General features: G+C 75.0%; 58 protein-coding genes (1 of these 58 running past the window's edge). 35 read left to right on the forward strand and 23 right to left on the reverse strand.

Annotated elements, in window-relative coordinates; genetic code table 11:
- Positions 1–314: 314 nt before the first annotated feature.
- Positions 315–626 carry a TfoX/Sxy family protein gene (locus ACQZ2A_RS07755; protein WP_430209162.1) on the forward strand — a complete coding sequence of 104 codons (312 nt, stop codon included), beginning with the start codon at positions 315–317 and terminating at the stop codon, positions 624–626.
- Here the strand turns inward: ACQZ2A_RS07755 and ACQZ2A_RS07760 are convergent.
- A complete protein-coding gene (locus ACQZ2A_RS07760) occupies positions 623–1,501 on the reverse strand; it encodes a DUF3097 domain-containing protein (protein ID WP_430209165.1) in 879 nt (292 codons plus the stop codon). The genes ACQZ2A_RS07755 and ACQZ2A_RS07760 overlap by 4 nt on opposite strands.
- Before the next feature lie 165 nt (positions 1,502–1,666).
- Between ACQZ2A_RS07760 and hrcA the strand changes: the two genes are divergently transcribed.
- From hrcA to ACQZ2A_RS07780, 4 genes are read left to right on the forward strand one after another with little or no spacing between them, the layout of a single operon-like run.
- Positions 1,667–2,698 carry a heat-inducible transcriptional repressor HrcA gene (hrcA, locus tag ACQZ2A_RS07765; protein WP_430209168.1) on the forward strand — a complete coding sequence of 344 codons (1,032 nt, stop codon included), beginning with the start codon at positions 1,667–1,669 and terminating at the stop codon, positions 2,696–2,698.
- A 37-nt stretch (positions 2,699–2,735) separates the two neighbouring features.
- On the forward strand, positions 2,736–3,863 hold the full coding sequence (dnaJ, locus tag ACQZ2A_RS07770) for a molecular chaperone DnaJ (protein WP_430209170.1): 1,128 nt from the start codon (positions 2,736–2,738) through the stop codon (positions 3,861–3,863).
- Between the two features lie 17 nt (positions 3,864–3,880).
- Positions 3,881–4,624, forward strand: coding sequence for a 16S rRNA (uracil(1498)-N(3))-methyltransferase (locus ACQZ2A_RS07775; RefSeq protein ID WP_430209172.1), 744 nt, complete (start codon positions 3,881–3,883; stop codon positions 4,622–4,624).
- 31 nt (positions 4,625–4,655) lie between these two features.
- On the forward strand, positions 4,656–4,943 hold the full coding sequence (locus tag ACQZ2A_RS07780) for a DUF1905 domain-containing protein (protein ID WP_430209175.1): 288 nt from the start codon (positions 4,656–4,658) through the stop codon (positions 4,941–4,943).
- Positions 4,944–4,949: 6 nt separating this feature from the next.
- Here ACQZ2A_RS07780 and ACQZ2A_RS07785 read toward each other — a convergent pair whose 3' ends face one another.
- A complete protein-coding gene (locus ACQZ2A_RS07785; protein ID WP_430209177.1) occupies positions 4,950–5,387 on the reverse strand; it encodes a VOC family protein in 438 nt (145 codons plus the stop codon).
- A gap of 88 nt (positions 5,388–5,475) precedes the next feature.
- Between ACQZ2A_RS07785 and ACQZ2A_RS07790 the strand changes: the two genes are divergently transcribed.
- The 5 genes from ACQZ2A_RS07790 to era are packed head-to-tail and all read left to right on the forward strand — an operon-like array spanning position 5,476 to position 9,678.
- Complete coding sequence (locus ACQZ2A_RS07790) at positions 5,476–5,823, forward strand: HIT domain-containing protein (RefSeq protein WP_430209179.1); 348 nt, start codon at positions 5,476–5,478, stop codon at positions 5,821–5,823.
- Positions 5,824–5,878: 55 nt separating this feature from the next.
- Complete coding sequence (locus ACQZ2A_RS07795; RefSeq protein ID WP_430209181.1) at positions 5,879–6,970, forward strand: PhoH family protein; 1,092 nt, start codon at positions 5,879–5,881, stop codon at positions 6,968–6,970.
- Positions 6,967–7,434 (forward strand): rRNA maturation RNase YbeY, encoded by a 468-nt coding sequence (gene ybeY / locus ACQZ2A_RS07800; RefSeq protein ID WP_430209184.1) that lies wholly within the window; start codon positions 6,967–6,969, stop codon positions 7,432–7,434. The genes ACQZ2A_RS07795 and ybeY overlap by 4 nt, the downstream gene beginning before the upstream one ends.
- A 13-nt stretch (positions 7,435–7,447) precedes the next feature.
- On the forward strand, positions 7,448–8,740 hold the full coding sequence (locus ACQZ2A_RS07805) for a hemolysin family protein (protein ID WP_430209186.1): 1,293 nt from the start codon (positions 7,448–7,450) through the stop codon (positions 8,738–8,740).
- Positions 8,737–9,678 (forward strand): GTPase Era, encoded by a 942-nt coding sequence (era, locus tag ACQZ2A_RS07810; RefSeq protein WP_430209189.1) that lies wholly within the window; start codon positions 8,737–8,739, stop codon positions 9,676–9,678. The genes ACQZ2A_RS07805 and era overlap by 4 nt, the downstream gene beginning before the upstream one ends.
- A 20-nt stretch (positions 9,679–9,698) precedes the next feature.
- Here the strand turns inward: era and ACQZ2A_RS07815 are convergent, their stop codons facing one another.
- From ACQZ2A_RS07815 to ACQZ2A_RS07845, 7 genes are all read right to left on the reverse strand, one after another.
- Positions 9,699–10,265 carry a helix-turn-helix transcriptional regulator gene (locus ACQZ2A_RS07815; RefSeq protein WP_430209192.1) on the reverse strand — a complete coding sequence of 189 codons (567 nt, stop codon included), beginning with the start codon at positions 10,263–10,265 and terminating at the stop codon, positions 9,699–9,701.
- 101 nt (positions 10,266–10,366) lie between these two features.
- On the reverse strand, positions 10,367–11,041 hold the full coding sequence (locus tag ACQZ2A_RS07820) for a helix-turn-helix transcriptional regulator (protein WP_430209194.1): 675 nt from the start codon (positions 11,039–11,041) through the stop codon (positions 10,367–10,369).
- On the reverse strand, positions 11,041–11,712 hold the full coding sequence (locus ACQZ2A_RS07825) for a helix-turn-helix transcriptional regulator (protein WP_430209197.1): 672 nt from the start codon (positions 11,710–11,712) through the stop codon (positions 11,041–11,043). Before ACQZ2A_RS07825 ends, ACQZ2A_RS07820 begins: the two co-directional genes overlap by 1 nt.
- Before the next feature lie 69 nt (positions 11,713–11,781).
- Positions 11,782–12,483 carry a helix-turn-helix transcriptional regulator gene (locus ACQZ2A_RS07830; protein ID WP_430209200.1) on the reverse strand — a complete coding sequence of 234 codons (702 nt, stop codon included), beginning with the start codon at positions 12,481–12,483 and terminating at the stop codon, positions 11,782–11,784.
- Positions 12,484–12,684: 201 nt separating this feature from the next.
- A complete protein-coding gene (locus ACQZ2A_RS07835) occupies positions 12,685–13,323 on the reverse strand; it encodes an ATP-binding cassette domain-containing protein (protein WP_430209202.1) in 639 nt (212 codons plus the stop codon).
- Positions 13,320–14,186: an ATP-binding cassette domain-containing protein gene (locus ACQZ2A_RS07840; protein ID WP_430209204.1), complete on the reverse strand. Its 867-nt coding sequence runs from the start codon at positions 14,184–14,186 to the stop codon at positions 13,320–13,322. The genes ACQZ2A_RS07835 and ACQZ2A_RS07840 overlap by 4 nt, the downstream gene beginning before the upstream one ends.
- Positions 14,183–17,242: an FtsX-like permease family protein gene (locus ACQZ2A_RS07845; protein ID WP_430209206.1), complete on the reverse strand. Its 3,060-nt coding sequence runs from the start codon at positions 17,240–17,242 to the stop codon at positions 14,183–14,185. The genes ACQZ2A_RS07840 and ACQZ2A_RS07845 overlap by 4 nt, the downstream gene beginning before the upstream one ends.
- A gap of 172 nt (positions 17,243–17,414) precedes the next feature.
- On the opposite strand from ACQZ2A_RS07845, the gene ACQZ2A_RS07850 reads away from it, so the two are divergent.
- The 4 genes from ACQZ2A_RS07850 to ACQZ2A_RS07865 all read left to right on the forward strand — a co-directional run bounded on the left by ACQZ2A_RS07850 (position 17,415) and on the right by ACQZ2A_RS07865 (position 20,617).
- On the forward strand, positions 17,415–18,449 hold the full coding sequence (locus ACQZ2A_RS07850; RefSeq protein WP_430209208.1) for an aspartate-semialdehyde dehydrogenase: 1,035 nt from the start codon (positions 17,415–17,417) through the stop codon (positions 18,447–18,449).
- 37 nt (positions 18,450–18,486) lie between these two features.
- Positions 18,487–18,888 (forward strand): ester cyclase, encoded by a 402-nt coding sequence (locus ACQZ2A_RS07855; protein ID WP_430209209.1) that lies wholly within the window; start codon positions 18,487–18,489, stop codon positions 18,886–18,888.
- A 68-nt stretch (positions 18,889–18,956) separates the two neighbouring features.
- The gene (locus ACQZ2A_RS07860) at positions 18,957–20,324 is read left to right on the forward strand and encodes a DUF222 domain-containing protein (RefSeq protein WP_430209210.1); all 1,368 of its coding nucleotides are present in this window, start codon (positions 18,957–18,959) and stop codon (positions 20,322–20,324) included.
- A gap of 38 nt (positions 20,325–20,362) precedes the next feature.
- Positions 20,363–20,617, forward strand: a complete 255-nt coding sequence (locus tag ACQZ2A_RS07865) for an acyl-CoA-binding protein (protein ID WP_430209211.1) — start codon at positions 20,363–20,365, stop codon at positions 20,615–20,617.
- Here ACQZ2A_RS07865 and ACQZ2A_RS07870 read toward each other — a convergent pair.
- Positions 20,607–21,554: a GNAT family N-acetyltransferase gene (locus tag ACQZ2A_RS07870; protein ID WP_430209213.1), complete on the reverse strand. Its 948-nt coding sequence runs from the start codon at positions 21,552–21,554 to the stop codon at positions 20,607–20,609. The two genes, ACQZ2A_RS07865 and ACQZ2A_RS07870, sit on opposite strands and share 11 nt — an antisense overlap.
- A gap of 213 nt (positions 21,555–21,767) precedes the next feature.
- Between ACQZ2A_RS07870 and ACQZ2A_RS07875 the strand changes: the two genes are divergently transcribed.
- From ACQZ2A_RS07875 to ACQZ2A_RS07905, 7 genes are all read left to right on the forward strand, one after another.
- Positions 21,768–22,361 carry an ankyrin repeat domain-containing protein gene (locus ACQZ2A_RS07875; RefSeq protein ID WP_430209216.1) on the forward strand — a complete coding sequence of 198 codons (594 nt, stop codon included), beginning with the start codon at positions 21,768–21,770 and terminating at the stop codon, positions 22,359–22,361.
- 34 nt (positions 22,362–22,395) lie between these two features.
- Positions 22,396–23,415: a 1-aminocyclopropane-1-carboxylate deaminase gene (locus ACQZ2A_RS07880; RefSeq protein ID WP_430209218.1), complete on the forward strand. Its 1,020-nt coding sequence runs from the start codon at positions 22,396–22,398 to the stop codon at positions 23,413–23,415.
- Positions 23,412–24,113 carry a GNAT family N-acetyltransferase gene (locus ACQZ2A_RS07885; RefSeq protein ID WP_430209221.1) on the forward strand — a complete coding sequence of 234 codons (702 nt, stop codon included), beginning with the start codon at positions 23,412–23,414 and terminating at the stop codon, positions 24,111–24,113. Before ACQZ2A_RS07880 ends, ACQZ2A_RS07885 begins: the two co-directional genes overlap by 4 nt.
- Positions 24,114–24,294: 181 nt before the next feature.
- Positions 24,295–26,040 (forward strand): 2-isopropylmalate synthase, encoded by a 1,746-nt coding sequence (gene leuA / locus ACQZ2A_RS07890; RefSeq protein WP_430209223.1) that lies wholly within the window; start codon positions 24,295–24,297, stop codon positions 26,038–26,040.
- A gap of 5 nt (positions 26,041–26,045) precedes the next feature.
- Complete coding sequence (locus ACQZ2A_RS07895) at positions 26,046–26,924, forward strand: PfkB family carbohydrate kinase (RefSeq protein ID WP_430209225.1); 879 nt, start codon at positions 26,046–26,048, stop codon at positions 26,922–26,924.
- A 30-nt stretch (positions 26,925–26,954) separates the two neighbouring features.
- Positions 26,955–27,287 carry a VOC family protein gene (locus ACQZ2A_RS07900; RefSeq protein ID WP_430209228.1) on the forward strand — a complete coding sequence of 111 codons (333 nt, stop codon included), beginning with the start codon at positions 26,955–26,957 and terminating at the stop codon, positions 27,285–27,287.
- Positions 27,288–27,303: 16 nt separating this feature from the next.
- Positions 27,304–27,651 carry an iron chaperone gene (locus ACQZ2A_RS07905; protein WP_430209231.1) on the forward strand — a complete coding sequence of 116 codons (348 nt, stop codon included), beginning with the start codon at positions 27,304–27,306 and terminating at the stop codon, positions 27,649–27,651.
- Between the two features lie 4 nt (positions 27,652–27,655).
- Here the strand turns inward: ACQZ2A_RS07905 and ACQZ2A_RS07910 are convergent, their stop codons facing one another.
- Entirely contained in the window at positions 27,656–28,810 is a 1,155-nt protein-coding gene (locus ACQZ2A_RS07910; protein WP_430209233.1) for a hypothetical protein, read from the reverse strand.
- A complete protein-coding gene (locus tag ACQZ2A_RS07915) occupies positions 28,807–29,943 on the reverse strand; it encodes an LPXTG cell wall anchor domain-containing protein (protein ID WP_430209235.1) in 1,137 nt (378 codons plus the stop codon). Before ACQZ2A_RS07915 ends, ACQZ2A_RS07910 begins: the two co-directional genes overlap by 4 nt.
- A gap of 149 nt (positions 29,944–30,092) precedes the next feature.
- Between ACQZ2A_RS07915 and ACQZ2A_RS07920 the strand changes: the two genes are divergently transcribed.
- Positions 30,093–30,755, forward strand: coding sequence for a TMEM175 family protein (locus tag ACQZ2A_RS07920; RefSeq protein ID WP_430209237.1), 663 nt, complete (start codon positions 30,093–30,095; stop codon positions 30,753–30,755).
- A 5-nt stretch (positions 30,756–30,760) separates the two neighbouring features.
- Here ACQZ2A_RS07920 and ACQZ2A_RS07925 read toward each other — a convergent pair whose 3' ends face one another.
- Positions 30,761–31,387, reverse strand: a complete 627-nt coding sequence (locus tag ACQZ2A_RS07925) for an alpha-ketoglutarate-dependent dioxygenase AlkB (RefSeq protein WP_430209239.1) — start codon at positions 31,385–31,387, stop codon at positions 30,761–30,763.
- 47 nt (positions 31,388–31,434) lie between these two features.
- Positions 31,435–32,115, reverse strand: coding sequence for a hypothetical protein (locus tag ACQZ2A_RS07930; protein ID WP_430209241.1), 681 nt, complete (start codon positions 32,113–32,115; stop codon positions 31,435–31,437).
- Between the two features lie 51 nt (positions 32,116–32,166).
- Between ACQZ2A_RS07930 and ACQZ2A_RS07935 the strand changes: the two genes are divergently transcribed.
- The 3 genes from ACQZ2A_RS07935 to ACQZ2A_RS07945 all read left to right on the forward strand — a co-directional run bounded on the left by ACQZ2A_RS07935 (position 32,167) and on the right by ACQZ2A_RS07945 (position 34,577).
- Positions 32,167–33,006 carry a DNA-3-methyladenine glycosylase family protein gene (locus ACQZ2A_RS07935; RefSeq protein ID WP_430209244.1) on the forward strand — a complete coding sequence of 280 codons (840 nt, stop codon included), beginning with the start codon at positions 32,167–32,169 and terminating at the stop codon, positions 33,004–33,006.
- Between the two features lie 51 nt (positions 33,007–33,057).
- On the forward strand, positions 33,058–33,783 hold the full coding sequence (gene recO / locus ACQZ2A_RS07940; RefSeq protein WP_430209247.1) for a DNA repair protein RecO: 726 nt from the start codon (positions 33,058–33,060) through the stop codon (positions 33,781–33,783).
- Positions 33,784–33,857: 74 nt separating this feature from the next.
- The gene (locus ACQZ2A_RS07945) at positions 33,858–34,577 is read left to right on the forward strand and encodes an isoprenyl transferase (RefSeq protein ID WP_430209568.1); all 720 of its coding nucleotides are present in this window, start codon (positions 33,858–33,860) and stop codon (positions 34,575–34,577) included.
- A gap of 7 nt (positions 34,578–34,584) precedes the next feature.
- On the opposite strand, the gene ACQZ2A_RS07950 is transcribed toward ACQZ2A_RS07945, so the two are convergent.
- The 5 genes from ACQZ2A_RS07950 to ACQZ2A_RS07970 are packed head-to-tail and all read right to left on the reverse strand — an operon-like array spanning position 34,585 to position 38,065.
- Positions 34,585–34,995: a Fur family transcriptional regulator gene (locus ACQZ2A_RS07950; protein WP_430209250.1), complete on the reverse strand. Its 411-nt coding sequence runs from the start codon at positions 34,993–34,995 to the stop codon at positions 34,585–34,587.
- On the reverse strand, positions 34,992–35,978 hold the full coding sequence (locus ACQZ2A_RS07955; RefSeq protein ID WP_430209253.1) for a metal ABC transporter permease: 987 nt from the start codon (positions 35,976–35,978) through the stop codon (positions 34,992–34,994). Before ACQZ2A_RS07955 ends, ACQZ2A_RS07950 begins: the two co-directional genes overlap by 4 nt.
- Positions 35,975–36,778, reverse strand: a complete 804-nt coding sequence (locus ACQZ2A_RS07960; protein ID WP_430209256.1) for a metal ABC transporter ATP-binding protein — start codon at positions 36,776–36,778, stop codon at positions 35,975–35,977. The genes ACQZ2A_RS07955 and ACQZ2A_RS07960 overlap by 4 nt, the downstream gene beginning before the upstream one ends.
- Positions 36,775–37,725 carry a metal ABC transporter substrate-binding protein gene (locus tag ACQZ2A_RS07965; protein ID WP_430209259.1) on the reverse strand — a complete coding sequence of 317 codons (951 nt, stop codon included), beginning with the start codon at positions 37,723–37,725 and terminating at the stop codon, positions 36,775–36,777. The genes ACQZ2A_RS07960 and ACQZ2A_RS07965 overlap by 4 nt, the downstream gene beginning before the upstream one ends.
- Positions 37,726–37,780: 55 nt before the next feature.
- The gene (locus ACQZ2A_RS07970; protein ID WP_430209262.1) at positions 37,781–38,065 is read right to left on the reverse strand and encodes a DUF6703 family protein; all 285 of its coding nucleotides are present in this window, start codon (positions 38,063–38,065) and stop codon (positions 37,781–37,783) included.
- Positions 38,066–38,137: 72 nt separating this feature from the next.
- On the opposite strand from ACQZ2A_RS07970, the gene ACQZ2A_RS07975 reads away from it, so the two are divergent.
- Positions 38,138–39,544 (forward strand): glycine--tRNA ligase, encoded by a 1,407-nt coding sequence (locus tag ACQZ2A_RS07975; RefSeq protein WP_430209264.1) that lies wholly within the window; start codon positions 38,138–38,140, stop codon positions 39,542–39,544.
- Positions 39,545–39,560: 16 nt separating this feature from the next.
- On the opposite strand, the gene ACQZ2A_RS07980 is transcribed toward ACQZ2A_RS07975, so the two are convergent.
- On the reverse strand, positions 39,561–41,828 hold the full coding sequence (locus ACQZ2A_RS07980; protein WP_430209267.1) for a hypothetical protein: 2,268 nt from the start codon (positions 41,826–41,828) through the stop codon (positions 39,561–39,563).
- Positions 41,829–41,877: 49 nt separating this feature from the next.
- On the opposite strand from ACQZ2A_RS07980, the gene ACQZ2A_RS07985 reads away from it, so the two are divergent.
- A complete protein-coding gene (locus ACQZ2A_RS07985; protein WP_430209269.1) occupies positions 41,878–43,677 on the forward strand; it encodes a hypothetical protein in 1,800 nt (599 codons plus the stop codon).
- Positions 43,678–43,689: 12 nt separating this feature from the next.
- On the opposite strand, the gene ACQZ2A_RS07990 is transcribed toward ACQZ2A_RS07985, so the two are convergent.
- Positions 43,690–44,523 carry a sulfurtransferase gene (locus tag ACQZ2A_RS07990; protein ID WP_430209272.1) on the reverse strand — a complete coding sequence of 278 codons (834 nt, stop codon included), beginning with the start codon at positions 44,521–44,523 and terminating at the stop codon, positions 43,690–43,692.
- Positions 44,524–44,579: 56 nt separating this feature from the next.
- Between ACQZ2A_RS07990 and ACQZ2A_RS07995 the strand changes: the two genes are divergently transcribed.
- On the forward strand, positions 44,580–45,308 hold the full coding sequence (locus tag ACQZ2A_RS07995) for an alpha/beta fold hydrolase (RefSeq protein ID WP_430209274.1): 729 nt from the start codon (positions 44,580–44,582) through the stop codon (positions 45,306–45,308).
- Positions 45,309–45,362: 54 nt separating this feature from the next.
- Entirely contained in the window at positions 45,363–46,574 is a 1,212-nt protein-coding gene (gene dusB / locus ACQZ2A_RS08000; RefSeq protein ID WP_430209277.1) for a tRNA dihydrouridine synthase DusB, read from the forward strand.
- 18 nt (positions 46,575–46,592) lie between these two features.
- Here the strand turns inward: dusB and ACQZ2A_RS08005 are convergent, their stop codons facing one another.
- Together ACQZ2A_RS08005 and ACQZ2A_RS08010 are read right to left on the reverse strand one after the other, a co-directional pair.
- Positions 46,593–46,778, reverse strand: a complete 186-nt coding sequence (locus ACQZ2A_RS08005; protein ID WP_430209280.1) for a hypothetical protein — start codon at positions 46,776–46,778, stop codon at positions 46,593–46,595.
- Positions 46,779–46,854: 76 nt separating this feature from the next.
- A complete protein-coding gene (locus ACQZ2A_RS08010) occupies positions 46,855–47,661 on the reverse strand; it encodes a UbiA family prenyltransferase (protein ID WP_430209282.1) in 807 nt (268 codons plus the stop codon).
- Between the two features lie 97 nt (positions 47,662–47,758).
- On the opposite strand from ACQZ2A_RS08010, the gene ACQZ2A_RS08015 reads away from it, so the two are divergent.
- The 6 genes from ACQZ2A_RS08015 to dnaG form a co-directional block, all read left to right on the forward strand.
- On the forward strand, positions 47,759–48,826 hold the full coding sequence (locus ACQZ2A_RS08015) for a type III polyketide synthase (RefSeq protein WP_430209285.1): 1,068 nt from the start codon (positions 47,759–47,761) through the stop codon (positions 48,824–48,826).
- Positions 48,823–49,359, forward strand: coding sequence for an isoprenylcysteine carboxyl methyltransferase family protein (locus ACQZ2A_RS08020; RefSeq protein WP_430209287.1), 537 nt, complete (start codon positions 48,823–48,825; stop codon positions 49,357–49,359). The genes ACQZ2A_RS08015 and ACQZ2A_RS08020 overlap by 4 nt, the downstream gene beginning before the upstream one ends.
- Positions 49,356–50,438: an NAD(P)/FAD-dependent oxidoreductase gene (locus ACQZ2A_RS08025; protein ID WP_430209290.1), complete on the forward strand. Its 1,083-nt coding sequence runs from the start codon at positions 49,356–49,358 to the stop codon at positions 50,436–50,438. The genes ACQZ2A_RS08020 and ACQZ2A_RS08025 overlap by 4 nt, the downstream gene beginning before the upstream one ends.
- Positions 50,439–50,443: 5 nt before the next feature.
- Complete coding sequence (locus ACQZ2A_RS08030; protein ID WP_430209293.1) at positions 50,444–51,112, forward strand: YdeI/OmpD-associated family protein; 669 nt, start codon at positions 50,444–50,446, stop codon at positions 51,110–51,112.
- A gap of 10 nt (positions 51,113–51,122) precedes the next feature.
- A complete protein-coding gene (locus tag ACQZ2A_RS08035) occupies positions 51,123–52,355 on the forward strand; it encodes a deoxyguanosinetriphosphate triphosphohydrolase (RefSeq protein WP_430209296.1) in 1,233 nt (410 codons plus the stop codon).
- Between the two features lie 63 nt (positions 52,356–52,418).
- Positions 52,419–54,338, forward strand: the 5' portion of a protein-coding gene (gene dnaG / locus ACQZ2A_RS08040) for a DNA primase (RefSeq protein WP_430209298.1). It continues 18 nt past the right edge of the window; 1,920 of the gene's 1,938 nt are visible here — the first part of the coding sequence; it begins with the start codon at positions 52,419–52,421; its stop codon lies beyond the right edge, outside the window.

Below are 54,338 nucleotides of genomic sequence, written 5' to 3' on the forward strand. Positions count from 1 at the left end.
GGGGGGGGGGGGGGGGGGGGGGGGGGGGGGGGGGCGGGCGCGGCGGCGGGGGGGGGGGGCCGCGGCCTCGGCGGGGGCCGGGGGCGCGGTGGGGTCGGCGGGCGGCGGGGGCACGACCTCGGTGCGGTCGGCCGGGGGGCCGTCCTCGCGCGGGGTGTTCTCGCTCATGGTTCCTCCTCGGTGGGGTTCTGTACCCATCGAACACCCGACGCGGGCGGCGCCCAAGGGGTTCCGGGGGCATGTCGGGGTCCGGATCGGGGTCGGGTCAGGGCCGACCCCTACCGCGTGATCCGGTGCGCGGCCAGACTGGGGCGATGGACCTCGTCGACCGCGTGCGCGCCGGCCTCCCGCCCGCCGAGGAGAAGCGGATGTTCGGGGGCGTCGGCTTCATGGTCGACGGCGCCCTGGCCTGCTCGGTCGGACCCCGGGGCCTGCTCGTGCGCACCGGTGCGGCCGACTTCGACGCCCTGGTCGCCCGCGACGGCGTCGAGCCGATGGTCATGGGCGGGCGCTCCAGTCGCGGCTGGGTCGACGTGCACGCCGACGTCCTGGCCGAGGACGCCGCGCTGCAGGAGTGGCTCGACGTCGGGGTCGCCGCCGCCCGGGAGGCCGGTCCCGCCCGCTAGGACGAGGGGGCCGTCACGAAGTCGATGAGCTCCTCGACCCGGCCGAGCAGCTCGGGCTCGAGGTCGGTCCACGAGCCGACGGAGGCGAGGATGCGGCGCCAGGCCTGCGCCATGTCGGCCTGCGTGGCGTGCGGCCAACCGAGGTGCGCCGCGATGCCGTGCTTCCACGACGTACCGCGCGGGATGACCGGCCAGGCGTCCATCCCCAGCCGTGCGGGCTTCACCGACTGCCAGACGTCGACGTAGGGGTGCCCGACGACGAGGACGTGCGGCGCCCACGGCCGCAGCCCCCGGGCCGCCTCGACGACGCGCGTCTCCTTGCTGCCGGGCACGAGGTGGTCGACGAGCACGCCCATCCGGCGGCCGGGGCCGGGGTCGAAGTCGCGGATGGCGCCGGCGAGGTCGTCGACGCCGTCGAGCATCTCGACGACCACACCCTCGACGCGCAGGTCGTCGCCCCAGACCTTCTCGACGAGCTCGGCGTCGTGCTTGCCCTCGACGAAGATGCGCGAGCCGCTGGCCACCTTCGCGCGCTGCCCGGCGACGGCCCGCGAGCCGCTGGCCGTGCGGGCGGTGGCGGCGCGGGCGGCGTCGAGGCGGGCCTGTGCGGCGACCTTCGGGGCCACGAGGGTGACGGGGGAGCCGTCGACGAGGAAGCCCGGCCCGAGCCGGAAGGCCTTGAGCCGGCCGCGGCGGTCCTCGAGGTGCACGACGTGCATCCCGCCGGCCTTCTCGACCCGCACGACGGCGCCGACCCATCCGGTCTCGACGTCCTCGACCACCGTGCCCGGTTCGGCCGCGAGCTCCACCGAGCGCCCGCGCGCCGGCTTCCTCCAGTCGCCCGAGAGCACGTCCGCGCCGTACCTGTCCACCACGGCGGCGAGGCTAGCCCGGCGACGCGACCCCGGCGGGGACCGCCGCGCGGCACGGGTGTCCCGTCTTTCGCGCCCGTCGGTCCGGCGTCGTAGGATTGGCACTCGGGCGGCGAGAGTGCCAGCCGCCCACGGACGAGGACCCGACGAGCGCCCGGAGGTGGACCGATGAGCGAGGACCGCCGCCTGCGCGTGCTGCGGGCCATCGTGCAGGACTACGTCGAGACCTCCGAGCCGGTGGGCTCCAAGGCCCTCCTCGACCGCCACCACCTCGGGGTCTCGGCCGCGACGGTGCGCAACGACATGGCGGCGCTCGAGGAGGAGGGCCTCATCGCGGCGCCGCACACCAGCGCCGGCCGCATCCCCACCGACGCCGGGTACCGCGTCTTCGTCGACCGGCTCTCCCAGGTCAAGCCGATGAGCACCGCCGAGCAGCGCGCCATCGGCAGCCTGCTCGAGGGCGCCGTCGACCTCGACGACGTCGTCGACCGCACGGTGCGGCTGCTGGCCTCGCTGACCCGGCAGGTCGCCGTCGTCCAGTACCCGTCGCTGTCCCGCTCGTCGGTGCGCCACGTCGAGCTCGTGCCGATCGGCGGCCCGCGGCTGCTCGTCGTCCTCATCACCACCACCGGGCGGGTCGAGCAGCGCGTCGTCGACGCCGGCACCGACCTGCTCACCGAGGACGGCGAGACGACGCTCGCCACGCTGCGCGCCGAGCTCAACGCCGCGACCGCCGGCCGCACCCTGGCCGACGCCTCCTCCGAGCTGGCCGGCGTCCCCGGGCGCCTCGACCCGGGCGTCCGCGAGGTCTGCCGAGCCGTGCTCACCGCCCTCGACGACTCGCTCGTCGAGGAGCGCGAGGAGCGGGTCGTCCTCGCCGGCACCGCCAACCTCGCCCGGGCGGGCGCCGACTTCACCCAGAGCATCGGCCCCGTGCTCGAGGCGCTCGAGGAGCACGTCGTGCTCCTGCGGCTGCTCGGCACCGTCGCCGAGCAGGGCGGCAGCCTCGCGGTCCGCATCGGGCACGAGAACCCGTACGCCGGGCTGCAGTCGACGTCGATGGTCACCACCGGCTACGGCGCCGGCTCGGACCTCGTCGCCGGGCTCGGCGTCGTCGGACCGACCCGCATGGACTACCCCTCGACGATGGCCGCCGTGCGCGCCGTCGCCACGTACGTCTCCCGCATCCTCGCCGACTGAGGCGAGCCACCCACCGACCACGGAGGACCCCCCACCCGTGAACGACTACTACGCCGACCTCGGCGTCGCCCGCGACGCGAGCCCCGAGGACATCAAGCGCGCCTACCGGCGGGCCGCCCGGCGCCTGCACCCGGACGTCAACCCCGGTGCGGAGGCCGAGGAGCAGTTCAAGAAGGTCTCGCAGGCCTACGACGTGCTCTCCGACGCCGAGAAGCGCCGCTCCTACGACATGGGCGCCGACCCGTACTCCAACGGTGCCGCCAGCTTCGGCCAGGGCTTCTCGTTCAGCGACATCATGGACGCCTTCTTCGGCGGCCAGGCACCCGGCGGCACCGCGGGCCCGCGCTCGCGGACCACCCGCGGCCAGGACGCCCTCGTGCGCCTCGACATCGACCTCGGCGACGCGGTGTTCGGTGGCGAGAAGGAGCTGACCATCGACACCGCCGTGGCGTGCGGCACCTGCCACGGCGGCGGGATGCAGCCCGGCACGTCCACCCGCACCTGCGACGTCTGCGAGGGGCGCGGCGAGATCCGCCAGGTCCAGCGCAGCTTCCTCGGCCAGGTCATGACCACCCGCCCGTGCATGACCTGCCAGGGCTTCGGCGAGATCATCACCGACCCCTGCTACGAGTGCAGCGGCGACGGCCGGGTCCGGACCCGCCGCACCCTCACCCTCAAGGTGCCGGCCGGAGTCGACACCGGCACCCGCATCCAGCTGGCCGGCGAGGGCGAGGTCGGACACGGTGCCGGCCCCGCGGGCGACCTGTACGTCGAGGTCGCGGTGCGCAAGCACCCGGTGTTCCAGCGGCGCGGCGACGACCTGCACGCCACCATCGAGGTGCCGATGACCGCCGCCGCGCTCGGCGCGACGCTGTCGATGGACACCTTCGACGGGCCGCGCGAGCTCGACATCCGGCGCGGCACGCAGTCCGGCGACACCATCACGCTGCGCCAGCTCGGGGTGACCCACCTGCGCGGCGGCGGGCGCGGCGACGTCATCGTGCACACGATGGTGCAGACGCCGACGAAGCTCGACCACGAGCAGGAGGAGCTGCTGCGCCGGCTCGCCACCCTGCGCGGCGAGGAGCGCCCCGAGGGTCGGGTCACCAACCCCGCCGAGGGATCGCTCTTCGGCAAGCTCCGCGACGCGTTCAAGACCCGCTGACGGTCGGCGCGGCCTCGATGACCCTGCCCGTCCACCTCGTTGCCGCCGGGGCGCTCGACGCCCACACGGTGGGTTCGCTGGCGCGGCTCGACGGCCCCGAGGGGCGGCACGCCGTGGTGGTCCGCCGGACCCGGGTGGGCGAGCGGCTGGTGCTCGCCGACGGCGCCGGCCGGGCGGTCGAGGGGGAGGTGGTGCACGTGGAGCGGGACCTCCTCGACGTCCGCGTCGACGTCGTGCGTGAGGATCCCGAGCCGAGCCCGCGCTTCGTGCTCGTCCAGGCCCTGGCCAAGGGCGACCGTGACGACCAGGCGGTCGAGGCCGCCACCGAGTGCGGTGTCGACGAGGTCGTCCCCTGGCAGGCGGCGCGCAGCATCGTGCAGTGGCGGGGCGAGCGTGGGGAGAAGGCGCGGCGCAAGTGGGACGCGGTGCTCGTCGCCGCCACGAAGCAGTCACGGCGCACGCGGCGTCCGGTGCTCGGGCCGACGTCGACGACGACCGACCTCGTCGAGCGGGCCCGCGACGCGGCGCTCGTGCTCGTCCTCCACGAGGACGCCACCGAGCCGCTCGCCGCGGTGGCCCTGCCGGAGGCCGGCGACGTGCTGGTGGTCGTCGGGCCGGAGGGCGGCATCGCGCCCGAGGAGGTCGCCGCGCTCGAGGCGGCCGGGGCCCGGACCGTGCGGCTGGGCAGCACGGTGCTGCGGGCCTCGAGCGCCGGCCCGGCCGCGCTCGCCGTGCTGAGCGCGGCGTCCCGCTGGCGCTGACGGGACCGGCTGGTCGCCCTAGGGTGGCGGCATGGAGCTGGAGTTCTCCGGGGAGGTCGTCGAGTGGCGGGGCCCGGCACCGCACCACTTCGTCGTCGTGCCGGAGGCCGAGGCCGCGCGCATCCACGAGGTCGCCCGGCTCGCGACCTACGGCTGGGGGTGCATCCCCGTGACGGGGCGGCTCGGCGAGAGCGACTTCACGACCTCGCTCTTCCCGAAGGACGGCGGCTACCTCGTGCCGCTCAAGGTGGCCGTGCGCCGGCGCGAGGACGTGCACCTCGGCGACACCGTGACGCTGCGCATCGCCCTGGACGTCTGAGCGGGATCAGACGACGCACAGCTCGTTGCCCTCGGGGTCGGCGACGACGACGTGGTCGAGCGCGCCCCCGATCTCGTGCTCGGCGAGGACCGTGCCGCCGGCCGCGACGAGCCGCTCGACGGTGGCGGCGACGGCCGCCCGGCGCTCGTCGGCGGGGCGGTGCCGCCCGCCGCTCACCTGGAGGTCGAGGTGCACCCGGTTCTTGGCCACCTTGGGCTCGGGGACGGCCAGGAAGGTGACCGGCGGCAGGGCGCCGTCGGGGTCGACGAGCGAGGCGCCGTCGTCGCGCTCGTCCTCGGGGACCTCGAACGCGTCGAACCACTCCTCCCACGTCGCGAACCCCGTGGGCGGCGGCGCGTCGACGTAGCCGAGCGCCTCCCTCCAGAAGCGGGCGACCCATGGGGCGTCCACGCAGTCGATTGTCAGCGTCCAGCGCACCGTCATCGTCGTCTCCCTCGTCGTCGAGGCCCACAGTGCAGCAGAGGGCACCGACAGCGGCCCGCCGGGAGCGCCCCGGGCCTAGGGTCGGGGGATGAGCGAGACCCAGGACTGCCTCTTCTGCCGGATCGTCGCGGGGGAGATCCCGGCCGACGTCGTCGCCGAGACCGAGCACTCGCTGGCCTTCCGCGACATCAGCCCGCAGGCGCCGACCCACGCCCTCGTCATCCCGCGGCGGCATGTCCCCGATGCCGCGTCGCTGGCGGCCGCATCCCCCGAGGAGCTCGCCGACGTCGTGGCGCTCGCCGCCGCCGTGGCGGAGCGCGACGGGCTCCCCGGGTACCGGCTCGTCGCCAACACGGGCGCGGCGGCCCAGCAGACCGTCTTCCACGCCCACCTGCACGTCATCGGGGGTCGTGAGCTCACCTGGCCCCCCGGCTGACCGGCCCGGATCTCGCGTGACCGGTGTCGGTCCCGGCCCGTAGACTGGGCGCACGATGTCTGACGCCCATACCGACGAGCCCGTCGAGCCCACCGGCTCCGCCCCCTCGCACCCGCACGTGCCGCAGCACACCGTGACCATCCCCGCCGACGTGCAGATGGTCACGCTGCTCGGTCCCCGCGACGAGCTGCTCCGCACCATGGAGCGCCAGTTCCCGCAGCTGCAGATCCACGTCCGCGGGAACGAGTTCCACATCGCCGGCCCGAGCGCCGAGGTCGCCCTCGTCGAGCGGCTCCTCGACGAGCTCCTCGACGTCATCGACGGCGGCCAGCCGCTCAACCGGGACGCCGTCGAGCGCTCGATCCAGATGCTGCGCGCCCAGACCGTCGAGCGCCCCGCCGACGTGCTGACGATGAACATCGTCTCCAACCGCGGCCGCACCATCCGCCCCAAGACGCTCAACCAGAAGCGCTACGTCGAGGCCATCGACGAGAACACCATCGTCTTCGGCATCGGCCCGGCCGGTACCGGGAAGACCTACCTCGCGATGGCCAAGGCCGTCGCGGCCCTGCAGGCCAAGCAGGTCAACCGGATCATCCTCACCCGCCCGGCCGTCGAGGCGGGGGAGCGGCTCGGCTTCCTCCCGGGCACCCTCAACGACAAGATCGACCCCTACCTTCGCCCGCTCTACGACGCGCTGCACGACATGGTCGACCCCGAGTCCATCCCCAAGCTGATGGCGGCCGGCACCATCGAGGTCGCCCCGCTGGCATATATGAGGGGCCGCACCCTGAACGACGCGTTCATCATCCTCGACGAGGCGCAGAACACCTCGGCCGAGCAGATGAAGATGTTCCTCACCCGCCTCGGCTTCGGCTCGAAGATGGTGGTCACGGGCGACGTCACCCAGGTCGACCTGCCCGGCGGCACCACGAGCGGGCTGCGCGTCGTGCGGGACATCCTCGGGGACATCGACGACGTCCACTTCTCCGAGCTCACCGCCGTCGACGTCGTTCGGCACCGGCTGGTCGGCCACATCGTCGATGCCTACGGCAAGTGGGACGCCCTGCAGCAGAAGGGTCCCCGCCGCGCTCCCTCCCGGCCGGCGCCCCGCCGCGCCGAGCAGCAGGACCGGCCCGGCTCGTGAGCATCGACGTCCTCAACGAGACCGAGGTCGCCGTCGACGAGCTCGAGCTCGTCCACTGCGCGCGCTACGTCCTCGAGCAGATGCGCGTGCACCCCCAGGCCGACCTCTGCCTGCGCCTCGTCGACGAGGCCGCCATGGAGACCCTCCACGTGCAGTGGATGGACCTGCCCGGCCCCACCGACGTCATGAGCTTCCCGATGGACGAGCTGCGCCCCGGGCGTGACGGCGTGCCGCCCGAGGAGGGCGTCCTCGGCGACATCGTCCTGTGCCCCACCGTGGCCGCGAAGCAGGCCCGCGACGCCGGGCACGCGACCGAGGAGGAGCTGCTGCTCCTCACGACGCACGGCATCCTGCACCTCCTGGGCTTCGACCACGCCGAGCCCGACGAGGAGAAGGAGATGTTCGAGCTGCAGCGCCAGCTCCTCCTCACCTTCCTCGCCACCCGCGGCCGACCGACCGCCTGAGCCGGAGGACCCCATGACCCGGCTCGTCGTCGCGGCGGTGCTCGCCACCGTCGTCGCCTTCCTCATCTCGATGGCCGAGTCCGCCTTCCAGCGGATGTCGCGCGTGCGCGCCGAGGAGCTCGCCGAGGAGGGCCGTCCCGGCGCCAAGGCCCTCGTGCGCGTCGTCGGCGACACCGCGGCCTACCTCTCGGTCCTGTCCTTCCTGCGCGTCATCGCCGAGTCCACGGCGGCCGTGATGGTCACGCTCGCCGCCGTCGCGCTCGTCGAGGGCACGTGGCAGCCGTTCCTCGTGGCCATCGGGGTGATGGCGCTCATCAGCTTCGCCATCGTCGGGGTCTCGCCCGGCACCCTGGGCCGCCAGCACAGCACGCGGGTGGCGCTGCTCGCGGCGCCCGTCACGATCTGGCTGCGCCGTGTGCTCGGCCCGTTCTCGCGCCTGCTCATCGCGCTCACCAATGCGGTCACGCCCGGAAAGGGCTTCCGCGACGGGCCGTTCGAGAGCGAGTCCGAGCTGCGCGACCTCGTCGACGTCGCCCGCGACAACCGGCTCATCGAGGCCGACGAGCGCGAGATGATCCACTCCGTCTTCGAGCTGGGGGACACCTTCACCCGCGAGGTGATGGTGCCGCGCACCGACATGGTCGCCATCGACGACGACCGCGTCTGCCGCCAGGCCATGAAGCTGTTCATCCGCTCGGGCTACTCGCGCATCCCGGTGGTCGGCGAGAGCGTCGACGACGTCGTCGGGGTGCTCTACCTCAAGGACGTCGTCGAGCGGATGAACGCCGACCCCGCGGCGGCGACGCTGCCGGTCACCTCGCTGATGCGGCCGGTGCGCTTCGTCCCCGACAGCAAGCCCGTCGACGCGCTGATGCGGGAGATGCAGCGTGAGCAGGCGCACCTGGCCGTCGTCGTCGACGAGTACGGCGGTACCGCGGGCATCGTCACCATCGAGGACATCCTCGAGGAGATCGTCGGCGAGATCACCGACGAGTACGACCGCGAGACCCCGGAGGTCGAGGACCTCGGCGACGGCCGACTGCGCGTCTCGGCGACGATGCACGTCGACGACCTCGCCGAGCTGCTCGACGTGGACCTCGACGACGACGAGGTCGACACGGTCGGGGGCCTCATCGGCAAGGCCACCGGCCTGGTGCCGATCCTCGGCTCGAGCTGCGAGGTCGCCGGCCTCCGGCTCACGGCCGAGCGGATGTCGGGGCGGCGCCACCGCGTCGCCACCGTCCTCGTCGAGCGCGTCGCGCCCGAGCCGTCCGACGACCACGAGCTCGAGGAGAGCGTGTCATGACCGGGACCATCGAGCCTGCTGCGGCAGAGGGCTACGCGGCGGGCTTCGCCTGCTTCGTCGGCCGACCCAACGCCGGCAAGTCGACGCTGACCAACGCCCTCGTCGGGCACAAGGTCGCCATCACCTCCAGCAAGCCGCAGACGACCCGCCACACCATCCGCGGCATCGTCACCACGGAGGCGAGCCAGCTCGTGCTCGTCGACACCCCCGGGCTGCACCGGCCGCGCACGCTGCTCGGCCAGCGGCTCAACGACCTCGTCCGCGAGACCCTGCTCGAGGTCGACGTCATCGGCTTCTGCCTGCCGGCGGACCAGCGGATCGGGCCGGGGGACAAGTTCATCGCCAACGAGCTGGCCGAGCTCCGGCGCGGGAAGCGCACGCCGGTCGTGGCCATCGCGACGAAGTCGGACTCGGTCGACCGCGGACGGCTGGCGGAGCACCTCATCGCCGTCGACCAGCTGGGGGACTGGGACGCCATCGTGCCGTGCTCGGCCACCCGGGGCGACCAGGTCGACGTCGTCGCGTCGGTGCTCTCCGGGTACCTGCCGCCCTCGCCCGGGCCGCTCTACCCGGACGGGCAGCTCACCGACGAGCCGGAGGCCGTGATGGTCGCCGAGCTGGTGCGCGAGGCCGCGCTCGAGGGTGTCCGCGACGAGCTGCCGCACAGCCTCGCCGTCGTCGTCGAGGAGATGGTGCCGCGGGCGGACCGCCCGAAGGACGACCCGCTGCTCGACGTGCGTGTCCACGTCTTCGTCGAGCGTGACAGCCAGAAGGCCATCGTCATCGGGCGCGGCGGCTCGCGGCTGCGCGAGGTGGGCACGAATGCCCGGCGCGGCATCGAGGCGCTGCTCGGCACCAAGGTGCACCTCGACCTGCACGTCAAGGTCGCCAAGGACTGGCAGCGCGACCCCAAGCAGCTGCAGCGCCTGGGGTTCTGAGACGGGTCCGCCCGGCGCCGTCAGCCGGCGCCGACGAGCATCGCGACGGCATGGCCGCGGTTGCGGGCGCCCAGCCAGTCGACGATGGCCCTCACCTCGGCCGACACCGTCCGGAGACCGATGCCCAGCTCGTCGGCGATCTCCCGATCGGAGTGCCCGTCGATGAGGAGGACGGCGATGCGGAACCGTCGCTCCTGCAGCGGGGGCCGCAGGCCGGCCTCCTCCCACGAGGAGCTGCGGTCCCAGGCCTCCTGGAAGGCAGCACAGGCGAGGGCGACGACGTCGGGGTCGTCGCTGCCGTAGGTGGCCGTCTGACCCGTGTGCGGATCGGTCCCCAGGACCATGGCGAACGTGCCGTCCGACACCAGGACCGAGGTCGCCACCGGCGCCACCCGCAGGCTCGGCTCCACAGTGGTCAGGAGCGGGTGCAGCACGGCCGCCGGTCGCGGGTAGATCGTGCGCTCCTCGACCCCACGCCCGCGGCTGCGCCGGTCGAGGGCCCACGCTATCCGGGTGAGGGAGACCTGTGACAGCCGCTGCATGTTCCAGACGCTGACGCGGGTCCGTTCCTCGACACGGGCCAGCATCTCGCCTATTCCTTCGGGGAACGTGGCAAGGGTGAGCGCGGGGTCACCCTGCCGAGCGAGCCGTTCGACCGTCGCGATCAGAGTGCCTGCGTAGCCGGGCATCAGGCTGCTCCCACGAGCATGGCGACGGCGTGGGCGCGGTTGCGGGCGCCGAGCCAGTCGACGATCGCGCGGACCTCGGCCGACACGGTGCGCGCGCCGATGCCCAGCTCGTCGGCGATCTCCCGGTCCGTGCGGCCCTCGACCATCCCGAACGCGACCTCGAGCCGCCGCGGCGGAAGGGGAGGCCGTACCCCCACCTGCTGCCAGGGGACCGAGCGGTCCCACACCCAGGTGAAGGCCTCGAGGGCGAGGGCCACCAGCTGCGGGTCGTCGGTCCGGCAGCATCCACCGTCTGCGTCGACGAAGCGGGGAATGGGCAGCAGCGCACGGCACCCGTCCGACACCATCAGCGGCGCCGAGACCGGACCGACCCGCACCCCGGGGTCGATGCAGGCCAGCAACGGGGTCTGCGCGGCGGTCCGGGGGTCGACGATGGTGCGCTCGGCGACACCTCGGCGCCGGCTTCGTTCGTCGAGCGCATTGGTCCGTCGCAACGCGGACACCGGGTAGTGGCGCTGCATGTTCATCAGCAGGCGCTGGGTGTCGGCCTCCAGCCGGATGAGGCAGGCGTCCAGATCAGGGCCGGGTCGGTGGATGACGACCGCTGGGCTCCCGGCCCGCAGGTGGTGGGCGACGAGGGCCTCGAGCTCCGGGAGGGCGGGGGAGGTGGCCATCAGGCGGCTCCCACCAGCATCGCGACCGCGTGGCCGCGGTTGCGGGCGCCGAGCCAGTCGACGACCGCCCGGATGTCCGCGGAGACGGTGCGCTCGCTGACGCCCAGCTCCTCGGCGATCTCGCGGTCGGCGTGGCCGTCCATGAGGAGGGCGGCGACCTCGAACCGTCGCGGCGGCAGCGGGGGCCGTAGACCGGCCTGCGACCAGGGCACCGCGGCGTCCCACGTCTCGAGGAAGGCCGCGGCCGCGAGGGCCACGAGGTCGGGGTCGTCCGTGCCGTGCGTCGCCCCGACGCCCGCCGCGCCCGGGAGCCCGGGGAGGACCGCGTACCGCTCGTCGAGCACCATCAGCTGGGTGACGACCGCGCCCACGCGCAGCTGCGGGTCGAGGGTCGTCGCGAGGGGATGGCGGCGGGCGCCGACGAGGTCGTGGACCATGCGCTCGTCGACCGACCGCGCGCGCATCGTGTCGTTGAGCCGCCGTGTGCGCCGCGCCATCCACGGGCCGACCTGGACCTGCATGTTCCACATGCTGCGCTCGGTGCCGGCCTCGAGCCGGGCGAACACCTCGGGCAGCTCGCGACGGTCCCCGAGTCGTGCCACCACCGGGTCGCCGTGCCGGAGCAGCGGCTCCACCGTGCGCAGGAAGAGGTCGACGGCGGGCCCGGGCACCGGGAAGGCTCCTCTCGTGACGACGACGGGCTGCCAACCCTAGGCCGAACCGAGGGGTTCCGCCGGTGGTCAGGGACCTGCGTCGCCGATGAGGGCGATGGCGTGCGCCCGGTTGCGTGCCCCCAGCCGCTTGGTGATCTCGGCGACCTCGGCCGACACGGTGCGCTCGGAGATGCCCATCGAGCGGGCGATCTCGCGGTCGCTCGCACCGTCGGTGAGCATGAACGCGACGTCGACCATCCGGCGGGTGAACGGCGCCTCGTCCTCCGCGTGCGGTGCGACGGCGGAGCGCCACACGGCGTCGAAGACCCGGACGGCGCCGTCGACGACCTGCGGCGCGGTGCTCGTCCACACCTCGCCGGCGAGCTCGTGGCCCGGGGGAGCGCCGATGAACACGGTGCGCGTGTCGACGACGAGGAGGGGCGCGACGACCGGGTGGTTCCGGAAGTAGGGGGAGTGGTGGCTGGCCAGCATCGGCAGCCGCGCCGAGGCGAGCCGGTCGGCGACGTAGCGGGCGTCGATGCCCCGACGACGCGAGACCTCGGCGAGCGGGCGGGCCATCCGGACCTCGGACCAGGTCGGCCGGAAGGTCATGTGCCACACGCTGCGGCGGATCGACCCGGCGAGGGCCGCGATGCCGCCGTCGAAGGCCGGGGCCAGGGCCCCGAGCGGTGTCATCCGCCGGTCCTGCGACGTCGCCAGACCGTGGACCCACCGGAAGTACGCAGCCGCGTCCTCCGCGGCCGCGCCGCCACCCACCTGCCGGTCCACCACCGGCCTCCTCCCCTCGACCACTGCGAGTTCTCGCAACTCGGCTGGCACCCGCGGGGGTGCAGGCCTCACAGTAATGGGGCGACGGCCGCCGTTCACGGTGGGTCGTCGCGCCACGTGAGGACCTCCGGGGCGGAGAGCAGGCGTGGTCGGGTGCACCGTTCCAGGGGTGGGGGTGCCCCGGCCACGCCACCCGGTCGCTCAGTGCCCTTCCCGCACGTCCCCCTCGTCCGACGGGCCCAGCGCCTCGGGGTCGCTCGTCGTGAGCACGACAACCCGCCCGCGCCGCGCGTGCGCCACCAACAGCCCCAGCACGAGCTGCCGCGTCGTGGCGTCCAGGGCACTCGTCGGCTCGTGGGCGAGGAGCACGGCCGGATCCTGGGCCAGCGCGCGGGCGACGGCCACGCGTTGCTGCTGACCGCCCGAGAGCTCCTCGACGAGGTGGTCGCCCACCTCGGTGAGCCCGAGAGTCTCGAGCACCTGGTCGGTGCGGGCCACGGCATCGGGGTCGGCCCGCAGCGCCCCGGGCAGCAGGACGTTCTCGCGAGCCGTCAGTGAGGGCAGCAGACCGTTGTCCTCGGGGACGAGGTGCACGCCGGCCACCCGTGCCGACTCCGGGTCCCGCACCTCGACATCACCGACCGTGATGCGTCCGCCCGACGGCGTCAGCACCCCCGCGAGCGTCCACAGCAGGCGGGTGGTCCGCGCGGTCGCGGGCAAGGAGGTCGCCGTGCCCGGAGCGAAGGCCGCGTCGAGGGGTGGCCCGGCGTCGTGCCCCGACCCCGGACCCACCCGGAGGACCAGCCCGGTGCAGACCACCGCGGCGGAGGGGCGGCTCACGACGGCTCCGGAGGGTCGAGAGGGTCCCCGGAGCCGGGCTCGCGCGGGACGAGCCGCACCCCGTCGGCGTCCTCGACGAAGTCGACCAGCGTGCCGGGCGCGAGGCGCTCGTGCAGGCGCGGTGGCACCGGCAGGTGGTGGTCGGCCGTGACGACGGAGAGCTCCTCGCCGCGCCGCCCCTCGCCGCCCACCCGTCCGTCGCGGATGGTGACCGTGCGCGGGAGGGCCGCGGCGACCCGGGGGTCGTGGGTGACGACGAGCACCGTGGTGCCCGCGGCGGCCACGACGGCGAGGGCGTGCAGGACGAGGTCGCGGTCGGCGGCGTCGAGCCGGTGGGTCGCCTCGTCGGCGAGCAGCACCCCGGGCGCGGGAGCCACGGCCGCGGCGAGCGCGGCGAGCTGGCGGCGGCCGGGGTCGAGGCGCTCGACGGCTGTGCGGGCGTGCGCCTCGAGACCGAGGGCGGCGAGGACCCCGGCCGGCTCGTCGACGGGGTGACCCGTCCGGCGGGCCGCCCGCTGCGCGAACGCGACGTTCTGCAGGACCGAGCGGCCGGCCAGCAGGTTGCGCGCGGCGCCCTGCAGGAGCAGGGCGGCGACCGTGGCGTGGTAGCGGTCGAGCCCGGGTGCGTCGAGCGCGCCGACGTCGTGCTCGCCGACGAGGATCCGGCCGGCGGTCGGTGGGAAGAGCCCGGCGACGAGGCCCAGGAGGGTGGACTTCCCGGCCCCCGAGGGCCCGAGCAGCCCGACGAGCTCCCCGGCGCCGACGTCGAGGTCCACACCCGAGAGGGCGGCGACGTCCTGCCCCTCCGACCGGTAGACGTGCACCAGCCGGCGGGTACGCACGGCCACCGCGCCGCCGGTCATGACGGTTCCACGAGCCGGTCCGGGGCCGCGGAGCCGGCGGCCCGGAGGGCCAGGACCAGACCGACCGCCGCGAGCGGCAGGAGGGCGGCCGCCCCGACGGCGAGGGAGACGGGCAGGCTCGCCGTCGCCCGCGCCACGTCGACCGCCGGCGCCACGGCGTGCAGGGGGAGGCGGGCGACGGTGAGGACGGCCGCGAGGTGCCCGCAGGCCAGGCCGACGACGACACCGACGACCACGAGCGGCAGCACCTCGCCGAGGGCCACCCGCACGACCTGTCCCCGCGTGGCCCCGGCCAGCCGGAGCGCGGCGTGCTCGCGGCGCGACGAGGCGGTCGCCGAGCCGACCACGGCCACCACCGCTGCCGAGGCGGCGAGGAGCGCGACGACCGCGAGCACCGCGCCGAGGCGCAGCGACCACCCGGCCGCACCCCGCGCGTACCCGGCCGCCACGTCGGCGGCGTGGCGCTGGGCGAGCACCGTGACCCCGCGCGCGGCCAGTCCCGTGCGCACGGTCCGGACGGTCGCCGGGTCCGCCGTCGCGACGAGCACGTGGCTGCTGATGCCCGCCCGCGGAGCCCACCCGGCCCCGGAGACGGTCCTCAGGTCCACGAGCACCGCGCGGGGCCCGGCGCCGGGGAGGAACGCGACGGTCGCGAGGGGTTCGACCCTTGCCGTACCGCCCGCCAGCGTGCCGCTGCGGACCCCGGTGGCGGTCCGGGCGCCGGCGGTCGCGAGCCCCGGGATGACGTAGGGCACCGACGCCTGGTGGACCGCGATGCGGCTCTCCTCGCCGAACGCGACCGAGAACGTCAGGGCGCCCTCGGCCGACGTCGCCGAGGCCGATGCGCTGGTGGCGGGCAGGGACAGCGGCAGCCACTCCGCGGACGGCCCGAGGCTCGCCGGGCGGCCGTCCAGGGTGACCTCGCGGATGGTGACCTCACCCTCCGGACCGGCTGTGGCAGAGCCGGACTCGACCGTGAACCCCACGAGGCGGCAGCCGTCCGCGCACGGGATCGGCACCGAGACCGGGACGCGGAGGGGCCGGCCGGTGAGGGTCGCCAGGGCGGTGCTCGCCGGCGCCCCGTCGGGTCGGAGGTAGTCCACGGCCAGGTCGACCGGTCGGGTGGACCCGTCGGCGACGAGGCCGGTCGACTCGGCGACCAGCGTGAGCCGGCTGCCACGCAGGGTCCGGGGTGGCACGGGCCCCGGGGCGAGCCGCTCCCAGGGGGCGTCGGCCGCCTCGGGCGGAAGGGTCGCGACGAGCCGGACGTGCGCGGTGTCGACGGCCAGGGTGGTCACCGAGCGGGGGTCAGGGGCGGCGGCGACGACGGCCGGTGCCGCCGTCCGGTGCGCCGGGTCCACGGCCGCGACCGCCGCCCCGAGCTCGTCCGGAGGGAGGGGCGCGACATCGAGGACCGTGGGGGCGCCGACGTCGACGAGGGACTGCAACTCATAGGCCCGGCTCGCCCCTGTCATCGCGGCCGTCGCGAAGACGAGGAGGGCGGCCGCGCAGGCGACGACCGGGACGACCCAGCGCGCCGTCCCGCGCCGACCCACCCGGGTCAGGGCGACCCCGAGGAGCGGGCGGCCACGGTTCAACCGCCCCGGCCCGTACCGGGCGCACACTGCGGTCGTGGCCCGGGCGGCGAGCAGGCCACCCGCGAGGGCGAGCAGCAGCGGCGCGGCGAGCGCCGACCCTCCGACGAGGCTGCCGGTGGCGACGGCGACGAACCCGGCGAGCGCGAGCGCGGCGAGGACCGACTCGGCGGCATCGACGGAGCGGCGCCCGGCCCGTGCTGGTACCGAACGCAGCAGCCGGAGCACCGGCTCGGTCGAGACCCGACGCACGGCGAGCCAGGTGAGGGCCGGCGGCACGACCAGCACGGCCGCGCCGACGGTGACGGTGAGCCGGTCGAGGACGAGCTCGGCCGGGGGGTCGAACCAGCGCGTGGCGGCGAGCCGGCCGAGGCCCGCGGCCATCGCCAGCCCGAGGGGGAGCCCGGCGAGCACACCCGGCAGCAGGTCGGCGAGGAGCAGCCGGCGCACGCCCGCCGGGCCCTGCCCGCGCAGCCGGGCGACCGCGGCCGACGGCCGGCGCTCGACGGCGGCGGCGCGGACGGTGAGCCAGAACACGAAGGTGACCAAGGCCGTCAGGGCGCCCGCCAGAAGGGGCACCGTGACGAGGACCTGCTCCCGGCCGCGCACGACGGCGGCGGTCAGGGACGGCAGGTCGGAGCGGGCGCTGAGCCAGCGCCTGTTGCCGACCACCACCCCGGCGCGGGCCGTCGCGGCGGGGTCGTCGACGAAGCGCTGCACGGCCGGCCCGGCGGCGAGCACCTCGTCGAGCCCGACGGCGGAGGGCCGGAGGGCGAGGTCCACGCTGTCGTCGACCTCCGACCAGGTGGCCGGGATCCCGGTCGTCGTCGTGCCCCGGGCGGACATCGTCGCGCGGTCGGTGAGGAGGGTGCCCATCGTCGCGACGAGCGGGTTCGCCGTGGCGGCGGACTCCAGCCGGGTGCCGAACCAGAAGGCGGGGTCCTCGCGCTGGCGGTAGGTCCCGACGACCCGCAGCCCCACGACGGGCAGCCGGTCGGGGAAGGCGGTGCTGCCCGAGAGCTCGCGCACCTCGACCCGCCGGCCGGTCGCCCACCCGAGGCTCGCGGCGAGCGACTCCTCCACGAGGACCTCACCGGCCGCGGCGGGGCAGCGACCCACCCGCAGCTCGACGTGCTCGCACGCCCCGTCGCGCCAGGTGATGTGGCCGACGGGGGCGTCCGGCGCCTCGGGCCACACCGCCACGCCCACGCGGGACTGCAGCACCGGCGGGCCGAACCACCGGCGGACGTCGTCGGGCACGACGTCGGCGAGGGTGTCGGGGGAGGAGACCGAGGAGCGCAGGGTGAGCGCCGTCCGCTCCACGGGGGCGCGCCCGACGGTGTCGCGGACGACCGAGGAGAGGGTCTCGCGGCCGTAGACCGGCCCGACCAGCGCGCTCGCGACGACGAGCGCCGAGAGCACGGCCCGCACGGCCGCGCCGCTGCGTCGACCTCCGCCCATGGTCACCGTCCGTCGTGCCCGGCACCGGCGCGGCGGCCGGTGTCGGGCACAGCCCACCACCACGCCCCGGCCTTGGCAAGGGGCGGGCCGCACCGGTCGGTGCCGCGAGCCCGAGAGGCCCGCATCGTGAGCCCGTCGGACGCCCCGCCGCCCGCTCCCTAGACTGGGGACCATGCGAGTCGGAGTCTTCGGCGCCACCGGTCAGGTCGGCAAGGTCATGCGCACCCTCCTCCACGAGCGGAACTTCCCGGTCGAGGAGATCCGCTACTTCGCGTCCGCGCGCTCCGCGGGCTCGACGCTGCCGTGGGACGGGCGCGACATCACGGTCGAGGACACCGCCACCGCGGACTTCTCCGGGCTCGACCTCGCGCTCTTCTCCGCCGGCGGGTCCACCTCGCGCGAGTGGGCGCCGCGGGTCGCCGAGGCCGGGGCGGTCGTCATCGACAACTCCAGCGCCTGGCGCCGGGACCCGGAGGTCCCGCTCGTCGTGTCCGAGGTCAACCCGGACGACCTCGACGACATCCCGAAGGGCATCGTCGCCAACCCCAACTGCACGACGATGGCCGCGATGCCGGTGCTGGCGCCGCTGCACCGGCAGGCCGGGCTGGTGCGGCTGCACGTCTCGAGCTACCAGGCCGTGTCCGGCTCCGGCGGTGTCGGGCTCACCGAGCTCGACGGCCAGCTGCGCGGCGGCTACGCGGCCGGCGACCCCAAGGACCTCGCCCTCGACGGCTCGGCGCTGACGCTGCCCGACCCGCAGGTCTACGCCGTGCCGGTCGGCTTCAACGTGGTGCCGCTCGCCGGCTCGCTCGTCGACGACGGGTCGCTCGAGACCGACGAGGAGCAGAAGCTGCGCAACGAGTCGCGCAAGATCCTCCACATCCCCGACCTGCGGGTCTCCGGCACGTGCGTGCGCGTGCCGGTCTTCAGCGGCCACAGCCTCGCCATCCACGCCGAGTTCTCCGACGCGATCTCGCCGGAGGAGGCGCTCGAGCTGCTCGGGCGGGCTCCGGGTGTCGTCGTCACCGACGTGCCGAACCCGTTGCAGGCCACCGGCCGCGACGAGGTCTTCGTCGGACGGGTACGTGCCGACCAGGCCGCCCCCGAGGGCCGCGGGCTCGTGCTCTTCGTCGTCGGCGACAACCTCCGCAAGGGGGCGGCGCTCAACGCGGTGCAGGTCGCCGAGGAGCTCGCCAAGCGCCGCTGACCCGCCCGGTCCGCCGCCGCGTGGTCCACTACCGAGGGTGAGCACCACCCCGGGACCGGACACGCCCCTCCTCCGCGAGACCTACGCGCGCTACCTCCGTGCCTGCAACGAGCGCGACTGGGACCGCGTGCGAGAGCACCTCGCCCCCCGCGTCCTCGTCAACGAGGTGGCACGCACCCCGGAGGAGTACGTGGAGGACCTGAAGGCGCTGGTGGACGTCTTCCCCGACTACCGGTGGCGGCTGCACCGGTGCCTCGTCGACGGTGACTGGGTCGCCGTCCACCTGCGCGACCACGGCACCCGGCACCGCCCGTTCCACGGCAGCCCGGGGGACGGCAGCGCCGTCTCGACCGACGAGTTCGCGATGTACCGCTTCGACGACGCCGGGCTCATCGCCGAGGTCGAGGTGACGGCCGACGACCTCCGGCTGACCCTGTGACCGGGTGACCCGCCGGGGCCCGAGGCCGACGGCGAGGCCCTGTCGGTGGTCGCGTCTATGGTCGATGCATGGAGGGGAAGCGCAGCACAGCACTCGATCGGGAGCCGGTCGAGTCGTCGCCGAGCGCTGCCGAGGTCGGGCTCGCCGCGGTTCGAAAAGGCCTGTCGCGCATCGACATCGAGTCGATGAGCGACCACGAGCGCCTCGGGCTGGTGACCGAGCTCGAGCGCCTCAAGGGTGCCGCGTCGGCTGCCCAGGCCCGCGCCGTGCACGCGGTGCGGGTCGCGCGAGAGGCCGGCGGCTCATCGGATGCGTTGCGTTCGGTCGGCTCCGAGGTGGCGTTGGCTCGGTGTGAGTCACCCACGCTGGGCGACCGCTTCGTCGGCCTGTCACGGGCTCTGCTGGAGGAGCTCCCGGAGACGGTGGCCCGGCTCGAGGCCGGTGACGTCGTCGAGCGGCACGCGGTCGAGATCACGCGGGAGACCGCCGTGCTCTCCCGCGAGGACCGGGCCGAGGTCGACCGACGGTTGGGCCCGGTCATGGGTTCGCTGTCGCCGCGGGCCCTGGGACGGGCCGCACGCCGGGTCGCCGCTGAGCTCGACGCCGCCTCTGTCGTCCGCCGGATGGAGGCCGCGGTCTCCTCGCGACGCGTCACGGTGCGGCCGGCACCGGACGGGATGGCTTACCTGACCGTCCTCGGCCCGCTGCGCGACATCGTGGGCGCCTACGCCGCCCTGCAGGCCCGCGCCCGGTCCGTGGTCGGGGGACAGTGCGACGACGAGCCGGGGGATGGGCGTGGAGTCGGGGCGGTCACTGCCGACACCGCGCTGCGGCTGATGGCCGGCCTGGCCCCGGGGCAGGTCCAGCCGGTCGAGGTCCAGCTCGTCATCACCGACCGCGCCCTTCTCGGCACCGGCGACCCCGATGCGGACGTGATGGCCCCGGCCCGCATCCCGGGGCACGGTGCGGTGCCCTCTCCCGTGGCGCGCTCGTGGGTCCGCGAGGCCGGGGAGGGCTCGGTGTGGCTGCGCCGCCTGTACACCTCGCCGGACGGTTGCGACCTCGTGGCGATGGACTCCCGGCGGCGGCGCTTTTCGGGCCTCCTCCGCCGCATGCTCGTGCTCCGCGACGACGTCTGCACCACCCCCTGGTGCGACGCCCCGATCGTCCAGGCCGACCACACCCACCCGGTCCGCGCCGGCGGCGCAACCTCCTTCGCCGGCGGCAACGGGAAGTGCGCACGGTGCAACGGCGTCAAGGAGGCACCCGGCTGGCGTGTGCACGTCGTCCGAGGGTCGCCGCTGACCCTCGACACCACCACCCCCAGCGGCCACCACCACAGCTCGACGTCCCCACCGCTCCTCGGCTGGGGCACCGACCCACCCCACCCCTCGCCGCTCGAACGACGCCTCGAGGCACTGCTCGCCGCCGCGTGAGGGTGGCCGGGGTGCTCGCGGCCCCCTACAGTCGCGGCATGGCTACCGAGGACGAGTTCCGTGCCGCCGTCGAGACGGTCTCCGGGCTGACGAAGGACCCCGGCAACGACACCAAGCTGCGGCTCTACGCGCTCTACAAGCAGGCCACCGAGGGGGACGTCGCCGGCAAGCGGCCGGGGATGATGGACTTCGTCGGCCGCGCGAAGTACGACGCGTGGGCCGCGGCGAAGGGCACCGACGCCGAGCGCGCCCGGGCCGAGTACGTCGAGACCGTGCGGGGGCTCAGCGGCTGAGGGGCTCGTCGTGGTGGTCGTGGACGAGGTGCACCCACGTCGCCGCGACCCGCATCCCCACCCGGCGGTAGAGGTCCAGGGCGCCGGTCCGGCTGTCGGTCGACAGCTCGCTGCGCACCGCGCCGTGGGCTGCTGCGCCCGCGAACCCGTCGGCGAGCAGCGCCTGGGCGAGCCCGCGACCCCGGTGCTCCCGGGCCACGGCGACCTGGTCGACGAAGCCGCACGCACGCTCGTCGACCACCGTGAAGCAGGCGCCGACCACCTCGTCCCCGAGCACGGCCACCCGCAGGTTCCAGTCCTCGAACCCCGGGCGGCGCACCGTGCCGGCGGCCCACTCGTCGTAGGTCTCGCCGGTGCGGTCCGACCACTCGCCGAACGCCGTCTCGATGACCTCGTGGGCGCCGTGCCGGTCGGCGTCTGACGTCGCGTTCCGCAGCGAGTAGCCGTCGGGCAGCGCCCGGTCCGGCACCGTGGCACCGGGCGGCAGCTCGAGGACCCACGACGTCCAGCCGTCGCGGTACCCCCTCGCGGCGAGCAGCCGGTGGCCCGCCGACCCGCGCGGCACGGTCTGCCCCACCGAACCCGACCCGAGCGCCAGCGACCGGCTCTCGGCCCACGCGGCCAGCCACGACCCGACGCCGTGCCCGCGCGCGTGCGGGTGCACCGCCCCCTCGGCCCGCGTCCCGCGGCGCGCCACCTCGACGGCGCCGACGAGCCGGCCGTCACGCAGGACGCCCCGGGTGTCGGCCGCGAGGTCCATGCTCGGGCGCGACCAGTCGGCCTCGATGTCGGCCCGCTCGAGCGCGATGACGCCGCTGTCCTCGAGCTGGGCGCTGGAGTACACGAAGTACGCGGCGTCGAGGTCGTCGGCGGTGAGGGCCCGCTCGGTGCACCCGGGCGGGAGCGGCGGCGACGGCAGCGCGGGGGAGTCGGTCACGCCCAAAGGATGTCCGAGGCCGCCCGTCCCCGCACCCGGCTTTCGTCACGACCGGCCCCGGACGAGGATGGGGGCGTGCGGTGGAGACGGGTGGTGCCGGCGGTCGCGGTCGCGGGGCTGGTCGCGGTGGTCTGCGCGTGCACCTCCTCGCCCGCTCCGGGCCCCGCAGCCCCCGGCGCCCCGACCCTGTCGCCGTCGCGCACACTGGGTGTCGTGACCGACGCCGACTCCGACCTCCTCGCCGCCGCGGCCTCCGGGGACGCCCCCGGGGTGCAGCGGGCCCTCGATGCCGGCGCCCGCACCGAGGCCCGCGACGACGCCGGCCGCACCCCGCTGCTGCTCGCCGCGGCCGCCGACCACGTCGAGGCGGCTCGGGCCCTCGTGGCCGCCGGCGCCGACCCCGACGCCCTCGACGACCAGCACGACACCCCGTGGCTGGTCACCGGCGTGACCGGCAGCGTCGCGATGCTCGAGGTGCTCCTGCCCGCCGACCCGGACCTGACCGAGGTCAACCGCTTCGGCGGCGTCTCGGTCATCCCGGCGAGCGAGCGCGGGCACGTCGACTACGTGCGCCGCGTCGTCAGCACCGGCATCGACGTCGACCACGTCAACCGGCTCGGCTGGACCGCCCTGCTCGAGGCCGTCATCCTCGGCGACGGCGGGGAGCGGCACCAGGAGATCGTCCGCATCCTTCTCGACGCCGGGGCCGACCCCGACCTGGCCGACGGGGACGGCGTCACCCCGCTCCAGCACGCCGAGCGGCTCGGGCACACCGAGATCGCCCGCACGCTCCGCGAACGGGGCTGACGCCGGCACCGCCCCCGGTGGTAGACCTGCACGCATGCGCCTGCACGAGATCCCGCGGTACCCGCTGACCTTCGGTCCCAGCCCGGTCCACCACCTGAAGCGCCTGAGCGAGCACCTCGGCGGCGCGCAGGTCTGGGCCAAGCGCGAGGACGTCAGCAGCGGGCTTGCGTACGGCGGCAACAAGGTCCGCAAGCTCGAGTACATCGTCCCGGACGTGCTGGCCAGCGGCGCCGACACGCTCGTCTCCATCGGTGGCTACCAGAGCAACCACACCCGGCAGGTGGCGGCCGTCGCCGCGCACCTCGGGCTGAAGTGCCGTCTCGTGCAGGAGAAGTGGGTGCCCTGGGACGACCCGGTGAACGACAAGGTCGGCAACATCCTCCTGTCGCGGATGATGGGCGCCGACTCCCGGCTCGACCCGGCCGGCTTCGACATCGGCATCCGAGACTCGTGGAAGGACGCGCTGCGAGAGGTCGAGGAGTCCGGCGGCACGCCGTACGCGATCCCCGCCGGCGCGAGCGAGCACCCCCTCGGGGGAGTCGGTTTCGCGAACTGGGCCTTCGAGGTCGCCGAGCAGGAGAAGGCACTCGGCGTCACCTTCGACACGATCGTCGTCTGCACCGTCACGTGCTCCACGCACGCCGGGATGGTCGCCGGCTTCGCCGCGCTCGAGGACCTCACCGGGGTCCGTCGCCGGGTCATCGGCATCGACGCGAGCGCCACCCTCGAGAAGACGCGCGACCAGCTCGAGCGGATCGCCCGGAACACGGCCGAGGTGATCGAGCTCGGGCGCGACCTGCGCGACGACGAGTTCACCCTCCTGCCCGACTGGGCCGGCGACCTGTACGGCATCCCCGTCGACTCGACGATGGAGGCCATCCGGCTCGGCGCACAGTACGAGGCGATGATCACCGATCCCGTGTACGAGGGGAAGTCGCTCGCCGGCCTCGTCGACCTCGTGCGCTCCGGCGACATCCCGAAGGACTCCACCGTCCTCTACGCCCACCTCGGTGGCCAGCAGGCGGTCAACGCCTACCACTCGCTCTGGCCGTGAGCCGCGGCGAGCACGTCCTCGACGACGTCGCGCTGCACGCCCTGACCGGCCCGCAGGTGCACCTCGCCGTCGGCTCGGCCGACGGTCTCGCGCACCGCTACCGGCCGGCCGTCGGGCCGTTCTGCGGGGTCGAGCGCCTCGACGACCGTGGATGGTCCGCGCTCGCCGACCTCGTCGGAGCCGGCGGAGTCGCCGTCTTCCTCCGGGCCCACGTCGAGCCGACCCCCGACGGGTGGGCCGAGCTGGTCCGCGAGCCGGCCGTGCAGTACGTCGCCGCCGACCTCGCCGAGCCACCGGTCACCGACGACGAGGTGCTCGAGCTCGGCGCCGGCGACTCCGACGACATGCAGCGCCTCGTCGCGGCGACCGAGCCCGGACCGTTCGGCCCCGAGAGCCACCTCACCGGACGCTGGTTCGGAGTCCGGCGGGAGGGGCGCCTGGTCGCGATGGCGGGGGAGCGGATGCGCCCACCCGGCTTCGGCAAGGTCTCCGGGGTCTGCGTCGACCCGTCCGCGCGCGGCGCCGGGCTCGGGGCGGTCGTCACCCTCGCGGCGGCCGCGGCCATCGCGGAGCGCGGCGACACCCCGGTGCTCCACGTCCGGCAGGGCAACGAGGGTGCCGAGCGCCTGTACCGGCGCTGCGGCTTCGCGGTGCGGCGGCACGTCACCGTCGCCGTCCTGCGCCGGCACACCGCGTGAGGCGACCGCGGACCGGACAGGGGTGGCCGCGCCGCGCCGTGCGTGGCACAGTGGAGCCGTGCGTAGCTCGCGCCTCCTCCTTCGCTGCCGCGGCGGGGCCTGAACCAGGTCGCCCCTCGTCGCGGAGTTCCTGCTGCACCCGGCCGACTCCTGCAGACGACACGAAGGCGTTGAGAGAACCGTGATCCACCCCCAGCAGCCCTCCGGGATGCCCACCGCGAAGTACGTACCGTTCCAGGACCAGATCGAGGTCCACCTGCCCGACCGCACGTGGCCGGACCGCGCGATGACGAAGGCCCCGCGCTGGTGCGCCGTCGACCTGCGCGACGGCAACCAGGCGCTCATCGACCCGATGGACTCCGAGCGCAAGATGCGGATGTTCAAGCTCCTCGTCCGCATGGGCTACAAGGAGATCGAGGTCGGCTTCCCGAGTGCGAGCCAGACCGACTTCGACTTCTGCCGCGAGCTCATCGAGGGCGGGCACATCCCCGACGACGTGACGATCCAGGTGCTCACCCAGAGCCGGGACCACCTCATCGAGCGGACCTTCGACGCCATCCGCGGCAGCAAGCAGGCCATCGTCCACTTCTACAACTCCACGTCGGTGCTCCAGCGCCGCGTCGTGTTCGGGATGAGCCAGGACGGCATCGTCGACATCGCCCTCCAGGCCGCCCGGCTGTGCCGCAAGCTCGAGGAGACCGTCCCCGAGACCGACGTCTACTACGAGTACTCGCCGGAGTCCTACACCGGCACCGAGCTCGAGTTCGCCGTCCGCATCTGCAACGAGGTCATCGACGTCATCGACCCGACGCCGGACCACAAGATGATCATCAACCTGCCGGCGACCGTCGAGATGGCCACCCCCAACGTCTACGCCGACTCGATCGAGTGGATGGTGCGCCACCTCGACCGGCGCGAGTCCGTCGTCGTCAGCCTCCACCCCCACAACGACCGGGGCGAGGGCGTGGCGGCCGCCGAGCTGGGCTACCTGGCCGGCGCCGACCGCATCGAGGGCTGCCTGTTCGGCAACGGCGAGCGCACCGGCAACGTCTGCCTCGTGACCCTCGGGATGAACCTGTTCAGCCAGGGCATCGACCCCCAGATCGACTTCTCCGACATGGCCGGCATCCGCCGCACCGTCGAGTACTGCAACCAGCTGCCCGTCCACGAGCGCCACCCGTGGGGCGGCGACCTCGTCTACACGGCCTTCTCCGGCTCCCACCAGGACGCCATCAAGAAGGGCTTCGAGGACATGGAGTCCCGGGCCAAGGCCAGGGGCACGAGCATCGACGACCTCGACTGGGGCGTGCCGTACCTGCCCATCGACCCGCACGACATCGGGCGCTCCTACGAGGCGGTGGTCCGGGTCAACAGCCAGTCCGGCAAGGGCGGGGTGTCCTACCTGCTCAAGGCCGAGCACGGGCTCGACCTGCCGCGTCGCCTCCAGGTCGAGTTCAGCGGCGTCGTCCAGGCCCGCACCGACTCGGAGGGCGGCGAGCTGACCGGTGCCCAGATCTGGCAGATGTTCGCCGACGAGTACCTGCACGCCGAGACCGCCGACGCCCGGTGGGGCCGCTTCAGCCCCGTCCGCTCGACGATCACCGGCTCGGACGACGGCACCGACGTCATCGACGCCGTCATCCGCGTCGACGGGGTCGACACCGACGTGCACGGGCGCGGCAACGGCCCCATCGACGCGTTCACCGCGGCGCTGGCCACCCTCGACGTCGACGTGCGCGTCCTCGACTACCACGAGCACGCGCTGTCCGCCGGTGGCAACGCCCGGGCCGCGGCCTACGTCGAGTGCGCGGTCGGCGACCGCGTGCTCTGGGGCGTCGGGCTGCACGAATCGATCGTCAAGGCCTCGCTGCGGGCCATCCTCTCGGCGGTGAACCGCGCCGAGCGCGGGGCTCCGGTCGCGGGCTGACGCCGGTGGCGGGCGCCGCGCTGGCCTGCGGGTTGGCGACGGTCGACGTCCTCCACGTCGTCGATGCCGTCCCGGCGCCCGACGAGAAGGTCGTCGCCCGCTCGTCCACGGTCTCGGCCGGTGGTCCGGCCTGCAACGCGGCGGCGACGTGCGCGCTGCTCGGCGTGCCGACGCGCTTCGTCGGGGCGGTCGGCAGCGGCCCGCTCTCGGCCGTGGTGCTGCGCGACCTCGCGGCCCACGGCGTGGCGGTGACCGACCTCGCTCCACCGGCGTTCGAGCCGCCGCTGTCCACCGTCCTCGTGACGGAGGCGACGGGGGAGCGGGCGGTGGTCTCGCGCAACGCGGTCGGCGTCGCCGAGTACGAGTCGCTGTCGACCTCCACGGTCGACGCGATGCTCGACGGTGTCGGGGCGGTGCTCGTCGACGGCCACCACCTGCCGCTCGCGGTGGGCGTCGCGCGGGGCGCGCGCCGGCGGGGCATCCCGGTGCTGCTCGACGGCGGGTCGTGGAAGCCGGGTCTGGAGGCGCTGCTGGCCGTCGTCGACGTGGCGGTGGTCTCCGCCGACTTCCGCACGCCGGGCGGGTCCGCGGACCGCCCGCTCGAGGACGTCCTGGCCCTCGGGCCGGTCTGGGCGGCGCGTTCCGCGGGAGCCGGGCCGGTGCACTGGCGCTCGGCGCAGGGCCGTACCGGCACCGTCGACGTGCCGGAGGTCCCGGTCGTCGACACCCTCGGTGCGGGGGACGTCCTCCACGGGGCGATGCTCGCCGCGCTCGCGCGGGGTGGGCTCGAGGACCTCCCGGGCGCCCTCGCGGGTGCGGTGGCGCTCGCCTCGAGGTCGGTGGGGTCCGCCGGGGCGCTCGGCTGGGCGGCGCCGGACCGATGAGTTCGCGCCGCGCTGGAGGTCTGCCCTGACATGGACACGATCCGACTGCTCAGCAACCACCGCGTGGCCGACCTCGCCCGGGCCGAGGACTGGTACACCGCCCTCGTCGGGCACGGCCCGGATGCCCGGCCGATGGAGGGACTGCTCGAGTACCACCTCGGCGACGCGGCCGGCATCCAGGTCTGGCTCGAGCCCGACGCCGCCGGGCGTTCCGGGTGCACGATCAGCGTGACCGACCTCGACGCCGCCGCCGCGCGGCTGACCGCTGCGGGCATCGGGCACGAGGGTGTCGAGCAGGCCACCAGCGTGCGTATCCTGCGGCTCACCGACCCGGACGGCAACCGCGTCGTCCTGATGGACTGAGCGACAGGAGAGCATCGTGGCCGACACCGTGGACGGGTACCTCGCAGGCTTCGACGGCGAGGTCCGCAGCCGGCTCGAGACGATGCGCGAGCTCGTGCTCGCCACCGCACCGGACGCCGTGGAGTCAATGGCGTACGGGATGCCCGCGTACAAGCTCGACAAGAAGCCGCTGGTCTACTTCGCCGGGTTCGACAAGCACGTCGGCTTCTACGCGACGCCCAACGGCCACGAGGCCTTCGCCGAGGAGTTCGCCCGCTACAAGCAGGGCAAGGGCTCGGTGCAGCTCCCGCACACCGAGCCGCTGCCCATCGACCTCGTGCGCCGCGTCGTGGAGTTCCGGGTGGCCGCGGTCCGCGGCAGCTGACCGGTCAGTGCCGGCGCGCCGCGGCCGCGGACCGTCGTGCCCACAGGACGAGGACGACACCCAGCGCGACGAGCGAGCCACCGAGAAGTCCTCCGAGACCGGCGTCGCGCGGGCCGGTGTTCGCCAGCTCGGCCACCGCCGCCGTGGGTGCCGTCGGGCGCGGGGTGGTCGTCGCCGGCGCCGCGGGGGTCGTCGTGGCGGCCGCGCGGGCGAACGTGACGGTCACCAGGGCGGCCGACTCGTTGCCCACCGCGTCCCGCGCCTGGGCCACGAACTCCACCCTGATCGGCGAGTGGGCGAGGATGTATGGCAGGGGGTCGCCACCGCGGTCGGGACGGAAGGCGCGCAGCGGCGCGGTCCATCGCCCGTCCGGGCCGACGACGACTTCCTCGGTGACCGGGTCGCCCGAGCCGCCGAAGATCACCAGGATGCGCGAACCGGGCTCTCCCCGACCGGAGAACGTCGGCCAGGCCGAGTAGCGGCCGCCCTCCACCGGGGAGGTGATGGTGGGCTTCGTCGGGGCGTCGACGTCGAGAGTGACCCGGACGACGTTGCTCTCCACGGACCGGCCGAACCCGTCCTCGCCGCGCACCTGGAGGTCGACCTGCCGCGAGGGGCCTGCCAGCCGGACCATGTGCTCGGAGATGACCCACCCGCCCTCGCCGTCGTCGCTGATCGCCGAGTCCGGCACGGGGACGCCGTCGAGGTAGAGCCGGGCGTCGACGTTCTGCAGCGGTGTCGTGAGGCCCTCGATCCTCGGCTCCGGCCCGATGCTCGCGCCGTCGACCGGGGAGGTGATCCGCAGCTCCGGACGGGCGTCGTAGGTGTACCAGAGCGTCGAGTCGGTGAGGACGACCTCGCCGCCGGGTGCCGTCACGACGATGTCGAGGCCGACCTGCTCGCCGAGCGGCAGGGGTGACCCGACGGTGCAGGTCCACGACTCGTCGGGTGCGACCTCGGCGCTGCACAGATCGGTGCCGTCCCGGCTGATGGTCACCGTGGTGCCCACCTCGCCGAGCCCGGTGATGTCCGGGGTGGAGTCCTCACCCTGGGACGGCGAGGTCACCTGGAAGTCGGCGGCGTGCGCCGGGGCGCTCCAGAGCACCAGGCCGAGCAAGGGCACGAGCGCAGCGACGAGCCCGCGGCGCACGGCCCTCATCGGGACCCGACCGGACGGCGGGACCACACGACCAGCGCGGCGCCGGCGAGGACGAGCGAGCCCCCGAGCAGCCCACCGGCGCCGGCCTGCTCCGGGCCGGTGTTCGCGAGCTCGGCCACGGGGGAGCCGGGGCGCGCGGCCGGGGCGGCCGGCGGCGTGCTCGGCGTGGGGTCGCCGCCACCGGCGGCCGTGCGCAGGTCGATGTGCAGCGAGAACGGCGTCACGGCGCGGTTGTTGTACGGGTCCGACTCGAAGACGAGGAACCGGAAGGTGCGGTTCTGGCCGGCGAAGACCGTGCGGGGGTTGGCCTCGGCGGGGTTCCAGTCGTACTCGGTGGTCGACCACCGGCCGTCGGCACCCACGGTGACAGGACGGGTGACGGGCTCGGCGGAGCCGTCGAAGGCGACGTGCACGACGTCGCCCGGGGTCCCGGTGCCGGAGAACGTGTCCGGCCACGCCGTGAGCCGGCTGCCCGGGGCCGGGGAGAGCAGGACCGGCGCGTCCGGCGCGACGTCGTCGAGGACGAACGACACGGTGTCCGAGGCGAGGTCGCGGCCGAAGCCGTCCGTGCCGCGCAGCTGGAGGGTGTGCGGTCCGCCGGGGACGTCGACGTCGGCCGAGAACGTGAACCGGGTGCCGTCCTCCTGGGCGACGAAGCCGTCGACCTGGGCGCCGTCGATCCACACGTCGAGCTGCTCGACCTGGCCCTCGACCCGGGCCGTGCCGGCCACCTGGCGTCCGAGGGTGTCCCCGGGCTGCGGGTCGGTGATGGTGATCGTCGCGACGGCGGGCCAGACGTAGTAGCTGAGGGAGGTCCGACCCACCTCTGCGCCGCCCACGGGGTCGAGGGCGACGACGTCGAGGCTGGTGCTCTCGTTGAGTGGGAGCGCCGGGGCGACCTCGCAGGACCAGGTCTCGTCGACGGCCACCGGCGACACGCACACGTCGGTGCCGTCGCGCTGCACGTGCACCTCGGTGCCCGGTGCGCCCACGCCCGCGACGACGGGGGTGGAGTCCTCCCCGCTGTCCGGTGAGGTGACCGCGAGGTCGGCCGCGTGGGCCGGTGCGGCCCACACCACCAGCCCCAGCACGGGTAGCAGGACAGCCGCCAGGCAGCGTCGGATCGTCGTCATCAGGATTCCCCTCCGGTCAGGACGTCGAGCGGATGCTACGGCCTGGAGTGACGGGTCGGCCCGCGACTTGCGAGAACTCGCAACGGACCGTCGGCCCGGCCGGTCGCGGGGAGCCACCAGGGCGCGGTCGGGGGCCTAGCATCGGTCGCGTGGAGCAGCGACGGGGTGGGGAGCCCGAGGACGGTCCGGGACCACCCACCTTCGTCGCCGAGCGCACGACGGCCTTCCTCGACGCCGTGGTCGCGATCGCCATGACCTTGCTCATCCTGCCGCTGATGGAGAGCGTCGGCGACGTCGCGGAGAGCGGCGCCAGCGCCGGTGAGTGGTTCGGCGAGCACGACCAGCAGCTCGTGAGCTTCGTGCTCAGCTTCGTCCTCATCGCGATGTTCTGGATCAGCCACCACCGGCTCTACGCCAGCGTCCAGCGGGTCACCGTCCCGCTGCTGTGCATCTCGATGGCGTGGCTGCTGACGATCGTGTGGCTGCCGGTCGCGACGGCGATGTCCGGCCGCTTCAGCGACGGCGACGGGCTCGTCAAGGCCGTGTACATCGGCAGCATGATCGCGATCTGCCTCATGACCCTGGTCACCCGGGCGTACCTCGCGCGCCAGCCCGAGCTGCACGACTCGTCCCAGACGCTGCTGCGGCGGGGGATGGCGGTCGACATCGCCCAGGCGCTCCTCTTCACGCTCGCCCTCGTGCTGGCGGTCACCGTCCGGTCCCTCGGGTACTCCGCCCTCTTCATCATGGTCCTCGTGGGACCTCTCCAGGGCGCGGTCGGGCGGATGCTCGGCGTCCCGCGCGGCCCCTGAGCGGCTCAGCGCACGCCGCGGACCCGGAACTGGATGCTGATGCGCGGCCCGACGGGCTTGGCGGTCTTCGGCACGCAGTGGTCCCAGGTGCGCTGGCAGGAGCCGCCCATGACGACGAGGTCGCCGTGGCCGGCGGGGACCTTGACCGAGGAGCCGCCGTCGCGGGGGCGGAGCATCAGGTCGCGTGGTGACCCGACCGAGAGGATGGCGACCATCGTGTCCTGCTCACGGCTGCGGCCGATGCGGTCGCCGTGCCAGGCGACGGAGTCCTGCCCGTCGCGGTAGAGGCACAGCCCGGCGGTGACGAAGGGCTCGCCGAGCTCGTCGGCGTAGTGCGCCGACAGCGCGTCACGGGCCTCCTCGAGCGCGAGGTGGGGGAGCGGGTCGCCCTCGCCGTAGAAGCTGAGCAGCCGCGGCGTGGCGACGATGCTGTCGTACATCTGCCGGCGCTCGGCGAACCAGGGGACGTCACGCCGCAGCGCCTCGTAGAGCTCGTCGGCCCCGCCCACCCACGCGGGACGCTCGTCGACCCACGCACCGAGGGTCAGCGGGGTGCGCCGCACGGTGGGACCGAGCGGCCGCACCTCGATGCCGTCGGCGAGGTCGAGGAGGGAGCCCTGGAGCACGGCCATGACGCGACCCTACCCGGCAATCGAACACCTGTCCAGCGCCTCGCGTGTCACGGGCGGTCGTCGTCCTCCCCGTCCTCCGGATCGGTGTCAGGGGAGGGCGGTCCGGGGGCGGGGAAGGCCTCGCCGGACATCGGGGCGTACGCGAACCACCCCAGGTCACCATCGACGGGTCCGGGCGGCGGGTCCCACAGCACGACCTCGTCCTCGGCGGCCCTCCGCAGCGCTGCCAGGGCCAGCCGGGTCGAGGTCTGCGGGACGCCGGCGCCCTCCCACGCCACGACGACCTCGAGCTCCTCGCCGTCGGGGAAGGGGTGCAGCCACCAGGTCCGCTCCGCCGTCAGCTCGCCACCGTGCCCGGAGACCTGGGTCCACGTCCACGGCTCCCGTCCCTCCACGTGGTCGAACGGCGAGCGGTGCCCCACGCGGGTGCCGTCGGGCAGCCGCAGGCCGACCCGTGGCTCGTCGGGGTTCGGTCCGTGCGGCCACTCGCGGGACCGGGTGGTCCCGGGGCGGCGCCACGAGGCGAGGGTGAGGGACAGCCCGCGCCGGAACACCGTGGCCGACGTGAGACGCAGGCAGGTGTCGGCGTCGCGGACGAGGTCCAGCCCGAGCGGCACCACGACCCCGACGACGTGCGCCGGAGGCATCCACGGGATGTCCGTCTCCTCGGGCGGCTCGTCGAGGTACTCGGGCTCGCGCCAGGGCTCGAAGAACGGCTGCTCTGCCATGCGCGGGAGCCTACGGCGCCCGCCGTCGGGGCGGTGGGCTTGGATGGTCGGGTGCCGGTGGTCGAGGAGGAGGTCCACGAGCCCCTCGACGTCCCGGCGCTGCGGGCCTGGCTGGTCGCGCACGCCGTGCCCGGGGTCGACGAGGTCGTGGTCGGTGCGGACGGCGGCAGCGGGCACGTCCGGGCGCTGCCGGACGGCTCGCGCCTCGAGGTGCTCCTGCCGGCCGTGGGCGTTCCGGTGCTGCGCTCGACCGGGGGAGCCTCCGGCGCCGAGGTCGCTCGGCGATGGCTGGGCCTCGACCTCGACCCCGCGCCGGGTGTCGCGGCCCTCGCCGACGACCCCGTGCTCGGTCCGCTCGTGACGTCGCGCCCGCTGGTGCGCGTCCCGGGGGCGCCCGACCCCTTCGAGGCCGCGGTCAACGTCGTCCTCGGGCAGCACGTCTCGCTCGCGGCCGGCCGGGTCTTCGCCGGACGTCTGGCCGCCGCGCACCCGGTGAACGCCGAGGCGCTCGCGGTCCTCGACCCCGAGGTGCTGCGCGCGAGCGTCGGCGTCACCGGTGCCCGGTCGGCCAGCCTCGTCGCCCTGGCTCGTGCCGTCCTCGACGGGCTCGACCTCGACCCGCAGGTCGACCCTTCCGAGCGGGCCGCCACCCGAGCCGCCCTGCTGGCCCTCCCGGGCGTCGGTCCGTGGACCGCCGACCTCGTCGCGATGCGCTGCCTGCGCGACCCCGACGTCTTCCTCCCCGGGGACCTGGTGCTGCGCAAGGCGCTCGGCGGTGTCACCGCGCGCGAGGCCGCCCGGCTCGCCGAGGCGTGGGCGCCGCACCGCAGCCTGGCCGTGGTCCACCTCTGGACCCACCACGCCCTCGACCCGCCGGACCCGACCGGTTGAGGCGCGGCGGGGGAGCGCGGCGATGTCACCCTGAGGCACGACAATGGGCGGGTGCCCCTCTACCGCGACGAGGCGATCGTCCTGCGCACCCACAAGCTGGGTGAGGCCGACCGCATCGTCACCGTGCTCTCGCGGCGCCTCGGCAAGCTGCGCATCGTCGGGAAGGGCGTGCGGCGCACCAAGTCCCGCTTCGGCGCGCGCCTCGAGCCCGGCATGCACATCGACGTCCAGTGCTACGAGGGCCGGAACCTCGACACCGTGACCCAGGTCGAGACCCTCGACCCGTGGGGCGAGATGATCGCCCGCGACTACCCCGCGTGGACGGCCGCCACCGCGGTGCTCGAGACCTGTGACCGGCTCACCGAGGAGCGCGAGCCCGCGCTCCAGCACTACCTCCTGCTCGCCGGGGCGATGCGCAGCCTGGCCCACCGCGAGCACGACTCCGCCCTCGTCCTCGACGCCTACCTGCTGCGGGCCATGGCCGTCAGCGGGTACGCCCCGAGCTTCCACGACTGCGCGAAGTGCGGTGCCCCGGGCCCCCATCGCGCCTTCCACGTCGCGGCCGGCGGGGTGGTCTGCCCGGTCTGCCGCCCGCCCGGCTCGGCCGCGCCCGCCCCCGACACGCTCCGCCTGCTCGCCGCGCTGCTCGCCGGCGACTGGGCGCTCGCCGACGCCTCCGACGACCGGAACCGCCGCGAGGGCAGCGGCCTGACCGCCGCCTTCCTCCAGTGGCACCTCGAACGCGGCATCCGCAGCCTCCGTATGGTGGAGCGGTGAGCGCGCCGACCCGCTACGAGCTGCCCTTCCCGCACCCCAGCGGAGCCCTCGCCCCCGTCATCGACCCGCGCCGGATGCCCGCCCACGTCGCCGTCGTCATGGACGGCAACGGCCGGTGGGCCAACCAGCGCGGGCTCCCGCGGACCAAGGGCCACGAGGCCGGCGAGGCCGCCCTGCTCGACGTCGTCGCCGGCGCCATCGAGGTCGGGGTCACCCACCTGTCGGCGTACGCGTTCAGCACCGAGAACTGGAAGCGCAGCCCCGACGAGGTGCGCTTCCTCATGGGATTCAACCGCGACGTCATCCGCCGCCGCCGCGACCAGCTGCACGCCTGGGGTGTGCGGATGCGCTGGGTCGGCCGGCGCCCGCGGCTCTGGGGTTCGGTCATCAAGGAGCTCGAGACCGCGCAGGAGATGACGCGCGACAACACCGGCCTGACGCTCTACTTCTGCGTCAACTACGGCGGGCGGGCCGAGATCGGCGATGCCACCCGCCGCATCGCCGAGGACGTCGCGCGCGGCCGGCTCAAGGCCTCGAGCGTCGACGAGCGCACGGTCGCGCGCTACCTGCCCGAGCCGGACATGCCCGACGTCGACCTCTTCGTGCGCTCCTCCGGCGAGCAGCGCACGAGCAACTTCCTCCTGTGGCAGAGCGCCTATGCCGAGATGGTCTTCCAGGACCGGCTCTGGCCCGACTACGACCGCCGCGACCTCTGGGCCGCGATCGAGTCCTACGTCGACCGCGAGCGCCGTTACGGCGGGGCCGTCGACGCCCCGGGCGCCGCGCCGGCCTGACCGCGGCTCAGGACCGCCGGGCGCACTCGGCGCACAGGCCGTCGATCTCGACGGTGTGCCGGACCGCGGTGAAGCCGTGCTCGGCGGCGACCGCCTCGGCCCACCGCTCGACGGCGTCACCGGTCACCTCGACGGCCAGCCCGCACGAACGGCACACCACGTGGTGGTGGTGGTCGTCGGTGGCGCACGAGCGGTAGACGGCCTCGCCGTCGGCGGTGCGGATGACGTCGAGCTCGCCGTCGGCGGCCATCGCCTGGAGGTTGCGGTAGACCGTCGCGAGCCCCACGCGCGTGCCGCGCCCGGCGAGGTCGGCGTGGATCTCCTGGGCCGACCGGAACTCCGCGCTGCCCGAGAGCGCGTGCGTGATGGCCGTGCGCTGGCGGGTCGGGCGGCGGTCGGTGCTCATCTCGTCGGTCATCGGGTCCCCACCTCCTCGTGGTGTCCGTGCTCGTCGTAGTGGCCCTCGTGGGCGGCGTGGCGGTGGCCGTCGTGGAGGTAGTCGACGTGGTCGCCGTGCTCGACGGCATCGTGGCCGCAGCCGGTCCCGTGCTCGTGGTCGTGCCGCTCGGCGTACCGGTGGGCCGCCCGTCGGGCCCGGCCCACCAGCGCCGTGGCGACGGTGACGGCGAGGAAGAGGCCGATGGCGACGAGGACGATGGTGCCGCCCGACGGCGTGCCGGCCTGGTAGGACAGCGCGACCCCGCCGACGCTGGAGACGACGCCCACCAGCACGGCCCACCGCACGGTCGCGCCGAAGCTGCGGGCCAGCAGCTGGGCGGTGGCGTTGGGCACGATCATCAGGGCGCTGATGAGCAGCAGCCCGACGATGCGCATCGAGACGACCACCGTGACGGCCGTGAGGACCGCCAGGACGAGGTTGTAGGCCAGCACCGGCAGGCCGGCCGAGCGCGCGTACTCCTCGTCGTTGGCGACCGCGAAGAAGCGCGGGCGCAGCACCGTCGTCACGACGAGGACGGCCACGGTGAGGGCCGCGAGCAGCACCAGGTCGCCGGCGCTGGTGGTGAGGATCGCGCCGAACAGGTAGGCGGTGAGGTTCGAGGGGTTGCTCGCCGAGGACCGGGCGATGAGCACGACGCCGAGCGCGATGCCTCCGTAGAACATCACGGCCAGCGCGACGTCCCCGCTGGTGCGGCCGCTCGCGCGGATCAGCTCGATGGCCACACCGGCCGCGACCGCGGCGACGAGCGCGGTGAGCACCGGCTGCTGGCCGGTGAGGATGCCGACGGCGACCCCGGCGAGGGCGACGTGCCCCATCCCGTCGCCGATCAGGGACATCCGGCGCTGGACGAGGAAGGTGCCGACCAGCGGTGCCGCGACACCGGCGAGCAGCGCGGCGAGGAAGGCCTGCCGCATGAAGTCGAGGGCGAGCATCTCGCTCACGGGTGCACCTCCCGCGGGGCGTCGAAGGGGCCGCCGACCGGCGCGGGCCGGGCCGGGCCGTGGTCGTCGTGGTGGTGGGCGCCGCCCGGGGCGTGGTCGGCGAGATGGGCCGCGTACGCCACGGGGGTGCCGTCGAAGTCGACGTGGCCGTCGTCGAGGCACACGATGCGGGTGACGACGTCGTGCAGCGCGTCGAGCTCGTGGGTGACGACGAGCATCGAGGTGCCGTCGGCGGCCAGCCGGCGCAGGGTCTCGGCGAGTGCGGCCTGGCTGGCGCGGTCGACCCCGGCGGTCGGCTCGTCCATGACGAGCAGGTCCGGCCGGCCGGCCAGGGCCCGCGCGATGAGGACGCGGCGCTGCTGGCCCCCCGAGAGCGAGGCCACCTCCTCGTCGGCGCGGTCGGCGAGCCCGACGGCGGCGATCGAGGCGGCCACCACCTCGCGGTCGGTGCGACCGGCCGGCCTCCACCACGGCCGGTGCGCCAGCCGCCCGACGGCGACGATCTCGGTGACGGTGGCGCGCACGGCGCTCGAGAGCGAGTGGCGCTGCGGCACGTAGCCGATGCGCGTGTGCTCGTGGAGCTGCGCGCGCGGCACACCGAGCAGGCGGACCTCGCCCCCCTGGTGCTCGCTGAGGCCGAGCAGCCCGCGGACGAGGGTCGACTTGCCGGAGCCGTTGGGTCCGAGCAGCGCGACGACCTCGCCGGGGCGCACGACGAGGTCGACGCCGGAGACGACCGTGCGGTCGGCGTACCCGAAGGCCGCCGACCGCAGGTCGATGAGGGGGGCTGCGTCGCTCATCGACACTGCTGCCCCTTCTCGAGCGTCGCGAGGTTGCTGCGCATCACCTCAAGGTAGTCCGTGCCCTTCGAGGTCTTCGTGATCCCCTCGATCGGGTCGAGCACCTCGACGGTGGCGCCGGTCTCCCGGGCGAGGGTCTCGGCGAGGGCGGGGGAGACGAGGGTCTCCGCGTAGACGGTCTTGACGCCGTGCTCCTCGACGTGCGCGGCGAGGTCGCGGAGGGTGGCGGCATCGGGCTCGGCGTCGGGGGAGATGCCGGCGATGCCCTCCTGCGAGAGCCCGTAGCGCTGCGCCAGGTAGCCGAAGGCGGCGTGCCCGGTGACCAGCTCCTTGCTGGTGCACTGTGCGAGACCCGTGCGGAACTCGCCGTCGAGGGTCTTCAGCTCCTCGACCACCTTCGTGGCGTTGGCGCGGTAGGTGGCGGCGTGCTCGGGGTCGGCGGTGGCGAAGCGCTCGCCGACCGCGGTGGCGACCTTCTCGAAGCGGACCGGGTCGAGCCAGAAGTGCGGGTCCCGCCCGCCCTCCTCGGCGTGCGCGTCGTGCTCCTCGGCGCTCTCGCCGGCGTGGTCGTGGCCGTCCTCGCTGGCGGTGAGGTCGAGGTCGGCGTCGGCGGAGACGTCGAAGCCGGCGTCCTTCGCCTGGCTCGCGACGGCGTCGTCGACGGCGGGCTGGAAGCCCTTGAGGTAGACGACGACGTCGGACTGGGCCAGCTCGCCCACGTCCTTGGGCGTCAGCTCGAGGTCGTGCGGCTCGGCGCCGGGCTTGGTGAGGGACCGGACGTCGACGAGGTCACCGCCGACCTGCTGGGAGACCCACTGGAGCGGGTAGAAGGCGGCCGAGACCTCGAGGGCGGCGTCGGACCCGGTGCCGCTCGACCCGGACCCGCTCCCGCAGCCGGCGAGGGCGAGCAGCGGGGTGACGGCCAGGGCGGTGAGGGCGCGCTTCATGGAAACGATTCTCATTCGAGATGAGAATCGTTGTCAAATCCGCTGGTGGCGGCGGTCAGGTGCGGGGGAAGACCTGGGTGAGGAGGACGGCGACCATCAGCCCGATGACCGCGAGCCGCATGAGCTTCTCGACCGGCGAGAGCCGGGGCCACGCGAGCGCGAGGATCCAGCCGAGGAGCAGGACGACGACGACGAGGAGCAGCCATCCCGGCGCGGGCAGCAGCACGCCCCCGACGACGAGCGCCAGGACGCCGAGGAAGGGGACGAAGCGCGGGAGACCGCTCAGCCAGGTGACGGCGGGCAGGCTGGCGCGCTCGAAGGACTCGCGAGGGCTCGACACGGTGGACCAGCCTACGGGGCCCGCGGGGAACCCGGTCGAGGCGGGCGGTGGGCCGCCGATAGCCTTGCGCCCATGGCAGCCCCCACCTCCGTCGTCGACACCGTCGTCTCCCTCTGCAAGCGCAGGGGCTTCGTCTTCCCGTGCGGTGAGATCTACGGGGGTACGCGCTCGGCGTGGGACTACGGGCCGCTGGGCGTCGAGCTCAAGGAGAACATCAAGCGCCAGTGGTGGCGCTCGATGGTGACCGGCCGCGACGACGTGGTCGGCCTGGACTCCTCGATCATCCTGCCCCGCCAGACCTGGGTCGCCAGCGGCCACGTCGGCGAGTTCACCGACCCGCTCACCGAGTGCCAGTCCTGTCACAAGCGCTTCCGCGTCGACCACATGCAGGAGGCCATCGCCGACAGGGAGGCCAAGAAGGGTAAGGAGGTCGACCCCGACTCGATCCCGCTCTCCGGCATCGCCTGCCCGAACTGCGGCACCCGCGGCCAGTGGACCGAGCCGCGCGAGTTCAACATGATGCTCAAGACGCACCTCGGCGTCATCGAGGACGAGTCCGGGCTGCACTACCTGCGCCCCGAGACCGCGCAGGGCATCTTCGTCAACTTCCTCAACGTCATGCAGGCCTCGCGCAAGAAGCCGCCGTTCGGCATCGGCCAGACCGGCAAGAGCTTCCGCAACGAGATCACGCCCGGCAACTTCATCTTCCGCACCCGCGAGTTCGAGCAGATGGAGATGGAGTTCTTCGTCAAGCCCGGCGAGGACGAGCAGTGGCACGAGTACTGGATCGAGGAGCGGATGCGCTGGTACACCGACCTCGGCATCGACCCCGAGAACCTGCGCGTCTACGAGCACCCGCAGGAGAAGCTCTCGCACTACTCGAAGCGCACCGTCGACATCGAGTACCGCTTCCGGTTCGCGGGCAGCGAGTGGGGCGAGCTAGAGGGCATCGCCAACCGCACCGACTTCGACCTCACGACGCACTCGCAGCACTCGGGCACCGATCTCGTCTACTTCGACCAGACGTCCGGCGAGAAGTACACGCCGTACGTCATCGAGCCCGCGGCCGGCCTGTCCCGCAGCCTGATGACCTTCCTCGTCGACGCCTACACCGAGGACGAGGCGCCGAACACCAAGGGCGGGGTCGACAAGCGCGTCGTGCTGAAGCTCGACCCCCGGCTCGCGCCGGTCAAGGCCGCGGTGCTCCCGCTCTCGCGCAACGCCGACCTGTCGCCGAAGGCCAAGGACCTCGCGGCGCGGCTGCGGCAGAGCTGGAACATCGAGTTCGACGACGCCGGCGCCATCGGCCGGCGCTACCGCCGCCAGGACGAGATCGGCACGCCGTTCTGCATCACCGTCGACTTCGACACCCTCGAGGACCAGGCGGTCACCATCCGCGAGCGGGACGCGATGACGCAGGAGCGTGTCGCCCTCGACCAGGTCGAGGGGTACCTGGCCCAGCGCCTGCTCGGCTGCTGAGCCGGCGGCGCCGGGGTCAGTCCTCGGCGCCGTACTGCGCCCACACGGCCTCGGCGTCGGGGACCCGCCCGGCGCGGTCGAGGGCCCGGGCCAGCGCGCCCGCCACCTGCACCTGCTCGTCGGCCAGGCCGGCGGCGCCGAGGTCGAGCAGCGCGCGGCGCAGCACCGGCTCGGCCTGCTCGAGCCGGTCGGCCTCGGCCAGGACGACCCCGGTCTCGGCGCGCAGGACGAGCTCGAAGTCGCCGCCGACGAGGGCCTCGGCCCGGGCCAGCCGCTCGAGGGCCTCGTCGGTGCGGCCGACGTCGGCGAGCACGTGCGCGCCCTCGCGGAGCACGTCGGGCTCGAGGACCTCGGGGTCGAAGGGCTCCTCGCCGTGCCGCTCCGGGGGCAGCACCGCGGCGAGCGCCTGCACCTCCGCGAGGACGGTGTCGAGGGCGGCCAGCCCGCCGTCGACGTCGCCGGAGGCGGCCCGGACCGCGGCCCGGGAGCGCAGGGCCTCGAGGAGCACCGGGAGGGTGCCGCTGTGCCGGGCCAGGGTGACGGCGGCGTCGAGGTCGTGGGCGGCGCCGACGAGGTCCTCGCCGTCCCACGCCGCGGTACCGGCCCGGTAGCGGGCGTGCGCGGCCTCCTCGGCGCGGCCGGCCGCCTCGAAGGCCTCGGCGGCGGTGTCGAAGGCCTCCCGCGCCCGGTCCCACGCCCCGAGCGCCAGGGCCGCGTTCCCGAGGGCCCAGGCGGTGGGACCGACGAGGGCGGGGACCTCGCGCGCGACGACGGGCAGCGCGGCGGCGAGCAGCTCGGCGGCCTCGACCGGCCGGCCCTGCTCGAGCCACGACAGCCCGAGGTGCCGCTGGGCGACGGCCAGGGCCACGGGGTCGCGCAGCCGGACGGCGAGGGCGAGGGCGTCGGCGGCGCGCGGCTCGAGCTCGGCCCAGGCGGCGCGGTCGACGACGAGGTCGCACCACGCGAAGAGCACCGCCATCCGGGTGCCGTCCGGGACGCCGCGCACCGCGGCGGCCCGCGCGTACAGGGCGTCGGCGGCCGCGAGGTCGCCGGAGGCGCGAGCGACGCGGGCCCGCAGGTCGAAGGCCTGCGACATCAGCACCGGGTGCCCGTCGGCGAGGTGCTCGCCCTCGTCGAGGAGCCGGTGTCCCGCAGCGGGATCCGTAGCGAATGCCGGGGTGGCGGCATCGAGCAGGCAGAGCGCGTGACGGTAGGGCTGGTGCAGCTCGCCGTAGGCCCGACCGGCCCGGACGAGCAGGTCGACGGCGTCGGCCGGCCGGACGGTCAGCGCGTACCAGCGCCGGCTCGCGGCGGCGGACTCGGCCCACCCCGCGGCGTCGAGCGCGTCCACCGCCGCGAGGGTCCGCTCGCGCGAGCGCCCCGTCTCGGGCGCGTCGGCCCCGAAGGCCGCCACCGCCTCCCGCACGTCGAGCACGGCGAGGTCGCAGCGCGCGTGGGCCGCACCCTCCGCGTCGTCGGCCCGCTCGGCCTCGGCGACGGCCTCGTCGAGGCGGATGCGCTCGCGGACGGCGTCGCGCAGCAGGTGCACGGAGCTGCGGTCGAGGAGGGCGGCGGCCGACCAGTGCTCCGGCGCGCTGAGCAGCGGCAGCGCGGCCTCGCGGGTCTCGAGCCAGCCGCGCAGGAGCCGCTCCAGGGCGGGGTCGAGGTCGCGGCGCCACCGGCGGGCCCGCTCGGCGATCTCGACGACCTCGTCGGCGTGCGCGGGTGGCCGCAGCCGGGAGCCGCTGCCGGGCGGCGGGGCGGGCATCCGGGTCGGGGGGAGCACGGGGTCGGGGGGGACCGAGCCGTCGTCGTGGGCCGCGGCGAGGGCGTCGGCGGCCCGCGTGCCGCCGGAGACCGCGTCGGCGTCGGATGCGAGCCGGTCGGCCAGGGCGCTCAGCTCGGCCTCGGCGGCCGCAGCGTCCCGGTGCCCCACCCGCTCCGGGCTCATCCCGAGCCGGCGCGCGTGCCGCAGGACCCAGGCCGCGGTGGCGGCCAGCCACATCCGGTCGGTGACCGAGCCCACCGTCCCGACCCGGTCGACCCGGGGCAGCAGCGCGTCGAGGGCGCGGTCGGTGTTGCCGAGGCGGACCAGCGCCCGCAGGCAGGCGGCCACCTCCTCGGCGGCGTCGTCGGAGTCGGCGACGCGCGGCCAGCACTGCCGGAAGGCGGCGACGGCGGCGTCGACCTCCCCGGCGAGGACGAGCGCCTCGACGTCCCGGCCGGTCGGCCCACCGTCCTCGCGGACGCGGTGGGCGGTGCGGACCTCGGGTGCCTCGCTCATGCCCTCGACTCAACCAGATCGGTGCGACGATGGCGCGAGGAGGTGGCCGATGGTGTCGGTGGAGCGGGCGGCGGCGCGGCCGGAGGCCGACTTCGTCGAGTTCGCCGGCGCGCACGAGGGCCCGGCGCTGCGCGTCGCCACCCTGGTCTGCGGGGACGCCGAGGCCGCCGAGACCGTCGTCCTCCAGGCGCTGGCCGCCGTGGCGGGCGACTGGGGCACCGCCCGCGAGGAGGGGCCGGCCGCCGCGCTGCGCGCCGAGGTGCACCGCCGGGCCGTGGCCGCCGCCCCGGCAGCCGCACCCCCCGAGGACCGACCCGGCCCGGTGCCCGAGGCGGACCGGTGGGCGCCGGGCGACCTGCTCACCGACCGGAAGGTGGCGGCGCTCGCGGCCCTCGCCGGGCTCTCCGCGCGCGAGCGGTCGGTCGCCGCCCTGCGCTGGCTCGAGGAGCGCCCCGACGCCGAGACGGCGCAGCTGACCAGGCTCGACGCTGCAGGCCTGCGGGACGCCGTGAATGCGGTGCGCGCCCGGCTCGCGCCCGCGCTCGGCATCGACACCGACGAGGACGACGACCCGCCCACCGACGACGAGGTCCGCGAGCTCCTCGAGCTCGTCACCGACGACCTGCCCGAGACCCCGCTGGCCGAGCGCGCCTGGGCGGCCGCGGCCGGCCGCCGCCGCACCGTGCGCCGGCGGGCCCTGCTCGGCACCGCCGCCGTGCTCGCCGGGGGCACCGCCGTCGTGGCCCTCACCGGGCGCGAGGAGCCGGCGCCGCAGCGCACCACACCGAGCCCGTCCGCGAGCCCCGGGGACGCCCGCCTCGAGGGGGTGGTCGTCGCGGGGGCGACCGTGCACCTCGCCCCGACACCCGACGAGGAGAACCGCCTCCCGCTCTACCCGGACGCCCGCCAGCTGGCCCTCCCCGAGCGGATGGGCCCCGGCACCGACCCCCTCGCGCTGCTGTCGCCGGCCGGCTCGCAGGCCTCGGTCCGGGCCGTCTACCTCGTCCGGGTCGGCGACGACCGCTACCAGCCGGCCGTGTTCCTGCCCCGCTACGACCCGGCGCCCCTGCTCGTCGCGATGGCCCCGCTGCGGGCCACCGCGGACGCCTCGGGCAACGGGATGCTCGCCCTCGGGCCGCGCACCATCGACGTCGACCGCCACCGGCTCGTCTTCGCCCAGCCGGGCGCGGTCGTCCTCCTCGAGGTCCGCAGCGCCCGCACGAAGCGCTTCCGGGTGCCGGACGACGCGCTGGCGACGGCCGGCTGGGCCGGCGACGGGCGCACGGTGGTCGCCACCAGCGCCACGAAGTCGTGGCTGGTCGACACCCGGAGCGGCGAGGTCGCCCAGACCGTCGTCCCCGTGAACGCCGGCTGGGCCGACCTCGCCGTCGCCGGGGACGGCGCCGTGGTGCGCGGGTACTCGGGGCGGGGGACCATCGTGGGGGTGGCCTCGCTCGACGGCCCGCAGATCGACCTGCACGGCCCGTCGATCTCGAACATCGAGGGCTGGGCCGCCCGCGCGGCCTACCTCGGCCCGATCGAGGCCACCGGCAACCGGGTGGAGGGCCTGGCCGCCGCCCAGCGCGACAACCGTCCCGTGCTGCGCGTGCTCGCGGCCACGAGCGGCCAGGGCACGATCCTCAACCCCTACCGGCCGCTCGGCTGGGGCCCACGCGACGTCGTCCTCCTGGAGTCGCGCAGCCTGAGCAGTGTCGGCCGTCCGGTGCTGCGCCTGCTCGCCTGGGACGTCATCGAGGCCCGCCTGTATCAGGTCGCCGAGCTCGACACCCCGGCCTACCCCGCGCCCGGCGCCTCGGACGACCTCTTCACCGGCGCCTGGGCGCTGTGAGGCGGGCCGGCCTCAGCCCGGCTCGGCGCCCGTGGCCACCGGTCGCGCGGGGTCCTCGACCCACTCGCTCCACGAGCCGACGTAGGGGATCGCGTCGATGCGGACCGTGTGCAGCGCCAGCGCCATCTGGGCGGCGGTGACGCCGCTGCCGCAGCTGGTGCCGACGGGGGTGTCGCGGTGCACCCCGGCCGCGGCCAGGCGCTCGCGCAGCCGCGCCGGCGGCAGGAAGGTGCCGTCGTCGGCGAGCAGCTCGGTCATCGGCAGGTTGACCGACCCCGGCACGTGGCCGGCGACGCGGTCGATCGGCTCGACCTCACCGCGGTAGCGCTCGGCGGCCCGGACGTCGAGCAGAACGCCGCTGCGCGTCATCGCCACCGCCCCGTCCGCGTCGAGCACCGGGACCGACCCGGGCCGGACGACGATGTCGCCGCGGGCCGGGGACGGCACCTCGACGGTCACCGGCAGGCCGGCCCGCTCCCACGCCGCGAGGCCGCCGTCGAGGACGCGGACCTGCGGGTGCCCGGCCCAGCGCAGCACCCACCAGGCGCGGGCCGCCGCGAGCGAGGTGCGCTGGTCGTACACGACGACCTCGTCGTCCTCGCCGACACCGCACGCGCGCAGCGCCTCCTCGAGCACCGCGGGGTCGGGCAGAGGGTGCCGCCCGGCGCGACCCGGCGGGCCGGCGAGCGCGGTGTCGAGGTCGAGGAACGGCGCGCCGGGCAGGTGGCCGGCGGCGTAGAGCTGCGCGCCGGGCGGGCCGAGGAGGGTGTACTGCACGTCGAGGACGCGCACGGCGCCGCGGGCGAGGTCGGCGGCGAGCTCGTCGGGCGTCGTCAGGGCGCTCATCCGGCCATCCAACCACCGGCGACCGGCGCCGCGGCCGGTGCGCGAGGATGGCGGGCGTGCCCCGTCGCGTCCGCCTCGTCCTCGTCCACGGTTCGCAGCTGAGCCGCGCGATGTGGGCGCGCTACCCGGCGCTGCTCGGCCCCGACGTCGACCTCGTCCTCCCGGACCTGCCGGCGCACGGCGCGCGCCGCGGCGAGCCCTTCACCTGGGAGGCCGCGCTCGCGACCCTCGACGAGGCCGTGGGCGAGGGTGGCGACCCGGTCGTCCTCGCCGGCCACAGTCTCGGTGGCTACCTCGTGATGGCCTGGGCCGCCCGGAACCCGCGGCGCCTCGCCGGCCTGGGGCTGCTCGGTGCCTCCGCGGTCCCCGCCGGCCCGGGCGCCGCGCTCTACCGCACGCTCGCCCGGGTGGAGCAGCGGCTGGGTCCGGACCGGATGGCCCGCGCCCTGGACCGGGAGCTCGACGCGCTGCTGCCCGCGCCGTTCGCGGCCCTGCTCAAGGAGGCCGGCTACGGCTTCGACGGCATCCCCGACGCGTGGGCGGGTGTCATGGGGGAGTGCCGGCCCGAGATGCTCTCCGACGTCTCCGCGCCGGTGCTGCTCGTCAACGGCCAGCTCGACCAGCTACGGGTCGACGCGCGCCGGTTCCGGCGGGCCGCCCGATCCGCACCGTGGGTGCACGTGGTCACGGTGCCGCGCGGGCTGCACGTCTTCCCGCTGACCCACCCGGCCGAGACCGTCGCGGCGCTCTGGGAGCTGGTGGCCGCCGCCCGCGGCCAGGCCTGAGCCGCCCCGCCGATTCACGCTCCGGCCACCTCTCGGGCGAGAATGGTCGGCGCCATGACCACCACCGCCACCACGTCCACCCCGGTGCTGCCGCCGCTGCACATCGGGCGCCACGTCGTCGAGTCGCCCGTCGTCCTCGCGCCGATGGCGGGCATCACCAACCGCGCCTTCCGCCGACTCTGCCGCGAGTACGGCGCGGCCGGCCTCGAGGCTGGCGGGGCATCCGGTGCGACGAGCCTGTACGTCGCCGAGATGGTCACCTCCCGCGCCCTCGTCGAGCGGACGCCGGAGACGATGCGGCTCATCTCGCACGGCCCCGAGGAGACGCCGCGCTCGGTGCAGCTGTACTCGGTCGACCCCGCCACGGCCGGCCTCGCCGCCCGGATGCTCGTCACCGAGGACCGCGCCGACCACATCGACCTCAACTTCGGGTGCCCGGTCCCCAAGGTCACCCGCAAGGGCGGTGGGGCGGCGCTGCCGTGGAAGACCGACCTGTTCCGCGGCATCGTCCGCGCGGTCGTGCGCGAGGCCGCGCCGTACGACGTCCCCGTGACCGTGAAGATGCGCGTCGGCATCGACGCCGAGCACGTCACCTACCTCGACGCCGGCCGGATCGCCGAGGCCGAGGGGGCCGCCGCCGTCGCCCTGCACGGGCGCACCGCGGCGCAGGCCTACTCGGGGCAGGCCGACTGGGAGGCCATCGCGCGCCTCAAGGAGGCCGTCACGAGCATCCCGGTGCTCGGCAACGGCGACATCTGGTCCGCCGAGGACGCCCTCGAGATGGTCCGCCGCACCGGCTGCGACGGCGTCGTCGTCGGGCGTGGGTGCCTCGGGCGGCCGTGGCTCTTCACCGACCTCGCGGCCGCGTTCGCCGGGTCCGGCGCCCGGGTCCGGCCCGGGCTGCGCGAGGTGACGTCGGTGCTGCGCCGGCACGCCGAGTACCTCGTCGACTTCTACGACGGCGACGAGCTGCGCGCCTGCCGCGACATCCGCAAGCACATCGCGTGGTACCTCAAGGGGTTCCCGGCGGGCTCGACGGTGCGCAACCAGCTGGCGCTCGTCGACTCGCTCGCCGCGCTCGACGACCTCGTCGCGACGATGGACCTCGACGCCCCCTGGCCGGGCGAGGCGTCGGAGGGCCCGCGCGGCCGGGCGGGTTCGCCCCGCGTGGTCGCCCTGCCCGAGAACTGGCTGCGCGGCCGTGAGCTCGACGACGCCCAGCGCGCGCAGGTGGCCCAGGCCGAGCTCAGCGTCTCCGGCGGCTGACCCCCGGACCGCCCGGGATCAGGCGCGGTCGCGCGGCTGGTGGTCGTCGCGGCCGAACACGCCCACCGCGATCCACGAGAGTGCCACCACGACCCCGCCGATCGCGGCGTACCCGCGGGGGGCGCCGCCGTCGAAGAGCGCGAAGCTGACGCCGAAGAGCATCGTGATGGCGAGGGCGACGAAGGCGAGGTACCGGCGGTTCATGCCCCGACCCTATGCGGGCGGCGGTCGGCGCCGGGTCCACCGGTCGGCGGACCCCGGTGTCCACCGCGCGGTCGGCTCAGGGCAGGAGCAGCCCGGTGAGGACGAGGGCGACCGCCCCCACCGTCAGCGGGAAGGCCCGCGCCACCGGCACCCGTCCGGTCGCGAGCGCGACGAGCCCGCCCGCGGCGAGCAGCGCGACGCCCACGGCACCCGGGCGCGAGGGGCCGACCACGAGGACGAGCGCGGCCGCGGCGACGAGCACCGGGACGAGCCGGAGCGAGCGGCGGGCCCCGAGCCGTTGGGGGAGCCCGTCGATGCCCACCGCCCGGTCGGTGTCCACGTCCGGGGCGGCGTTGGCCAGGTGGGCCGCGGTGCCGAGCAGCGCGGCGGCGAGGAGGAGGTCGACGCCGGGCCGGGTCGGGGTCGGGCCGGCGAGGAGGACGAAGGCGGGCAGCAGCCCGAAGGCGACGGCGTAGGGGAGCGGGCTGAGCACGGTGCGCTTGAGCCGCGTGTTGTACGCCCATCCGGCCGCGACCCCGACGAGGTGGAGCGAGCCCGCGAGCAGGCCCACCGCGAGGGAGGCCACGATGCACACGGCGGCGGCCAGGGCAGCCCCCACCCACAGGGCACGGGGCGAGACGGCACCGACGACGACCGGCTTCTCGCGGCGCGCGGCCACCCGGTCGACCTCGGCGTCGACCGCGTCGTTGGACCACCCGATGGAGAGCTGTCCGGTGAGCACCGCGAGCCCGACGGTGATCAAGGTTGACACCGGGAGGTCGGCACGCCCCGCGCCGAGCGCGACCGCGAAGGCCGTGACGGCTGCGGTCGGGAGGGGGTGGCAGGCGCGCACCAGCGCGGCCGCTGCTCGCGCGGTGGGCACGCACCCGACCGTACCGGCCGCCCACGGCATCGACGGCGGTGCGACCCGGACGCTCACCGCACGCGTGGGCGGCACCCCTCGCGGGTAGCGTCCGAACGTGTCCACCATCGCGTCCGCCCACGGGGTCCTTCCCGCGCACCAGTCCGCCCAGGCGGAGATCACGGCGATGGTGGGGGAGGTCCTGCTCGGCGGGACGGGTGTGAACATCGGTCTGCTGGAACGGGTCCACGCATCGTCACGCGTCGCGACCCGCCACTTCGCCCTGCCGCTGGAGTCCTACGCGGACCTCGGGGGCTTCACCGCGGCCAACGACGTGTTCATCGACGTCGGGCTCGACCTCGCGCGGGAGGCGGTGCTCGGGGCGCTCGCGAAGGCCGGGCTCGAGCCGTCCGACGTCGACCACGTGACGTCGGTGTCGGTCACCGGGGTCGCTGCGCCGAGCCTCGACGCCCGGCTCGTGCCGCTCATCGGGCTGCGGCCGGACGTGAAGCGGGTGCCCGTCTTCGGGCTCGGGTGCGTCGCCGGTGCCGCGGGCGTGGCCCGGGTGCACGACTACCTCCTCGGCCACCCCGACGACGTCGCCGTCCTCGTGTCGGTCGAGCTCTGCTCGCTGACCCTCCAGAAGGACGACACCTCCACGGCCAACCTCGTCGCCAGCGGGCTCTTCGGCGACGGCGCGGCGGCGGTGGTCATGGTCGGCGAGCGGCGGGCCGCGGCGATGGGGCTGACCGGCCCGCAGGTGCTCGACTCGCGCAGCCGGATGTACCCGGACACCGAGCGCGTCATGGGTTGGGAGATCGGCAGCGGCGGCTTCACCATCGTCCTGTCGGCCGAGGTCCCCGACGTCGTGCGCCGCCACCTGCGAGCCGACGTCGACGCCTTCCTCGCCGACCACGGCACGCGGATCGCGGACGTCGCCCGGCTGGTCGCCCACCCCGGTGGGCCCAAGGTCCTCGAGGCGATGGCCGCCGCGCTCGAGCGTCCCGACGCCGACCTCGGCGTCACGTGGGACCTGCTCTCCGAGCACGGCAACCTGTCCTCGGCCTCGGTGCTGCACGTCCTCCAGCGGACGATGGAGCGGCACGCCGGCGAGCCGGACGACCTCGGGCTGATGCTGGCGATGGGTCCTGGCTTCTGCCTCGAGCAGGTGCTGCTGCGGTGGTGACCGGAGCCACCGCCTCGCAGCTCGCGTACGTCGGGCTGGTGCTGCTCGTCGTGGTGGCGCGGCTCGTCGAGCTGCGCGTCGCGGCGCGCCATCTCGCGTGGAGCCGGGAGCGCGGCGGGGTCGAGCACGGCGCCGGCCACTACCCGGTGATGGTCGCGCTGCACACCCTGCTCCTGGTCGGCTGCGTCGTCGAGGTGCTCGTGGCGGACCGGCCGTTCCTGGGGTGGCTCGGCTGGCCGGCCCTCGCGGTCCTGCTGGCCGCCCACGTCCTGCGCTGGTGGTGCATCCGTAGCCTCGGCACCGCGTGGACGACCCGGGTGGTCGTCGTACCGGGGATGGAGGTCGTCACCCGCGGGCCGTACCGGTGGCTGCGCCATCCCAACTACGTCGCGGTGGTCGCCGAGGGTGTCGCCCTCCCGCTGGTGCACACCGCCTGGGTGACGGCGCTGCTCTTCACGCTCGCCAACGCGTGGCTCCTGCTGCGGGTGCGCATCCCGGTCGAGGAGCGGGCCCTGCGCGAGGCCGCGGCGTGAGCACCGGCGGTCGCTGCGACGTCCTCGTCGTCGGGGGCGGCCCGGTGGGCCTGGCGGCGGCGGTCGAGGCCCGGCTGGCGGGGCTGACCGCGACGGTCCTGGAGCCCCGGGAGGGTCCCGTGGACAAGGCCTGTGGCGAGGGGCTGATGCCCGGCGCCGTCACCGCGCTGGAGCGCCTCGGGGTGCGGCCGGCCGGCCGCCCCTTCGCGGGCATCGCGTACGTGGCGCCGGGCCGCTACGTCCGCGCGGACTTCGGGACCGGGCCCGGCCTCGGGGTGCGCCGGGTCGAGCTCTCCCGGGCGCTCGCCGACCGGGCCGAGGAGCTCGGGGTGCGGCGGGTCCGGGGGCGGGCCGAGGAGGTGGCGGTCGGTGCCGACGGCGTGCGCGCCGGGGGAGTGGAGGCCGCGTGGCTGCTCGCCGCCGACGGGCTGCACTCGCCGACCCGCCGGCTGCTGGGGCTCGACGCGCCGGGCCGGGGGCCGGAGCGGTACGGGCTGCGTCGCCACTTCGCGCTCGCGCCGTGGAGCGACGTCGTCGAGGTGCACTGGGCCGAGACCGCCGAGGCGTACGTGACACCCGTCGGGGACGACTGCGTCGGGGTCGCGGTCCTCGGCGGGCGCGGCGGGACGTTCGAGCAGCGACTCGCCGGCTTCCCCGCGCTCCTCGACCGGCTGGCCGGCGCCGAGCCGCTGTCGGCGACCCTCGGCGCGGGACCGTTGCGGCAGAGTGCGACCCGCAGGGTCCAGGGGCGCGTGCTGCTGGTCGGCGATGCCTCGGGCTACGTCGATGCGCTGACCGGCGAGGGCCTGGCGCTGGGGATGGCCGGCGCGCGGGCGGCCGTCGTCGCCATCGCCTCCGGCCGGCCGCAGGACTACGAGCACGCCTGGCGCCGCGTGGGGCGCCGGCACCGGGTGGCCACCGAGGCCCTGCTCGCGGCGGCCACGCGACCGTGGAGCCGACGCCTCGTCGTCCCCGCGGCGCAGCGGCTTCCGCGCGTCTTCGCGGGCGTCGTCGACCTGCTGGCCTCCGACGCGGGCCACGCGAGCGCTGACGGGCGTCGGTGGTCCTTGGCAGGATGACCCGGGTGAGCGCGACGATCGGCACCCCCGGCGGCACCCCCGAGCAGCCCGCCCTCTTCTTCGAGGACGCCGCGGAGTTCGGGCGGTGGCTCGCGGCGAACCACGCCAGGGCACCCGAGCTCTGGATGGGGCTGTGGAAGAAGGACTCCGGTCGCGGCGGCATCACGTGGGCCGAGGCCGTCCGCGAGGCGCTCTGCTGGGGCTGGATCGACAGCCGGGCCGAGCGCATCGACGAGCACGCCCGCCGCCAGCGATGGACCCCGCGCCGGAAGGGCAGCAACTGGAGCGCGGTCAACGTCACCGCCGTCGCGGAGCTCACCGCCGAGGGCCGCATGCAGCCGAGCGGCCTCGCCGCGTTCGCCGAGCGGCGCGAGGACCGCACCGGTGTGTACGCGTTCGAGAAGCCGGAGGCCGTGCTCACCGCGGAGCAGGAGGCGGTGCTGCGGGCCGATCCCGCGGCCGCCGCCTTCTGGGACGCCGCCACCAACGGCTACCGCAAGATCGTCACGCACTGGCTGCACGACGCCAAGCAGGAGGCCACCCGCGAGCGCCGGCTGGCGATGCTCGTCGAGGACTGCGCTGCCGGACGGCTCGTGAAGTTCCAGCGCTACGGCACACCGCCCTCCTGGGTCGCCCGCGCGGCCGCCGCCGCCGAGGCCGCGCGCGGGTCGTAGGCTCCACGGCGTGACGTACGCCGCGCGGGACCGGGAGCGCTGGGTGGCCGAGGACCCGGCCCAGAAGCGGTCCGACCGTGACGACTTCGCGCGCGACCGGGCCCGCGTCCTGCACTCCTCGGCGCTGCGTCGGCTCTCCGCGAAGACGCAGGTCGTCGCGCCGGCGTCGGACGACTTCGTCCGCAACCGCCTCACCCACTCCCTCGAGGTGGCCCAGATCGGCCGCGAGCTCGGGGCGGCCCTCGGCTGCAACGCCGACGTCGTCGACACCGCCTGCCTGGCGCACGACCTCGGTCATCCGCCGTTCGGGCACAACGGGGAGACCGCCCTCGACGCCGTCGCGGCCGGCATCGGCGGGTTCGAGGGGAACGCCCAGACGCTGCGCCTGCTGACCCGCCTCGAGGCCAAGCGCACCCACGCCGACGGCCGCCCTGCCGGGCTCAACCTCACCCGCGCCAGCCTCGACGCGTCGACGAAGTACCCGTGGCGACGCGGAGCCGCACCGTCCCCGACGACGAAGTTCGGTGTCTACGAGGACGACCTGCCTGTCTTCGACTGGGTCCGCGACGGCGCGCCGGAGGCCGGCCGCGCCTTCGAGGCCGAGGTGATGGACTGGTCCGACGACGTCGCCTACTCGGTGCACGACGTCGAGGACGCCATCGCCTCGGGCTGGCTCGACCCCCGGCGGCTGCGCGACCGTGCGGACGTCGAGGCGGTCCTCGAGGTCGCCGCCCGGGTCTACGAGCCCGGCCTCGGTGCCGACGCCCTCGGTGCCGCGCTCGAGCGCGTGCTCGCCTCGGGTGCCGTGCCCGCCGACCACGACGGCTCGCGCCGCGCGCTGGCCGCCCTCAAGGACATGACCTCGCGGCTCATCGGCCGGTTCGCCGTGGCCGTCGAGTCCGCCACCCGCGCCGCGCACGGCGACGGCGTGCTCGTCCGGCACGAGGCATCGCTCGTCGTCCCGGAGGAGGCGCGCGCCGAGACGGTGGTGCTCAAGGCGGTCGCCGCCCACTTCGTGATGCTCGCCGCCGAGCGGGTCGCCGTCTACGAGGCGCAGCGTGAGGTGGTCGCCGAGCTGGTCGCCGCCTACGAGGCCGACCCCGCGCGCCTAGACCGCGACCTGCGGGCCGACCACGACGCCGCCCCCGACGACGGCGCTGCGCTGCGGGTCGTGGTCGACCAGGTCGCCTCGCTCACCGACGTCCGGGCCCTCGAGCTGCACCGCCGGTGGTGCCGGCCCTGAGCACCGCCCCGCGCGCCGACGGACCCACGACCTAGACTCGGGCTCCACGGAGAGGGAGGTCGGGTGCCGGGTCGGATCAGGGCCGAGGACGTCGCGTCGGTCAAGGAGCGGTCGTCCATCGAGGACGTCGTGCGCGACCACGTCAGCCTCCGCCCCGCCGGCGTCGGCTCGCTCAAGGGCCTGTGCCCCTTCCACGACGAGAAGACCCCGAGCTTCACGGTCCGCCCCGCGGTCGGCAGCTACCACTGCTTCGGCTGCGGCGAGGGCGGCGACGTCATCAGCTTCGTCCAGAAGGTCGAGCACCTCACCTTCACCGAGTCCGTCGAGCGGCTCGCGGCCAAGGTCGGGATGGAGCTGCGCTACGAGGAGGGCGGCGGACCGCGCGAGGGCGGCACCTCGCTCGGGAAGCGCTCCCGCCTCCTCGAGGCGCACCGGACCGCCGAGGAGTACTACACCGGGCTGCTCCTCGACCGCACCCGGGCCGATGCCCGCACCGGCCGGGACTTCCTGCGCGAGCGGGGTTTCGACGGCACGGCCGTCGAGCGTTTCGGGGTCGGCTTCGCGCCGGCCGACGGCGACGCCCTCACCCGCCACCTGCTGCAGCGCGGCTTCACCGACGACGAGCTCGTCACCGGCGGCCTCTCCGGGCGTGGCAGCCGTGGCCTCTACGACCGCTTCCGCGGCCGGCTCGTCTGGCCGATCCGCGACACCACCGGCGACACCGTGGGCTTCGGCGCGCGCCGGCTCTTCGACGAGGACCGCATCGCCGCGAAGTACCTCAACACCTCCGAGACCCCCATCTACAAGAAGTCCACCGTCCTCTACGGGCTCGACCTCGCCAAGAAGGCGATCCGCGACGACCGCCGGGCCGTGGTGGTCGAGGGCTACACCGACGTGATGGCCGCCCACCTCTCCGGCGTCGAGGGCGCGGTCGCCACCTGCGGCACCGCCTTCGGCGTCGACCACATCAAGATCCTGCGGCGCATCATGCGCGACGAGGCCGACCAGGCGCCGGCCAAGGTCGTCTTCACCTTCGACGGCGACAAGGCCGGGCAGGCCGCCGCGATGAAGGCCTTCGGGCAGGACCAGCGCTGGGTCGCGCAGTCCTTCGTCGCCGTCGCCCCGGACGGGATGGACCCCTGCGAGCTCCGGCTGGCCAAGGGCGACGCCGCGGTGGCCGCCCTCGTCGACGACGCCGTGCCAATGTTCGAGTTCGCCGTGCGCACCACCATCCGTCGCTTCGACCTCGAGACCGCCGAGGGGCGGGTCCAGGCGATGAAGGCCGTCGCGCCGATCATCGGGTCGATCCGCGACACCAGCCTGCGGCCCGAGTACACGCGCACCGTCTCGGGGTGGCTCGGGCTGGAGGTCGAGCAGCTCGCCGACGCGGTGCGCACCGCGCCGAAGCTCACGCTGCCCGAGGAGCACGACCGCCGGCCCTCGGGCACCGACGAGGTCCCCGAGCCCGCTCCCGGCGACGCCCCCGCGATGCCTCCGCCCGACCTGCGCGACCCCGTCGTCGCGGCCGAGCGCCAGCTCCTCCAGGCCGTCATCCAGCACCCCTCGCAGTTCCCCGACGCCGTCCTCGACACCATCCCCCCGGAGGCCCTGACCGCGCCGGCGCACCGGGCCGTGCTCGACGGCATCCGCATCGCGACGGCCGGCGGCGCGCGGACCGCGTCGACGGCGGCCTGGGTCTCGGCGGTGGGGGAGGCGGCGCCGGTGACGGTGAAGGGACTGGTCGCCGAGCTGTCGGTGGCCCCCCTGCCGGTGCGCTACGACGCCTCCACCGGCCTCCCCCCGAAGCGCTACCTCGACAGCCTCGTCGTCGGTGTCCGCGACTCCCACCTGGGTCGGCGCATCGCCGACGCGATGGCCACCCTGCGGCGTGTGCAGAACGACCCCGACGCCGGCGCCGATGCGCTGCGCGAGCGCACCACCACCCTCCACGCGCTCGAGCTCGAGCGCGTCCGACTCCGACAG

It is taken from the genome of Phycicoccus avicenniae (assembly GCF_050496545.1).
Taxonomy (GTDB): Bacteria; Actinomycetota; Actinomycetes; order Actinomycetales; family Dermatophilaceae; genus Phycicoccus; species Phycicoccus avicenniae_A.

Excerpts from the sequence above, each read along its gene's own strand:
- ACQZ2A_RS07840 (WP_430209204.1), bottom strand. The coding sequence starts at position 14,186 with ATGACCGGCGGCGCGGTGGCCGTGCGTACCCGCCGGCTGGTGCACGTC.
- ACQZ2A_RS07820 (WP_430209194.1), bottom strand. The coding sequence starts at position 11,041 with ATGGCCACCTCCCCCGCCCTCCCGGAGCTCGAGGCCCTCGTCGCCCAC.
- ACQZ2A_RS08005 (WP_430209280.1), bottom strand. The coding sequence starts at position 46,778 with ATGAACCGCCGGTACCTCGCCTTCGTCGCCCTCGCCATCACGATGCTC.
- ACQZ2A_RS07950 (WP_430209250.1), bottom strand. The coding sequence starts at position 34,995 with ATGACCGACGAGATGAGCACCGACCGCCGCCCGACCCGCCAGCGCACG.
- ACQZ2A_RS07795 (WP_430209181.1), top strand. The coding sequence starts at position 5,879 with ATGTCTGACGCCCATACCGACGAGCCCGTCGAGCCCACCGGCTCCGCC.
- ACQZ2A_RS07850 (WP_430209208.1), top strand. The coding sequence starts at position 17,415 with ATGCGAGTCGGAGTCTTCGGCGCCACCGGTCAGGTCGGCAAGGTCATG.
- ACQZ2A_RS07865 (WP_430209211.1), top strand. The coding sequence starts at position 20,363 with ATGGCTACCGAGGACGAGTTCCGTGCCGCCGTCGAGACGGTCTCCGGG.
- ACQZ2A_RS07945 (WP_430209568.1), top strand. The coding sequence starts at position 33,858 with ATGCCCGCCCACGTCGCCGTCGTCATGGACGGCAACGGCCGGTGGGCC.
- ACQZ2A_RS07860 (WP_430209210.1), top strand. The coding sequence starts at position 18,957 with ATGGAGGGGAAGCGCAGCACAGCACTCGATCGGGAGCCGGTCGAGTCG.
- ACQZ2A_RS07990 (WP_430209272.1), bottom strand. The coding sequence starts at position 44,523 with ATGAGCGCCCTGACGACGCCCGACGAGCTCGCCGCCGACCTCGCCCGC.
- ACQZ2A_RS07790 (WP_430209179.1), top strand. The coding sequence starts at position 5,476 with ATGAGCGAGACCCAGGACTGCCTCTTCTGCCGGATCGTCGCGGGGGAG.
- ACQZ2A_RS07775 (WP_430209172.1), top strand. The coding sequence starts at position 3,881 with ATGACCCTGCCCGTCCACCTCGTTGCCGCCGGGGCGCTCGACGCCCAC.
- ACQZ2A_RS07845 (WP_430209206.1), bottom strand. The coding sequence starts at position 17,242 with ATGGGCGGAGGTCGACGCAGCGGCGCGGCCGTGCGGGCCGTGCTCTCG.
- ACQZ2A_RS07755 (WP_430209162.1), top strand. The coding sequence starts at position 315 with ATGGACCTCGTCGACCGCGTGCGCGCCGGCCTCCCGCCCGCCGAGGAG.
- ACQZ2A_RS07880 (WP_430209218.1), top strand. The coding sequence starts at position 22,396 with ATGCGCCTGCACGAGATCCCGCGGTACCCGCTGACCTTCGGTCCCAGC.
- ACQZ2A_RS07985 (WP_430209269.1), top strand. The coding sequence starts at position 41,878 with ATGGTGTCGGTGGAGCGGGCGGCGGCGCGGCCGGAGGCCGACTTCGTC.
- ACQZ2A_RS07910 (WP_430209233.1), bottom strand. The coding sequence starts at position 28,810 with ATGAGGGCCGTGCGCCGCGGGCTCGTCGCTGCGCTCGTGCCCTTGCTC.
- ACQZ2A_RS07980 (WP_430209267.1), bottom strand. The coding sequence starts at position 41,828 with ATGAGCGAGGCACCCGAGGTCCGCACCGCCCACCGCGTCCGCGAGGAC.
- ACQZ2A_RS07960 (WP_430209256.1), bottom strand. The coding sequence starts at position 36,778 with ATGAGCGACGCAGCCCCCCTCATCGACCTGCGGTCGGCGGCCTTCGGG.
- ACQZ2A_RS07915 (WP_430209235.1), bottom strand. The coding sequence starts at position 29,943 with ATGACGACGATCCGACGCTGCCTGGCGGCTGTCCTGCTACCCGTGCTG.
- ACQZ2A_RS07815 (WP_430209192.1), bottom strand. The coding sequence starts at position 10,265 with ATGCTGGCCCGTGTCGAGGAACGGACCCGCGTCAGCGTCTGGAACATG.
- hrcA (WP_430209168.1), top strand. The coding sequence starts at position 1,667 with ATGAGCGAGGACCGCCGCCTGCGCGTGCTGCGGGCCATCGTGCAGGAC.
- dusB (WP_430209277.1), top strand. The coding sequence starts at position 45,363 with ATGACCACCACCGCCACCACGTCCACCCCGGTGCTGCCGCCGCTGCAC.
- ACQZ2A_RS07900 (WP_430209228.1), top strand. The coding sequence starts at position 26,955 with ATGGACACGATCCGACTGCTCAGCAACCACCGCGTGGCCGACCTCGCC.
- era (WP_430209189.1), top strand. The coding sequence starts at position 8,737 with ATGACCGGGACCATCGAGCCTGCTGCGGCAGAGGGCTACGCGGCGGGC.
- ACQZ2A_RS07965 (WP_430209259.1), bottom strand. The coding sequence starts at position 37,725 with ATGAAGCGCGCCCTCACCGCCCTGGCCGTCACCCCGCTGCTCGCCCTC.
- ACQZ2A_RS07785 (WP_430209177.1), bottom strand. The coding sequence starts at position 5,387 with ATGACGGTGCGCTGGACGCTGACAATCGACTGCGTGGACGCCCCATGG.
- ACQZ2A_RS07925 (WP_430209239.1), bottom strand. The coding sequence starts at position 31,387 with ATGGCCGTGCTCCAGGGCTCCCTCCTCGACCTCGCCGACGGCATCGAG.
- ACQZ2A_RS07975 (WP_430209264.1), top strand. The coding sequence starts at position 38,138 with ATGGCAGCCCCCACCTCCGTCGTCGACACCGTCGTCTCCCTCTGCAAG.
- ACQZ2A_RS07930 (WP_430209241.1), bottom strand. The coding sequence starts at position 32,115 with ATGGCAGAGCAGCCGTTCTTCGAGCCCTGGCGCGAGCCCGAGTACCTC.
- ACQZ2A_RS07805 (WP_430209186.1), top strand. The coding sequence starts at position 7,448 with ATGACCCGGCTCGTCGTCGCGGCGGTGCTCGCCACCGTCGTCGCCTTC.
- ACQZ2A_RS07780 (WP_430209175.1), top strand. The coding sequence starts at position 4,656 with ATGGAGCTGGAGTTCTCCGGGGAGGTCGTCGAGTGGCGGGGCCCGGCA.